Here is a 45259-nt window from a genome sequence, read left to right as displayed (position 1 = left end):
TGCAATGTTGCGGTCTGGACGGGACTCGAACCCGCGACCTTCGCCGTGACAGGGCGACATTCTAACCAACTGAACTACCAGACCGTTGCGTATTGCGGGTGCAAATATACAATACTTTTTAATATATAATAATATTTTTTTGTTTTTTTGAATAAGAATAATCAAAACACTGAATGTCAAAAAAAAAAAGACTATTCAAATTCATGACATTAGTAAATAACATCTTTATAACAGATTATAACCTAATCCGTTTATAATTGGAATACACCATAAAAAGAATATCCTTTTCAGTTAAAAACCAATGATTTAAATTGTATTCCGTATAATTATAAATGAAGGAATTATTTAAAATATTACTATTCTACATTGCCTTTCTAATCCTATTCTGCGCAATTGGAACAGGACTTTCATTAATAATCTCTAAATGGACAAATAATGCTTTTACAATAATATTTGAGAATGTAATCAACCCTGTAATAATAGCTTCACCTATATTTATTTTCTTTTGTTTGCCTAAAAAACTTAGAAAGGGGTTTAAAGTTTGGAAAGATTTACTCTAAAACAAAAAAAGCATCCCGATTTTCTGTTAAGAAAAAAGGAAAGCCTTTCATTGGAACACCAAAAAACTTTGGTAATCACTACTACTCCCAATTTGCATTGGGACAACACAACTTCTTTATAGTGCCAAAAAAAGCCCTAATCACTTAGAGCTTCTCTGCAATGTTGCGGTCTGGACGGGACTCGAACCCGCGACCTTCGCCGTGACAGGGCGACATTCTAACCAACTGAACTACCAGACCGTTGCTGTATTGCGGTTGCAAATATACACCCCTTTTTGTTTACCGCAAACATTTTTTTGAGTTTTTTTGAGTTTTTTGTTCTACCCGAACTTCTTACGCTCTACCATATATGTTAAAAGTATATTATTAAAATCATCGTTAACATCTACCTCAACATATTTAATATTGTATTTCAAACAATTATACTGCACTTCCTTGAAAAAAGCACTCACCGCTTCGTTATAATTATGCTTAATGGTGTCGGCATATAAATTTATAAACTCACCGGTTTCAACATCAACAAAACGTTTGGGCTTATTATCGAAATCGAATAACAGCTCCTTTTCTTTATCAATGACATGAAATAAAATTACTTCATGCTTGTTGTATTTTAAATGACGAAGTGCCTCAAACAACTTATTAGGATCTTCCATAGCCTGAAACATATCAGTAAATAAAAATATTAAGGAACGCCTGTGAATCTTTTCAGCTATTTGATGTAAATATGTATACGTATCGGTTTGTCTGTTTATTGGCTTTTGGGTGACCATATTAGACAGTTGACTTAACAACATTTGATGATGACGCTCACTCCCCTTTTCCGGCGCATAATAATCGTATGCATCACTATAAATACTTAAACCAACAGCATCGCGCTGCTTTTTTAAAATCCCCATTAAAGACGCCGAAGCTAAAGCTGAAAATGCAATTTTATTTAAATGATGAATCGAAAACTTATTCATGCTTGGATAATGCATCGAACTACTATTATCGATAATGATATGACATCTTAAATTTGTTTCATCGTCGTAACGTTTGGTGTATAATTTATCAGTTTTTGCAAATAGCTTCCAGTCGATATGACGTGTACTCTCGCCTTGATTGTAAATTTTATGTTCAGCAAACTCTGCCGAGAACCCATGAAACGGACTTTTATGCATTCCGGCAATAAATCCCTCAACAACCTGCTTTGCCAGTAATTCTAAGTTTTTAAACCCTTCTGCTTTATTAAGTTCGCTTTGTAAATTCATTATCTAAGGCCTCTTTTATTTAATTAAATCTATCTAAAATAAAAAAGGTTTGCTATTACTAGCAAACCTTTTAGATAATCTTTATATTTTATAGACTATAAAAGCGAGTCAATTGCATCAGTGTATGCATTTTTAGGTGCTACACCAACTTGTCTTCCTACTACTTCTCCGTTTTGGAATACTAATACTGTTGGAATATTACGCACACCGTATTTCGCAGCAAATTCTTGGTTAGCATCAACATCAACTTTTCCTACTACCGCTTTACCATCGTACTCTTCGCTAATTTGCTCAATGATTGGTCCTACCATTCTACAAGGTCCACACCAAGCAGCCCAAAAATCAACCATTACTGGTTTATCACTCTTTAATACCTTTTCCTCAAACGTTGCATCTGTTATTTCTAATGCCATAATATTTATGTTTTAATTGTAATACTATTTTAATGTTACAAAATTAGTCAAAAAAACTCCTAAAGCTTACAAAGTAACAATTTGTTTTATTTATAACTCGATTGTTTAAGCTTATTTTAAGATTTTTTTATATTTCAGACTCATTCTGACTTTCTCATCACAGCCATGACAAAAGAAAAAAACTTCCACTTTTAGCAAAAGCTTTCATATTAATTAATTCAATTTAAATTTAACATGCTCACTCTCAAGTTCACTAATTAATTCCTGACACACTTTTACTTTTTGGCGTCGGCTTGGCATGTGCAATTTAATTTTTTCCTGATTATCGTAAACTACAAAATTCAAGGCCTGATTACCCGGATGCATATCGATGAGCTCCTTCAACCTTGAAATTGTGCTTTCTTTTAAATCGCCTATCTCAAGCTGAATGGATAATTTCTTTGCATAACTCTCCATGACATCATGCAACAACTGAAAATTATTAAACTGTAAACGCGGTTCACTACGTTTACCGGTATCTTTATTAATCCAGCCTTCACGAACAAATGTTTTTACGAACACAAAATTGTTATGCATTAAGAAGTGTCTGAATTTAAGATATTCTTCACCAAAAATTCTGAATTCAAAACTATCAGTATAATCTTCAACGGTAAACATAGCCCAACCTTTACCTTGTTTACTTACACGGTGTTGCACATCGGTAACTACCCCACCAAAAACCAGCTCTCGATTAACATAAGGGTCTAACGTATTAAAGAAACTCAAATTCGCATTACAAAAGGTTTTCATCTCTATTTTGAAATCATCCAGCGGATGCCCCGAAATATAAATACCAACCACTTCACGCTCTTTAGCTAGTTTTTCCATAGTTCCCCACTCTTCACATGGCGGCACCTGAGGTTCTTCAATCTGCACTTCACTCGCTTCCCCAAACAAACTTACCTGAGCTGAATTTTCATTCTCCTGATGCTTACTTCCGTACTTAATAGCTTTTTCTAAAAAAGTAATTCCGTCGCCTTCATCGTGAAAATACTGCGCTCTATGTGTTTTTCCAAAACCATCAAATCCTCCGGCTAATGCTAAGTTTTCAAAAGCCTTTTTATTGGCTGCACGTAAATCAATACGTTTGGCTAAATCGAAAATGGATTTATAATGCCCATCTTTCTTTCTGTTTTCAACAATCGTCATTACCGCACCGTGACCTACACCTTTAATCGCCCCCATACCAAAACGCACCGCATTGTCTTTATTTACCGAGAATTTATAAAACGATTCATTCACATCTGGCCCCAAAACATCAAGCTTCATGCGCTTACATTCTTCCATAAAGAAGGTTACCTGTTTAATATCATTCATATTATTAGATAATACCGCTGCCATATACTCCGCAGGATAATGCGCTTTTAAATACGCTGTTTGATAAGCAATCCAGGCATAACACGTGGAATGGGATTTATTGAAGGCATAACTCGCAAAGGCTTCCCAGTCTTTCCATACTTTTTCAAGTATTTTGGCGTCATGACCATTTGCACTTGCCTGATCGATGAACTTTGGTTTCATCTTATCCAGTACGGCAATCTGCTTTTTACCCATCGCCTTACGCAGTACGTCGGCTTCACCTTTCGTAAATCCAGCCAGTTTTTGCGACAGTAACATTACCTGCTCCTGATATACCGTAATACCATAAGTTTCCTGAAGGTATTCTTCCATCGCTGGTAAATCGTATTCAATCTCTTCATCGCCATGTTTTCTACGAACGAAAGACGGAATGTATTCCATTGGCCCCGGACGATACAAGGCATTCATTGCAATAAGATCTTCGAAAACCGTTGGCTTTAAATCTCGGAGGTGCTTTTGCATTCCAGGCGATTCGTATTGGAACACGCCAACTGTTTCTCCCCTTTGGAACAACGCATAAGTCTCTTCATCATCTAAGGGGAAATTCTCCGGATCGAGCTGAATATCATGTTTTGCCTTTACTATTTTAACGGTGTCCTTAATCAGAGTTAACGTTTTCAACCCCAGGAAATCCATTTTTAGTAGTCCGGCTTCTTCTACTACCGAGTTATCAAACTGAGTAACATATAAATCGGAATCTTTAGCTACTGATACTGGAACGAACTTGGTAATGTCATCGGGAGTGATAATCACACCACAGGCATGAATACCTGTATTACGCACCGAACCTTCCAGAACTTTTGCCAGGTTTACGGTTTCAGAATCCAACCCTTCACCATCGGCTATGTTTAAAAGTTCGTTTACTTTTTCTAATTCTTCAGCTCTGAATTTGTCAGCAAGTCCTTTTTCATCTAAACCAAAAATTTTATTCAGTTTAGACATATTCGGAATTAACTTTGCAATCCTATCGGCATCAAACAAAGGTAAATCGAGTACACGCGCCGTATCACGAATGGACGACTTCGCTGCCATGGTACCGTAAGTAATAATTTGCGCCACCTGGTTTGCGCCGTATTTCTTGATTACGTAATCCATAACCCGACTTCGACCTTCATCATCAAAGTCAATATCGATATCGGGCATACTAATACGATCCGGATTTAAGAAACGCTCAAAAAGCAGATCGTACTTCATTGGGTCAATATTGGTAATCCACAAACAGTAGGCTACTACCGAACCTGCTGCCGAACCACGCCCCGGCCCTACCGACACATCCATGTTTCGGGCTTCACGGATAAAGTCTTCTACAATCAAGAAATATCCTGGATACCCTGTATTTTCAATTACCGATAATTCGAAATCCAATCGCTCGGTGACTTCTTCCGACAACGGTTCGCCGTAACGTTTTTTAGCTCCTTCGTAGGTTAAATGTCTTAAATAAGCATTTTCACCTCGTTTACCGCCATCAATTAAATCCTCTTCATGTTTAAATTCATCAGGAATTCCAAAGGCTGGAAGCAAGACGTCTCGAGCCAGTTCAAAAGGTTCTACCTTATCGACAATCTCTTGGATATTACTAATCGCATCTGGAATATCTTTAAACAAGGTCTTCATTTCTTCCGAAGACTTAAAGTAATATTCTTGGTTAGGTAAACCATAACGATACCCACGACCGCGACCTATTGGCGTTGCCTGTTTTTCACCATCTTTTACACACAGTAAAATATCATGCGCATTAGCATCGTCCTTTTCACAGTAATAGGTATTATTAGTCGCAATTAATTTAACATCATGCTTTTTAGCAAAATCAACCAGCACCGCATTCACACGGTTTTCATCTTCCTGATTGTGACGCATCAATTCGATATACAAATCGTCGCCAAATTGCTCTTTCCACCACAGCAACGCTTCTTCCGCCTGATTTTCTCCAACATTCAACACTTTACTAGGCACCTCACCGTACAAGTTTCCGGTAAGCACTATGATATCTTCTTTATACTGTTCTATTAGTTTTTTATCAATACGTGGCACATAGTAAAAACCGTTAACAAAGGCATGCGACGATAGCTTGGCCATGTTATGATAACCGTTCTTATTTTTAGCCAGTAAAACCACCTGATACCCATTATCTTTTCTGGTTTTATCTAAATGATCTTCACACACAAAAAACTCACAACCAATAATAGGTTTTATCTCTTTTACATCGGTTTCTTCTCCATTTTCCTGAGCTGCTGCTATTTTAGCCTGAGCCGATTTATTATGTGCACTTACCGCTTTAACAAAATGAAATGCTCCCATCATGTTTCCATGATCGGTTAACGCTACCGCCGGCATATTGTGTTTTGCCGCTTCGGCCACCAACGCAGGGATACTAATAGTAGATTGTAAAATGGAGAACTGCGAGTGATTATGCAGATGAGCAAATTCAACTTCCTTTAAATCGGAAATATTTTGTTTAATTTCTTCAGAAGAAATCTGAGTCCCTTCAGCCTTTTTAATGCGCTCACGAATTTTAGCACTTTCCTGTTTCAGGTTAATGTGCTTTAATCCGATAAGCTCAATCTCCTTCGGATTTGCTTCCTTAAAGTTTTGGAAGTAATCTTCTTCTACATCCAGCTCTTCCTTTGTAAACTCCTCTAAACGGATTAACTCTAAAAAACAACGCGTCGTTGCCTCAACATCGGCAGTTGCATTATGCGCTTCAGCGAAAGGCTGTTTAAATAAAAACTCGTGTAACTCGGTAAGTGTTGGTAACTTGAATTTACCACCACGACCTCCGGGTATCTGACATAATTCGGCGGTATGCTCGGTACAAGTATCTAACACGGGTAGTTCCTGGAGTACGTTAGCCATATCGCCACGTACAAACTCGGCCCCCATAATATTCAAGTCGAACTTTACATTTTGTCCAACAATGAATTTGGTTTTCCCCAACACGGCATTAAACTTTTCAAGAACTTCAACTAAGGGTACACCTTGCTCCTGAGCCAACTCCGTAGAAATCCCGTGAACCTTCTCGGCATCATAAGGAATGTTGAATCCTTCCGGTTGCACCAGATAATCCTGATGATCGATACAATTACCCATACCATCGTGTAACTGCCATGCAATTTGTATACAACGCGGCCAATTATCGGTATCGGTAATGGGTGCATCCCATCGTTTTGGTAAACCTGTGGTTTCTGTATCGAAAATTAAGTACATCCTGAAAGTTTAATTTGTTGTGAATAAGCCGATTATAAAAACCGATCTTAGTGGATAAAAATACATAGAAATTCATCGAAATTAAAGTGAATTTATCACGAGTTGTAAACAACAAAACCGTCTATAATGTATCTTATTTATTTTCATTTGAATAAACTCAATTTAAACCTTATTTTTGAAATAAAATCACCCTAACCATGAAACTTAACTTTAGCCTGTTATTCATTGCCTTTAACCTACTACTTGGCTTCTCACAAAACATCGACATGTACCTTGGCACTTTTACCGATGGTGACAGCGAAGGCATTTATAAACTACAATTCGACACCATACAAGGTACTATAAGCAACACTAAATTAATCGCCAAAGCTGAAAGCCCCTCATTCCTTGCATTTTCTCCAGACAGAAACTTTTTATATGCTACCTGTCGTGAAAGTAACGGCATTATTTCTGCATTTAAAATTAAAAGCAACGACACTTTAGAGCTTTTAAATAGTGTTGATAGCCATGGTGGCAGCCCATGTCATGTTGCTGTTAACAATCTAGGAACAAAACTTGTAGTCTCTAACTACGGTGGTGGCACCATCGCATTGTATGACATAAACAAAGATGGCAGCTTAACTGAAGCCTTACAGGTTTTTAAACAAAGTACAGACGAACAGGCGTCTCATGCGCATTCCGCCCAATTTATAGACAATAATTTATTCGTAGCCGACTTAGGCAGAAACTCGGTTTTTAAATATCAACAAAGCGATATTGGTGATGGCTATAAATTAAAAACCGAATCGATTGTGAGCATGCAACCAAAAGCAGGTCCGAGGCATTTTACCGTAACCAAAGATCACAAGTTCTTTTATATCATAAATGAATTAAACAGCACAGTTACCGTAGCAAAACACACCAATAAAGGTTTTAAACTTGTGGAACACATTTCTACTTTAGATGATGACTTTAAAGGAGAAAGCTACTGCGCCGATATTCATTTAAGTCCAGACGAGCAATTTTTATACGGTTCAAACCGTGGCGAAAATTCTATAGTTGTTTTTAAAAGACATCATGCAACGGGGAAACTTAAAAAGATTCAGAACATATCGATTGAAGGCGACTGGCCAAGAAACTTCACAATAGATCCCACCGGCAACTTCCTGTTAGTAGGCAACCGCAGAACCAACAACATTAGTATATTTTCAATAAACAAAAGAACCGGAAAACTTAAATTTTCAAATTCATTTAACGCACCAAGTCCGGTTTGTTTATTATTCTAAAAACCCACTGAAAAACAACTATTTAAAAAACAAAATAAAGTGTTGCTTATTCAAAAAATGTAGTATCTTTGCACCCTCATTAATAACCGAGGTCGAGAACCTCAAATAATTAATTATTATGCCAGTAAAAATTAGATTACAAAGACACGGTAAAAAAGGAAAACCTTTTTATTGGATCGTAGCCGCTGATTCGCGTGCAAAAAGAGATGGTAGATACTTAGAAAAATTAGGTATTTACAATCCAAATACTAACCCTGCAACTATCGATTTAAATGTTGACGGTGCTGTAACTTGGTTACAAAATGGTGCTCAACCAACCGACACTGCTAAAGCTATCTTATCTTACAAAGGAGCTTTATTAAAAAATCACTTAGCTGGTGGTGTTAGAAAAGGTGCTTTAACTGAAGAGCAAGCTGAAGCTAAATTCCAAGAGTGGGTTGACGCTAAGTCTGCTAAAGTTGGTGCTAAAACAGAAGATTTAGCCAAAGCTGAAGCTGAAGCTAAAGCTAAAGCTTTAGAAGCTGAAAAAGCTGTAAATGAAGCTAGAATTGCTGCTGCAACTCCTGCAGTTGAAGAAGAAGCTCCAGCTGAAGAAGCAGAAGCTTCAAACGAAGAAGAATAAAAAACTATTTTTTTATACTTTTAAACTCCGATAGTTTCTATCGGAGTTTTTTATGCAAAAAAGTGTTCACTCTAACACTTAACACCTTAAAAAAATGAAAAAAGAAGACTGCTTTTATTTAGGTAAAATTGTAAAAAAATACAGTTTTAAAGGCGAATTATTAATAAAACTAGATACCGACCAACCAGATTTATACGAGAATTTAGATGCCATGTTTTTAGATGTAAACCATACGCTAATTCCGTTTTTTATAGAAAGTTCTCAACTTCATAAATCAGATTTACTACGTGTTCAGTTTGAAGATGTCGATACCGAAGCTGATGCTGAGGCTTTAATTAAAACAGAGGTTTATTTACCTCTTGATTTACTTCCTAAATTAGACGGCAATAAATTTTATTTTCATGAAGTTATTGGCTTTACTATGGAAGATAAAAACTATGGTACTGTTGGTAAAATTGTAGCCGTAAATGACTCTACAGCACAAGCTTTGTTTGAAGTAGAAAACAACGGAAAAGAAATTTTAATTCCGATGAACGACGAATTTATTGTAAAAGTAGATCGAAATAATAAAACCATTATTGTTGACACCCCTGAAGGTTTAATTGATTTATACCTTTAGTCTACATATAAGTAAGAAATCAAAAAAAGCGCGACCCAATTTAAATTGGGTCGCGCTTTTTTTTTATTTAAAACTCCTTAACTACAATTAGTAAACTAAAGTAAGTTCACGTTTCATAGTGTTCATTGAGGCTTGAATACTATCGCGTTGTTTTCCTAAAAGTTTACAAACCGATAATGGTAAATTAGGCTCCATAAGTAATTGGTTATACATCTCAACACTTACTTCTTTTAAACGGTACACTTCATTTAGTAAACCATTCTCATTATCCATTAAAATTAAATTTCTAAAATTTCTCCAAATCTCATAGAAATTTGTACTTAAACCAGCGGGCTGTGACGATTTATCTTCGATGCTTTCCATCTCTGTTTTTAAATCTTTTGAAAACTGATTTCTTTCAAAAGCGCGTTCGTTGAAAAACGTTTTTAATTCTTCATTTTCAACAGAATCGTAAGCTTCTAAATACACTTTTTCAACGCCACTATTAAATACCAACAGTTCATTAACTTTATAAAAAACTCTTCCTGAATTCATAACAATCTTTTTTCTTTTCCATAATAAACACCCAAAGAAATTAGGAGTGTCTAATCTACACTTAACAAGCAAAATTACTACTTATATAAAAATTAACTTATTATTTTAACACAGTTTAGTATTTTTGGCTGCATTTTATCCGATTTCAATCACTTACTTCTTAATTTTTTTAACATTTACAGCATGTCCAGTAAGCCTTTCAAATTCAAAGAGTTCACAATAAACCAAGATCAATGCGCCATGAAAGTTGGCACCGACGGTGTACTTCTAGGTGCCTGGGCATCAATTGAAAACAACCCTTTTTCGATTCTAGATATCGGCGCGGGTACTGGTATTATCTCACTAATGTTAGCACAGCGCAGTTCTGCTGAGCTTATCGATGCTTTAGAAATTGACGATGCCGCTTACGAACAATGTGTTGACAATTTTGAACAATCGCCATGGGGCGACCGACTGTTTTGTTATCACGCCTCGCTGGAAGAATTTGCAGATGAAATTGAAGACAAATACGATTTGATTCTATCGAACCCCCCATTTTATTCTGAGGATTATAAATCTGTAAATCAACAGCGCGATTTAGCCCGTTTTAGCGATGCTATGCCTTTCAACCATTTAATTGAAAGCGCATCTAAATTACTTTCTGAACATGGAGAATTTTGCGTTATTATCCCGTTTAAAGAAGAGGAACAATTCGTTGAATTAGCTTCAAATTACAATTTGTTTCCCAAGAAAATACTTCACGTTAAAGGCAACCCAAACTCAGATTTTAAACGTAGTCTATTAAACTTCTCGTTTGTCAATGACACTTCAAAAGCTTTAGAAAAATCCGTTTTAACTATTGAAACGCAACGTCATCAATACACCGAAGATTATATTAATCTTACTAAAGATTTCTACATAAAAATGTAGCACACCAAATAAGATTTATTTAAATTTGAGACTATAAAATGATAAATTCTTAAAAAAAGAACCGTATCATTAAAAATTTTCTTTTGAAAATCTTTTAAAAACTCAAATTTAATGAAGCCAGATGTATTTGAAGCTCCAGATTATTATAACCTAGATGAGCTACTATCCGACGAACACAAATTAGTGCGCGATGCTGCCAGAGCATGGGTTAAACGCGAAGTTTCTCCTATTATAGAAGACTATGCCCAAAAAGCTGAATTCCCAAAGCAAATTATAAATGGCCTTGCAGAAATAGGCGCTTTCGGACCTTACATCCCTGTAGAGTACGGAGGTGCTGGTTTAGATCAGATTTCTTATGGCCTTATTATGCAGGAAATAGAACGTGGTGATTCTGGTGTTCGCAGCACGGCTTCAGTACAGTCTAGCTTAGTTATGTATCCTATTTGGAAATATGGTAATGAAGCCCAACGTGAAAAGTACCTGCCCAAATTAGCAATTGGCGAGTGGATAGGTTGTTTTGGTCTAACTGAACCTGATCATGGAAGTAACCCCGGCGGTATGGTTACCAATTTTAAAGATATGGGTGATCACTACCTTTTAAACGGAGCCAAAATGTGGGTAAGCAATGCGCCTTTTGCTCAATTAGCAATTGTATGGGCTAAAGACGAAAACGACCGCATTCACGGTTTAATTGTAGAACGCGGTATGGAAGGGTTTTCTACACCAGAAACTCATAACAAATGGTCTTTGAGAGCAAGTGCTACCGGTGAACTCATTTTTGATAATGTAAAAGTACCCAAAGAAAATTTATTACCTAACAAATCTGGTTTAGGAGCTCCGCTTGGTTGTTTAGATTCTGCTCGTTATGGCATTGCCTGGGGCGCAATCGGCGCTGCTATGGATTGTTATGACACAGCTCTACGCTACAGCAAAGAACGCACACAATTTGGTAAACCTATTGGTCAGTTTCAATTACAGCAAAAGAAATTAGCCGAAATGATTACAGAAATTACCAAAGCCCAATTATTAACCTGGCGTCTGGGCGTGCTGCGGAACGAAAACAAAGCCACCTCTGCACAAATATCTATGGCCAAGAGAAATAATGTAGAAATGGCTATTAACATTGCTCGCGAAGCACGTCAAATATTAGGCGGTATGGGTATTACAGGTGAATATTCCATCATGAGACATTCCATGAACCTAGAGAGTGTAATTACCTATGAAGGCACTCATGATATACACCTGCTTATAACCGGCTTAGACATTACCGGACTTAATGCATTTAAGTAAGATTTCAACACTAAACCATCAATATACTTAAAGCATGACAAATATCATATAAACCTCGAATAGAACTTAGTAAGTTTGATTGATTTTCTAGTACACTATTTTACAATCGATTACTTAAGTTTAAATGAAAACGAATAAAACCAACACTTCAGAGCAATTACAAAGTAGAAAGGATATAGTTCAATATGTTAACTTACAGCTTGCTGCTTTAGGTCAACCTTTATTTAAGGATAAAGAAGGAGCTTCTCAAAAATTTTGCAATCCTAAATTACAAATGCTTACTAAAGCATTTACTCAAGGCTTTAAAGAAAAATCCCGACTATTATCAGGGAACCTTGCTCCTGCCGATCAAAGAATACAAGATTTTATAAACGATTACTTAAAAGAAATCCCCTTTATAAAATCAATCAGGATTCCTAACAACACTTTGATTCTAAATCAAAAAGGTCACGCCAGAGAAATTAGCTTACCACCAGACGAAAACACGTTTTCAAGCGAGAATGTTAAATCATACAGAATTAAACAAGGGATTCTTAACAATCCATTGCATGACAAACGTACAACTAAAGGTACATTTCATATTGTAGAAAGTAATTTGCCCGTTCCGTTAGACAAAAAAGAAGTTTCTAAACTTACATTTGCCCATTTTTTAAAAGCAGCCTTCTCACCTTCCGATGATTTAAACACGTTACCGCTAACCGCTAGTCAAGAAGACAAAGCTAAAGTTATGGTTTCATTAATGTTGCGACCTACCGTTTGCCCCGAGGTTAAAGGTGTGATTGCTAAAAAAAGTATGGAAGTCCGCTTTTTCGCTCCAGGAAGTCTGGTAAGTAACCTCGACTTTGTTGAATCTATTTTTGGCAATGCCGGCGATCCTAATTTAGCACATAACGATGCAGCCTTAGATATCGATCATTGGACTGGACATACAGGCTGTATTATTCTGGCTCCCCAACTAAAAACCTTGAAGAAAAAAGATGTTGGTTTACCACATTGGGACAACGCTACCGAACGTCAAAAAAGAGAGGGAATGTGTTGGAAAAACGAAAACGAAATCTACAATGACGGCAGTGCTTTTAAAGTTACTTGTAGAGACGACCAAGGCGTTGTTGTTACAATTATTGCAGATAACTATTATGGGTATTCTAAAAAAGAAATCAAAACACAAATTAGTTATTCAGCTAATTTATATGGTCTAGTTGAAGAAGAACACTCAGGTGGTGCCATTGCATACCCTAGAGGTGTTATGGGAGATATTGTAGACGGTTTGGCGTTTTCTAAAAAAGAAGATAACAAATTCAGCTTTAAAGATACCAAAAAGCTTTTAGGAGACCGTATCGATGTTAAACCAGAAAACTATGCCATCGACAAAACGTATCCTAACCTGATATATATCCCTGAGGATGCTTATATAAATACAAACACCAACAGCATCACTTGGAATTTCAAAGGCAAAGAGCAAAAGTTGGTTTTATCCCCTTATAAAACATACATACACCCTACGGGAAATAAATTCAAATTAGAAAAACATAAAGCTGTTTCGCTATGGCGCATAGTTAACACAGCTCCTGAAGGCATTTTTTGCCATAAACCCTGTACAGTTTCAGGTGGAGGAAAATCGGAAATCTCAAAATCGATGCTAAACGCTATCACCTATAGCACGTTTAATATTGTAGATATTGATGAAGATTTTAAAAAAGCTGATGAAATTATTGAATACGATTATTCAAAACGCTGGAAAGCTTACGACCCTACCTTACCACCTTCCGAGCCCTTTTTAAGTGCAAAACGAACATTAGGTTCAGCGGTAAGGTTACTTACTCCCCTTCCTGTTTTTAAGGATGAATACAACGAATTCGTTTCTAACATACCACCACATATCAGATCTTTAGTTTTATTTGTAAAAAGATTATACCGTCAGGATCATGGTGATTTAAACTGGAAAGACTGCATATCTGTAGATATCATAAATGGAAAAAAAGGAACCGGATTAAAGCATAACAACACTCCTGTTATTGGTAGCTACGTTAGAATCGGGTTTAATCAAAACGGACAATGGCTATTAAACAAATTGCGATCTGATTTTTCAGCATCTCATAAAATTCAGTTGGAAGACGATATTTCGGCCTCTATCACTTTACCTAAAGAAGAGTTTAAAAACCTAAATCCTGAATTCACAAATAAAAGTTTAAAAGTAGTTACCAACTGCGAAAGTTATTTATTTCAACGACCAGATGAAGCGATCGTACGAGGTTATGATGAAGGCGCCGAACGCGACATTGTTTCAGACAATACCTTCTTAACGAATTATGAGCTACTAACAAAAAAAGATGCTATTGAAATTTATGAAGACACCATTAATTTTGACAAGTACACGCAACCTGTAAAGGACCTCATTCTTAATATCGTTAATAGTGATAACGATGAAGAATACTTTGTTTTACCTTCACATACCCGAATTGTGGATGGTGAACCAACTAAAAACCCGCGTTATTTAGAATACAACAGGTTTTATAACGAAACCGAAGACAGTTATTTAGGTGAAATTGGTGTGCGTTTATTCAGAAAAATAAAATCGGAAGACCCGGTAATTAATGTGGTTAATGCGGTACTTCCCGGAAGAAGAAACAACCCGGTAGACAAAAAAGCCGGCATACGCCCATTAGCCGTTTACAATCCTATTCACTATCAGGAAACTCCGGAATTGTTTATGGATTTTATTTGCAGCCTTACAGGGAAATCGCCATCTACAACCGGGGCTGGCTCAGAAGGAGCTTTAACCAAAGGCCCTTTCAACATGCTTACTCCAACAACAGATTTAAACAACGCTCTGCTTTCTCACATTTTAACCGAATCTAATGCCTTTAGCACAGCGGCTGGTTATGTGGGTGCAGAAAATAAAGTAGACCACGATATTAGTTTATTAATCCCTGAAATCTGGGCACGATTAGAACCACAGGACCGTGACCCTAATTTCCTGATTAATGATGGTGCTCTCGAAAAAATAGATGATTTTGAATACAACGGACAAAAAGTTTTAGCGAGTCGTTTAGGTTATCGAATTACCCAACAATTTTCTCTCAGATGTTTAAACCGATTATTTGACGAACCTAACATTGTATTTGATGAAAAAATGTTGAAACCTGAACTGCAAGGCATGGATGATTATGTAGACGGTATTAACAATATTGTTGAAGCTCAGAAAAAAGTCGCTCTTCGCTATTTTGAAGATGGCAGTATTGAAGCTGCTATACCGCCTCTAAAAATATTATTACATATTATGGCATACGGCACTTATGAAGGTAAAGAAATTAGCCATCCTGAACTTAGAAAGTATTTCAAGAGAGATTATGTTATAAACAGCGATTGGTATTTAGAACGCTTGAAGTTAAAACAGCAAAAAGATATAGCTTTTTACAAAAAGCAACAAGATTATCTTACAAACTTCGCTTCAACAGACCATAACGTTTCTTTAGTTAAAGAACTACATATCTTAGAAAAACTACAGCAGGTAAAGACCAAACTTTACCAGGCGAGTAATGATTCATATTTAAATAGTTTAATGGGAACTATAGGAGCTGATCCACTTTACAGAAGCTAATATATTTAGTAATTGATTGATTTTTAAAAAAGTGTTTCATTTTTGAAACACTTTTTTATTTACATTTACTATCATGTTTTCAAGCAAAAAAAGATTAGACAAAGCCTATAAGACTGCTAAAATCATCACGTTCGATGATAAAAGTAAGTTTATTCTTTTCAGTGACTGCCACCGAGGTGACAATAGTTTTGCAGACGATTTTGCCAACAACCGTAATATATATTTTCATGCTTTAAAACATTATTTTGCCGAAGGTTTTCAATACTGTGAACTTGGTGACGGTGATGAACTTTGGGAAAACTTATCTTTCGATCCTATTTTCGAGGCCCACAAAAATGTATACATGCTCATGAAAGAATTTCATCAGCAAAACCGCTTGCATATGGTGTGGGGCAATCACGATATGGTATACCGAAACCCCAATTTTGTTAAAAAGCATTTAGAAACCTATTTCGATGCCAAAGAGGAAAAAGATAAAGCCTTACTAAATGATTTAAAATATCATGAAGGCCTTGTGTTAAAACATAAACAAACGGAACAAGAACTCTTTTTAACCCATGGTCATCAAGCGGACACATGGAATTACACCTTCTGGAAGTGGAGTCGGTTTTTGGTTCGTATTCTATGGAAACCATTAAATGTAATCGGGATTTCAGATCCTACACGGCCCGCCAAAAACCATAAAGAGCTTATTAAGGTAGAGCGACGCACCAAAAAATGGATTACCGAAAACAACAATCGCATTACCATTGCAGGCCACACGCACAGACCCCGTTTTCCCGAGCCAAGGGATATTCCTTTTTTTAATGATGGGAGTTGTGTTCATCCAAGATGTATAACCGGTATTGAAATTGAAAACGGTAACATTACCTTAATCAAATGGCTTATAGATACTAATGACGATGGTATCCTTCAAATTGTTCGTGTTGTCCTTGAGGGCCCCAGAAAACTAACAGACTACTCAAGTAACAAACTCACTATCAACACGTAACATATTATATGTTTGAATTTATTTTAATTATTGTATTGTTAAATTCACTAACTTTACTTTAATCACCAACCAACTATTACTTTATGAAATCTAAAATTTTACTACTAGCCGTAGTGAGCTTAATCGCTTACTCCTGTAATTCTCGTACTGAGAAAAAGACAACCGAAATGAAACTAGAAACCGCAGAACAAGAGCCTATCAACCTTCTTGAACGAGGAGAATATCTAGTCGATTTAGGCGGGTGCCACCATTGTCATTCTCCAAAAGTTATGACAGACCAAGGTCCTGTGCCTGACCCAAAACGTTTATTGTCTGGTCATCCAGCCGATGAAGCCTTACCGCCTTACGATAAAGAAACGGCTAAAGGTTACGCTCTCTTCTCTATGGGATTAACGTCTACAACCGGTCCTTGGGGCACCTCTTTTGCAGCTAATTTAACTCCAGATACAAGTGGCATTGGTACGTGGAGTGAAGCTCAATTTTTCAAAGCAATGCGTGAAGGCAAATCAAAAGGTCAAGATGGTGGCAGAATGTTATTACCACCAATGCCCTGGCAAGATTTTGCTAAACTTACCGATGAAGACATCAGAGCTATTTTCACATACTTAAAAAGTCTGCCAGCAGTTGAGAATGTAGTTCCGGCACCCATTCCACCAGCCATGTAAGTATTTACCAAACAAAAAAAAACGCTACTGGTCTCTCAGTAGCGTTTTATATTTTGAATAAAATTATGTGTCCTATTCCGTTGGAATTCTTTCATCTATCATTTTTAACGGCATACCTTCCATTAAACCAAAAATATCTAAAATACTTCTAAAAGTATCTTCCTCTTCAGCTTGTTCTGTTATAAACCATTGTAAAAATACTTCGGTAATATAATCGTCTGCTTTTCTTGCTGCTTTAAAGATTTTAAATATAGATTGGGTAACGCTTATCTCTTGCTCAAGAGCCGTTTCGTAAATAGAGATTAAACTTTCAAAATCATTATTAACATTGGTAACGTTTGGTGAAATAGCAGCTCCGCCGTTATCATTAATAAATTCAAAAATCTTCATGGCATGCTCTCTTTCTTCTTCTGCTTGCTTATAAAAAAGAGCTTTACTATTTAACAATTCGCGTTGGTCGCACCAAGATGCCATAGCAAGGTATGAAGCTGAAGCTTTCATTTCCATCGCTATTTGATTATTTAATAAGTCCATCACGTCCGGATGAATAGACATTTGTTTTCTAACTATTGTGTTCATAAATGGGCTTTTAAACAAAGTTACAATAAAATAAAACTGTTAAAGCGAATGATTAAAATTTAAAAAAGTTCTAAATAAGCCCAGAATACTATACCAAAATTGTATCCGGAGTGTGAAAAATTAAAGCTATTTCCTCTTTTAATTGTAATAATTGAGGAATCTCCAGGAAGATTAAATGTTGCTTATCAGCCACAAAAAGTAATACAAAATTCTCATTATCAATAATTCTGTTAAGTGAACTATAGCTTGTTAATTCGTTGATTTTACGCCTTAACTCCAGCATTTGAGGAAAGCTTAAGCTAATAGTCTTACTAGGCGTCCTTAAAACATACTTACAAAATGTAAGATGTTCGATTTGATAACTTGTATTTGTATGTATTTCTGTATTCACGAGGGCAAATATAGCTCTTTATTTAGAATAAATAAAAATTAACTTTCCGGAGCTAGTTCAACTTCAAGACCGTCCATTTCAGGTGTCATTTGAATCTGACATCCTAAACGGCTATTATCTTTTACGTCGAAAGCTTCAGATAGCATAGCTTCTTCGTCATCGCTCATTTCCGGTAATTCTGTTTCACTAATCACATAACACTGGCAAGATGCACACATAGCCATACCCCCACAAACACCAATAGTTCCCTCTGGAGCCAATTCGTAACTACGTACAACCTCCATTAAATTCATAGCCATATCCGTTGGAGCCACTACATCGTGTGTTACACCGTCTCTGTCTGTTATTTTGATATTAATATCACTCATCTTATCTCTCTATATAAAAACCGAAAAAATATTTGTGCAAATTTAAAGCTTAAAATGAATTTACAAATCTTTTTCCTATCAAATTACTAGGAAAAACAAAAAAAATAAAGAATTACTAAAATTCTTTATTTTTTCTATTCCTTTTTTATAAAAACGGGGTTTAAATTGAACGTTTTACAGAAACGCACTCTTAAACCGCAATATTAACCACTTTTTCAATCTGTGGAGCGTGCTTTTTAATAGTCATTTCCACACCAGACTTTAAAGTCATTTGGTTTACGCTACAACCCACACAAGCCCCTTCTAACTGAACTTTTACTAATGTATCGTTATCTTCAATAGACAACAATGAAATATCGCCACCATCACTTTGTAAAAATGGGCGAATTTCTTCTAACGCTTTCTCGACATTAAGTCTAACTTCTTCTGATGTCATTTACTTAGTTTTTACTGCTGAACACCCAGCCATCGTTGTTATTTTAATTGCTTCAGTAGGCGGTAAATCTTCATTACGTCTTACCACTTCCTGAACCACATTTTGAGTTATCTTTTCAAAAGCTTTCTCTAAAGGCGTTGCTGTTTGCAGAGCTGCCGGGCGACCAACATCTCCCGCTTCGCGAATACTTTGCACCAAAGGTAACTCTCCTAAAAACGGTACATTTAAGTCTTCAGCTAAATTTTTAGCACCCTCCTGACCAAAGATATAATATTTATTGTTTGGTAATTCTTCAGGTGTAAAATAAGCCATATTCTCTATAATTCCTAGCACTGGGACACTAATACTATCCTGCTGAAACATCGCGACTCCTTTTTTAGCATCGGCTAAGGCTACATTTTGAGGTGTACTTACCACCACCGATCCTGTAATTGGAAGGGATTGCATAATACTTAAGTGTATATCGCCAGTTCCTGGAGGTAAATCTATTAGTAAGAAGTCTAATTCGCCCCAATGTGCATCAAATATCATTTGGTTTAGGGCTTTTGCTGCCATTGGTCCTCGCCAAATTACCGCTTGATTAGGTTGTGTAAAGAACCCTATTGATAATACCTTAACGCCATAATTTTCAATAGGTTTCATTTTTGATTTTCCATCTACATTTACGGCTAAAGGTCTTCCTGCTTCAACATCGAACATGATTGGAATCGATGGCCCATAAATATCGGCGTCTAAAATCCCGACTTTAAAGCCCATTTTAGCAAGTGTAACCGCTAAATTGGCTGTTACAGTAGATTTACCAACACCACCTTTACCTGAAGCCACAGCTACAATGTTTTGAATCCCCGGAATCGGGTTTCCTTTAATAACATTCGCTTTAGGCTTTTCAGGTGCATCTACCTTTACGTTTACCTTAATTTTGGCTTTTTCGTAAACCTGATCGTGAATAGTTTTTAAAATATCTACTTCGGTACGTTTTTTAGCTTGTAAACTCGGGTTTTTTATTGTGATATCTACAATAACCTCATAACCAAAAACAACAACATTGGTTACAGCGCCGCTTTCAACCATGTTTTGTCCTTCGCCAGGTACCGTTATAGATTCTAATGCTTTAAGTATGTCTTTTTTATTAAGCTTCATGCTCTATTTAGATTTATTCTAAGGCTACAAATATACTGTGAATTGTTCAGAATATAAAGCCCTAGCTATTGAAATGATTTATGGTTGAATTTTATTTAAAGATAATACGATGAATTTTAAAAAAACCTTCATTTTATCTGCTAAACAAGAGGTTATATTGAAGAATTATAACTCTTCAGTAGGATTCCAAAATACCTCTTCAAAATCCTGAATTTGATTATCGATTACTTTTATGCCTTCACTTTCTAAAAGTTGTTGCATTAAATTAGTACCGTCGAAATGTTGTTTCCCGGTGAGCAATCCTTTTCTATTTACCACCCGATGGGCAGGCACATCTTTCCCCGAAGACCCATTCATGGCATAACCAACCATTCGCGCACTTCTGGCAGCACCAAGATAAGTTGCAATGGCACCATAACTTGTAACTCTTCCAAAAGGAATTTGTTTGGCAACCTCGTAAACTTTATCGAAAAAATTTAGGGTTTCCGGTTTCATCTTAAAGCTCTTTTAAAATATTGATTAAGGTCACTACAGAAATAATTCCGGTAATGCCGCCTATCAAGTAATTCATACTTTTTTGTGAGGTAATAGGCTTATCTTTTATTTTATCGAAGAAAAACATGTAAATATACAGCATGACAAAAGTCCCCATAGCGGTTCCAATCACATAAGTTAAAATATCAATCTGATTGAAAGTTAACCAACCGATTGAAGCCAATGTAATCGTCATATATGCCTGATACGGAATAGGGAACACATTGATTACCGACATAAACATACCTTGAAAAAAGCGACTGCGTTTACTTCGCATTTCAATTTCTGCGACTTCTTTCGGCTCTTTTTTAGCTACAAATAAAAAGTATATGGTAATCAGTACAAATATTACAAAGGCCACACGTTGAAGGATATCAACCACTTCGGTGTTTTTACTTAAATACCTTGCAAAAACCGAAGCAATATAAGTTTGCACCAATACAATAACGCAAACCCCAACCGAAAACATAATACCTCTTGTATGCCCTTCTTTTAGGCTAATTTTGGCAGCTGTCATATTCAACAAGCCCGGTGGAATCACCCCCACTAACGATATAATTAAGCCTAAAAAAAAGATGACTGTAATATTCACAACTACTTAATTTTAAATCGAATATACGTAATTGCTTTGTTTTGTTCTAAATATTGCGATTCGTAAAAGGTTTGAATACTGGTTACTTCTTCCGGACTTCCCTCCTGCTTATAAACATTATGGTTGGCGTATAATACCTCATGGCCGGCACCGTGTAATAAACCAAGAGTATAACCGTGCATAAATTCACTATCTGTTTTTAAATTTACCACCCCATCTTCCTTTAATATTTTTTTGTAACGTGCTAAAAACTCAGCATTTGTCATACGGTGTTTGGTACGCTTGTATTTTATTTGAGGGTCAGGAAATGTAATCCAAATTTCATCAACTTCATTTGCACCAAAAGCATGATCGATAAGTTCTATTTGCGTACGTAAAAAAGCAACATTAGGAATATTTTCTTCCACAGCAGTTTTAGCTCCACGCCAAAATCGCGCGCCTTTTATATCTATTCCAATAAAGTTTTTATCGGGATAACGTTGTGCCAATGCTACAGAATACTCTCCTTTTCCGCAGCCTAATTCCAATACTAGTGGGTTATCATTTTTAAAAACATTTTTATTCCAGTTGCCCTTAAACTCATACTCCTCATTCACCAATTCGTCACGTGTTGGTTGATACACATTTGAAAACGTTTCGTTCTCTCTAAAACGTCTTAGTTTGTTCTTGCTTCCCACAGATAATTACTATTTTTAATGTTGTTAATATCCTTCAGTTAAGAAGGAAATAAATATTTGGTAAAATTAAGGAAATATACGAGAGCGTTTATATACATACCTTTGATTTTAATGAAAAAACGAATTTTAGTCGCTCCCTTAAATTGGGGTCTAGGTCATGCCACCAGGTGCATTCCTATCATAAAGGCTTTATCAGCTAATGGTTTTGAACCCATTATTGCGAGTGATGGCGTTGCACTTTCATTGTTAAAAAAGGAATTCCCGAAGCTTACACACATTGAATTACCTTCATACAACGTAACTTACGCTAAAAATGGAAAATTCTTTAAATTAAAGCTTCTAAAAGATTCTCCACGATTATTACAAGCTATTTTTAACGAAAAAAAAGCGATTGAGACCATTGTAAAAACCTATAACATTTCTGGAATTATATCAGACAACAGATTGGGGGTTTACAACAAGGCGTTGCCTTCGGTTTTCATTACACATCAATTAAAAGTATTAAGCGGTTCTACAACATGGCTTAGCACAAAAATGCATAAAAAATTCATTAAAAAGTTCAATATATGCTGGGTACCAGACACAAGTGACAACCTTAATTTAAGTGGAAAGCTAGGCCACGTAGACGCTTTTGAAATACCAACCGAATATATTGGCCCGTTAAGCCGATTTGAGAAAAAAGAAGTCCCTTTTAAAAACGATTTAATGGTTTTGCTGTCGGGACCAGAACCACAACGCACCCTACTTGAAGACAAATTACTTTATGAGCTGAAAAACTACAAAGGTAAAGTCGTTTTTGTAAAAGGACTAATGCAACCCAAACAAACCAAAAAGCAATTTGGTAATATTACCGTGTATAATTTTATGACATCGGAATTGTTAGAAAAAACGATTAATGAAAGCGCTTTGGTAATTTCACGATCTGGTTATACAACGGTTATGGATTTAGCCAAGCTGAATAAAAAAGCCTTTTTTATTCCTACCCCCGGACAATTTGAACAGGAATATTTAGCCAATCGGTTAACTCAAGAAGGCTTAGTACCAAGTTGTAAGCAAGAAAAATTTACTTTAGATAGATTAGAAACCATAGCCAACTTCAAAGGCTTAACTGCTTTTGACTTTGAAGCTGACTTTAAACGTTTATTTAACCTTTTCTAAGGTGAATGAAAACTCACTACCTACGCCAAATTCACTCTCGACATAGATCTTTTCGTCATGAGCTTCAATAATGTGCTTTACAATTGAAAGTCCCAATCCTGAACCGCCTTCTTTACGCGAACCACTTTTATCAACACGATAGAAACGCTCAAACAGTCGCGGTAAATGCATTTTAGCAATTCCCTCACCATTATCTGTAACACGAACTATAACCTTATTCTTAATCAAGTTTTCAATACTAATTTCAGTAGTACCTTTTTCGTTTCCGTATTTAATAGAATTAACCACCAAGTTAGCGACTACCTGTTGAATACGTTCCTTATCGGCCCTAACATAAATAGGATCCGGATATACTCTATCGAAGGTTAATGTAATTTTCTTTTTGGATGCTTTCATCTCCAGCATATCGAAAACACTTTTTACCAACTCCACAATATCGAACACCTCAACATTTAAACTTAAATCACCAACTTCTAACTTGGTAATCATATCTAAATCTTTAATGATATAGCCCAGACGTTCAATTCCTTTACTGGCACGTTCCAGATATTTCCTACGTATATTTTTATCATCCATCGCACCATCTAAGAGCGTTAGTATATACCCTTGAACCGTGAATAAAGGTGTTTTTAATTCGTGAGATACATTACCTAAAAACTCTTTTCGGTAATTCTCTCGTACTTTAAGCGATTCAATTTCTATTTTCTTATCACGAGCAAACTTATCAATCTCTTCGGTTAAAGTTTGCATATCGGTGGTGATGGTACGCTTTGTTAAACTCGTCGATTCTAAAAGCGTCAAATCATCGTATATTTTCTTTACCCGCTTGTAGATTAAGCGCTCGATACGGGATTGAATCATTAGGAACGAAAACGCATAAGTTCCTAAGGCTAAAATGAAAACATACCAGAAGTTAATGGTATAAAATGAATATAAAAAAACACTCGTTAAGAGCGTTATAAAACCGGTTATATATAGCGATGTAATTACCGCAAATTTATATGATTTTTTAAATTTTGGTTGCATTAATCTACAAACTTATACCCAACTCCTTTAATGGTTTTAAAACTATCGTCTCCAATTTTCTCACGAAGTTTACGAATATGAACATCAATAGTTCTCCCTCCAACTACCACTTCGTTACCCCAAACGGTATCTAAAATTTCATCGCGTTTAAAAACCTTACCTGGCTTTGATGCTAATAAAGATAGTAATTCAAATTCTTTTCTTGGTAAAACAATTTCTTTTCCTTTAGACGTAATCTTGTACTCGTCTCTATTAATTACCAAACTACCTAATTTCACCATGTCAGCAGCTTCTTCATCTTTAAATCGACGTAAAAGTGCTTTAACCTTACTTACTAACACCTTTGGTTTGATAGGTTTTGTAATATAATCATCGGCACCAGCATCAAACCCAGCTACCTGAGAATAATCTTCTCCTCTGGCTGTTAAAAACACTACCAATGTATTTTGCAAATCCGGATGTTTTCTAATAAGTTCACAAGCTTCAATACCATCCATTTCAGGCATCATCACGTCTAAAATAATTAAGTGAGGTAATTCCTTTTTTGCTTTCTTTACCCCTTCCTGACCATTTTCGGCAGTAATTACTTGATATCCTTCACTTGACAGGTTATAACCAACAATTTCTAAAATATCCGGCTCATCGTCGACAAGCAGTATTTTGATGTCTTTTTTATTCATATTTATTAGTATGTAGAATACTTTTTTTGATTTCTGCGTCAAAGATATAACTTAAACCAAAACTGTTAACTCTACGTATATTTAATAACACTAAGATAACAAATAGATTACATAATCTTAAAATTTTCGACCAAATACGAGTTTCTTTAACTCTTTTTTGGCACCACTTTTACAATAATTTATTAAATTTACAACGTTGAATAGTACCTATGAAAAAAAACTACGTTTTAATCTTACTTCTTTCTTTAGCATTGTTTACCAGTCAATTAAACTGGGGACAAAATAGCGCTAACGGAAATCCTATTCAACAAACTATCGAAAATCTTTCTATTTATCCTAACCCTGTTAATAGCGGTAGAACTTATATTTACATTACCACAAAACAAAACTTATCAAAGAAAATTGAATTTTTTGATGTTTTAGGAAAACGCATTTATTCCACCACCCTTATAGGTAAGGAATTAAACATCTCCAGTTTAAACAAAGGGGTTTACATCTTAAAGGTTACGGAAAACGGCATAAGTGAAACCCGTAAATTAGTTATAAGGTAAACTAATTGTTATATCACGGTTAAAACTCAACTTTAACATTCTTATTTACAGCTTTTTAAAAAAATAATACGTAATTTTAGTACATCTTACTGTATAATTAATCTTACGTAACATGAAAAAATTTTACTTTTTATTTATTACCCTCTTAATTACCTCACTTTCTTTTGGACAAGAACTCATTTTAAATGGAGGATTCGAAAATTGGGATAACACCACAACCCCTAGTAATTTCGACAAGGCAGAAAGCACAACACAAGAATCAACAGAATTTCACTCAGGAACATATTCTGCCAAACACACGGGAGGGACTTCTGATATATCTCAAACTATTTCTGGAATAACACCTGGCACATCATATACTATCTCTCTCTGGTATAAAGTAGATTCTAATTTTGGTGATGGCACTGATGCTAGAATTTGGTCTTATTGGAGAACAGGTACTAATACAATTTCTGACAATGCAAATGAACTTAGAGGACCAAATAATGCGTACCTTGATAATAATGGAAATATTTGGACTCAATATTCAGTTACATTAACCGCACCCGCAACAGCTGATAATTTCTATTTTGAAGTAAGAACATATGGTTCTGCCGTAGTATATTATGACGATTTTTCATTCTTCCAAGAAGCAACAGTTACACCTACCTTAGGCATAACATCTCCAAATGATAACGACATCATTCCTGGACCTGATGTACCTATTGAAATTAGTGTACAAAACTTTAATGTTGCCAATGGTACCGGAGATGGTTATATTACCTATTCTTTAGATGGAGGAAGTTCTGTTGACAAATTTGATACTAACACTATTAACTTAACAGGTCTTACTAAAGGTTCACACTCTATAACTTTGGAATTAGTAGACAACAGTGGAAACCCTCTATCTAGCCCTGTAACCAAATCCGTTTCATTTACAACATATGAAATTCAAACATTACCATATATCGATCATTTTGATTATTCAGTTGATGAAGCATTAGGAGGACAAACACCATGGACTAATTATTTCTCAGGTGACGAGGTTTTAATCCAGTCTGGAAGTCTATCTTACTCTTCATTAAATGGCACAGGAAACTCTATAGTTTTTGATGGAAGTGGAACAGACCCAGTAGTAGATTATACTCCTACATCATCTGGAAAAATTTATGCTGCTTTTATGCTAAAAGTAACTGCATTTGATGCTTCTGCCGTTGATGGCTATTTTGCCGTACTAAGAACAGACGGAGGAGATTATGCATCACGTCTTTGGATATCCCCAACTAGTGCTTCAACATACAGAATTGGAATAAGTAACAGCTCTACCCTAACCCAAACTAATACCCCAACAACAGATTATTCCTTAAACGAAACAATATTTGTTGTTTTCAACTATGATATCGATAACAACACAGTAAATGCATGGATTAATCCAACCTTAGGAGTGACAGAACCAACCCCTGATATTAGTGAAGCTTCTAGTTCTTCGGGAAATACTTTTTCTCAGTTTTTAATTAGACAGGATTCTAGTACCAAAACTCCAAGTATTGTAATGGATGAATTAATTATCACAACTTCATGGACAGCAGCAACACCTTTAGCCCTTTCAAACAAAACTTTCAATATTGAAGGTTTTAATATGTACCCTAATCCAACCTCGCTAGGCTATGTAAACATTATAGCAAAGAGCACTTCCACAATGGATATAACTGTATTCGATTTATTAGGTAAACAAGTGATTAAGCAATCCATTTCAAACACACTTGATGTTTCTGGGTTAAAAGCCGGGGTTTATATTATGAAAGTGACTCAAGATGACGCTGTATCAACACGAAAATTAGCAATTAAATAAATTTCCTTTTTATAAATTTTAGAGCGCTGCCATTTGGTGGCGCTTTTTTATTTTATCTACTTTTGTTACGGTAATTTAAATATGATAGATACAACAGCCATTTTCAATATAAAAAACAACCAGGAGTTTGAGAACTTAGCTTTAGAGGTTTTCAAATTTCAGTTTAGTAACAATCGAGTATACCGCTCATTTTGTGATTTACTTTACATTCATCCTGGTGATGTAAAATCTGTAAGCGATATTCCTTTTTTACCTATTCAATTTTTTAAATCACACGACATTTTAAGCTCTAAAGACGATATTAAAACCACATTTACCAGTTCGGGCACCACAGGAAATTTAACTAGTAGACATCTGGTGACCGATTTAAGCATTTATGAAAATAGCTTTTTTAAAGGTTTTGAGTCGTTTTATGGTAAAGTTGATGATTATGTAGTACTGGCGCTTTTACCGTCTTATCTGGAACGCGAAGGCTCTTCATTAATCTATATGGTCGATGCCATGATTGAGCAGTCTAAACATGCTGAAAGCGGCTTTTATTTGAATAACCTTTCAGAATTAAAAGATACTCTAATTGAATTGGATGCTTCGGGTAAAAAAATCTTACTTATCGGCGTTTCTTTCGCGTTACTTGACTTGGTTGAAACGCATCAGTTTCAATTGAAAAATACGATTGTTATGGAAACCGGCGGCATGAAAGGGCGCCGAAAAGAATTGATTCGTGCCGAACTTCATCATATTTTAAAGCAAGGATTTGGCGTGGATGCGATTCACAGCGAATATGGCATGACCGAATTATTGAGTCAGGCCTATTCAAAAGGTCATGGTGTTTTTAATTGTCCGCCATGGATGCGCATTTTAACCCGTGACACCGAAGATGCCCTAACCATCTTACCTAAAGGTAAAGCTGGTGGTATTAACGTAATTGATTTAGCCAACATTAATTCCTGTTCGTTTATTGCCACACAGGATTTAGGTAAAGTTTACGAGGATAATTCTTTTGAGGTCATCGGTCGCTTCGACAATTCTGATATTCGCGGATGCAACCTTATGGTTTTATAAAACAACTGTAAGTTTTATTAAAAATACACGACAAACTTCTTGCTGAGAAAGCAAAACTAAAAGATTAATTATTTTTAGGTTGGTTAATTAAAAAGCCTGATGTAAACATCAGGCTTTTTTCTTTATACAATACTTAATACAAAGTAATTCTTTTTACCACGTTGCAGTAAGACAAACTTATCGTTTATTAAATCTGCTGTAGTGATACTATAATCTTCTTTTACTTTTTCTTTATTTACGGAAATAGAATTTTCTTTTAAAGCACGTCTGGCTTCACTATTCGATTTTAAGAAGCCACCTCTTTCGGCTAAAGCACCAATAATATCTAATCCGTTTTCAATATCTTCTCTTGAAATTTCAGTTAGCGGCACACCTTCAAAAACTTCTAAAAAGGTTTTTGCATTCAAGCCTTTTAAATCTTCACCTGTAGATTTTCCAAATAAAATTTCACTCGCTTTAATTGCGTTATCTAATTCTTCTTTAGAATGCACCATGGTTGTGATTTCTTCCGCTAAACGTCTTTGTAACACACGTAAATGAGGCGCCTGTTTATGTTCTTCGATTAAACTTTCAATCTCTTCACGAGATAAGAATGTAAAAATCTTAATATATTTTTCAGCATCAACATCACTGGTATTTAACCAGTACTGGTAAAATTTGTAAGGCGATGTTCTTTCGGCATCTAACCATATATTTCCACCTTCGGTTTTTCCAAACTTGGTCCCATCGGCTTTTGTAATTAACGGCCAGGTTAAAGCATATCCTTTTCCACCATCTACACGACGAATTAATTCGGTTCCTGTTGTAATATTACCCCACTGGTCGCTTCCGCCCATTTGTAAGGTACAATTGTTTTCACGGAATAAATGTAAAAAATCGTAACCTTGAACTAACTGATATGTAAATTCGGTAAAACTCATCCCTACAGACGATTCTGATGACAAACGTTTCTTAACCGAATCTTTCGCCATCATGTAATTCACCGTAATGTGCTTACCAACATCACGAATAAACTCTAAGAATGAAAACTCTTTCATCCAATCGTAATTATTCACGATAACCGCAGCATTGTCCGCATCACTATCAAAATCTAAAAAGCGAGATAACTGCTCTTTAATCGCATTTTGATTGTGTCTTAACGTTTCTTCGTTTAATAAATTACGCTCAGCAGACTTCCCAGACGGGTCACCAATCATTCCGGTTGCTCCTCCTACAAGTGCCACTGGCTTATGTCCTGATAATTGAAAATGTTTAAGTCCCATAACACCTACTAAATGCCCAATATGCAGCGAATCGGCCGTTGGATCAATACCAACATACGCCAAACGCATAGCTTCCATTAAGTGCTCTTCGGTTCCCGGCATACTATCCTGGATCATTCCACGCCAGGTTAATTCTTCAACAAAATTCTTTATCATTATGTGTTCGTTTATTATAAAAGTATGGCAAAGATAAAAATCAATGTAGAATTACTTTAGTATAATGAATAATTCTTTACATTAGTTGCATGATTTTAGTAACAGGAGGCACTGGTTTAGTTGGTTCACACTTACTTTATAAGCTTGTAAGTAACAACGAAAAAGTAAGAGCGATTTACAGAACTGAAGCAAAATTAGCTCAGGTAAGAGATGTGTTTTCTACTTACACCGAATCTTATGAGCATCTTTTTAATGCTATTGAATGGGTTAAAGCCGACCTTTTAGACATTCCTACTTTAGAGGACGCGTTTAAAAACATTGAATACGTTTACCATTGTGCAGCCTTTGTGTCGTTCGAACCGGACAAATACCATCTGTTAAGAAAAACGAATATAGAAGGCACTGCTAACATAGTTAACATAAGCTTATCTAAAAATATAAAAAAACTGTGTTATGTAAGCTCGATTGCTACCTTAGGCAAACCAATCAATAATGCTGTAATTGACGAAGAAACTATTTGGAATCCGGAAGACGACAATAATGTTTATGCGATTACAAAATATGGTGCCGAAATGGAAGTCTGGCGCGGCACACAAGAAGGTTTAAATGCTGTTATTGTGAATCCTGGCGTTATACTAGGGGCTGGCATCTGGAAATATGGTACAGGTAGTTTATTTAAAAGAGCCCATAAAGGCATAAAATATTACAGCTCTGGTACAATTGGTTTAGTTGATGTGAAAGATGTTGTAGAGATTATGATACAACTTTTAAAAAGTAACATCTCAAACGAGCGTTTTGTTCTGATAGCAGAAACATGGAATTACAAAGCTTTTTTACAAACCTTAGCTACTGCGGTAAACGGAAAAATTCCTGAAAAATTAGCCTCTAAAAACCTATTGAGCATTGCCTGGCGATTAGACTGGTTAAACCATGTGTTGACAGGCAAGCGCAGGCAGTTAACAAAACACCTAACCACGACATTATCATCTAAAAAGGAATACAGCAGTGCTAAAATAAAAACAGCCCTAAACTACAAGTTCAAGGCTGTTAATAAAACGATTACTGAGGTAGGGTATCTTTTTCTAAAAGAGGTCTAGATAATTTACCTTCTTCCTTATCTTCCTCAAGGATATCTAATTTCTTTTTATCCAATTGAAGTAGTGAATCTTTTAATTTTTCTATTTTTTTAATTGAATCTAATTCTTTTTGTCTCCTTTCCTTATCAAGTTTCTTTTTTTGTATTTCTAACTGATTTTTCAAATGTTCTAAACTATCAATGGCTTTATCAAAAATTTCTTGATATTGCTTAATGTGATAGGTATAATAGTCGTTGCTTTCTGCAAACTGTAAACTATCTATACCGTGCTTTTCGAAAACATAATTTTTAAGATCGTATCCTTTATCTTCTAACAGGCGCTTATTTGTCCCGTTAACAGAGCCTACCAAACGTGCATCGATAAGTACTTCAACCATTTTGTCCTTCGGAATTAAATTCTCAGGCTTCTTTGGTCCACTTAAATTACCACATGATGTAGCAACAAGAATAATGAAAAAATATGTTATGAATTGCTTCAACATTATCTATTAAAAGTTAAACGCTTAGCCGCCTTTTCTTTACTGAATTTAGCATTTTGATAAACTAAACTTCCATTTAAAAATGTATGCGTAATTCTAGACTTAAAGGTTGTGCCTTCAAACGGAGACCAGCCACATTTATATAAGATATTATCTTTATTAACCGTCCACGGATTGTTTAAATCTACCAATACTAAATCTGCAAAATATCCTTCCTTAACGTATCCTCGCTTTTCAATTTCGAATAAAATAGATGGGTTGTGACACATTTTCTCAACCACTTTTTCAATTGAAATTTTACCACGGTGATACATTTCTAACATAGCTGGTAATGCATGCTGAACTAAAGGCCCTCCTGAAGGCGCACTTGTATAAACGTTTTTCTTCTCATCGATAGTATGTGGCGCATGATCTGTAGCAATAACATCTATACGGTCATCAAGTAAAGCTTCCCATAATTGGTCGCGGTCTTCCTTGGTTTTTACTGCTGGATTCCACTTAATCAAAGTTCCTTTTTTCTCATAATCTTCATCAGAGAACCATAGGTGGTGCACACAAACCTCAGCTGTAATTTTCTTATCTTTTAATGGAATTTTGTTACTGAATAATTTCGTTTCTTTTCCTGTTGATAAATGAAATACATGCAAACGTGCTCCTGTTTTCTTCGCCAGTTCAATCGCTTTTGATGAAGAAATATAGCATGCATCTTCACTTCTGATAATTGGGTGACAACTTACAGGAATATCGTCGCCGTATTTATCAAAATGCTCCTGAAAGTTTTTCTTGATAGTCGCTTCGTCTTCACAGTGCACAGAAATTACCATATTGGTGCTTTTAAAGATTTTCTCTAACACCTCAGGGTTATCAACCAGCATATTTCCGGTTGATGATCCTAAAAACAGCTTTAACCCAGCAACACTTTTAGGGTCTACCTTTAAAATTTCATCTAAATTATCGTTAGTTCCACCAAACATAAACGAATAATTCGCCGAAGATGTCTCGGCTGCAATCGCAAATTTCTCCTCTAACTTTTCAACGGTAGTGGTTTGCGGATTGGTGTTTGGCATTTCTACAAACGAAGTGATACCTCCGGCTATTGCCGCTTTCGATTCGGTTTCTATATTCGCTTTATGCGTTAACCCTGGCTCTCTAAAATGCACCTGATCGTCAATAGCTCCTGGTAACAAATATTTACCTTCTGCATCGATTACATGTACGTCTGATGATTTTGCACTTATAGAGTCACTTATTTCCTTAATATATTCGCCTTCTATCAGTATATCGCCATTAAAAATGGTGCCTTCGTTTACTATGTGAGCGTTTTTTATTAACGTTTGTTTCTTTTTCATTATTTATCTACTTCTTAAATAAGCTTTTCAATTTCATTGAGATGACTCCAAAGATAGCTTCAGAAATTATGCCAGAACTTAATTTCGATTCACCTTTCGTTCTATCGGTAAAAATGACAGGCACCTCAGCTATTTTAAAATCTTTTAAATAGGCCTTAAACTTCATTTCTATTTGAAACGCATAGCCTATAAATTTAATATTATTTAAATCTATAGCTTCTAAAACCTTCCTTTTATAACATACAAACCCTGCCGTAGTATCATGAATTTTCATTCCTGTTATTAACCTTACATATTTAGATGCAAAATAAGACATCAAAACACGACTCATAGGCCAGTTAACAACATTCACTCCCGTAACATAACGCGAACCGATGGCCAAATCGGCATTTGTTTCATGACATGCCTCGTACAACCTCACTAAATCCTCGGGGTTATGCGAGAAATCGGCATCCATTTCAAAAATATACTCGTATGTTCTTTCTAAACACCATTTAAAGCCATGAATATAAGCCGTACCCAATCCGGATTTTTCTTTACGCTCTTCTAAAAATAAGCGATTTGAAAATTCGGTTTGGAGTTCCTTAACCTTTAAACCGGTTAAGTCTGGAGAATTATCATCAACTATAAGAACATGAACACCATCCGATTGAGAAAACACAGCTTTAATGATCGCTTCGATATTTTCAATTTCGTTATAAGTAGGAATGATTACAATCGCGTTTGTCATTCTTTGGTGTTAATAAGACTTAAAAATTAATTTCAGCAAATGTACACTATTAGTCGTTTATTTATTTTAAATATTCCTTAATAATTGCCTTTTCTTCTTAAATTTTTATAATAATTTTACAACATGCTTAGGGAAACACTATCTAACGATTTATTCACTATTTTTATTATTATTGGCTTAGTTACTGTAGCCATTACAAAACTTATTGCACCTAAACGCTTTAATGATTTTACTTATGTTATTGGAAACTCGAAATACTTAAAAATTTATGCCCGAGAGCAGAAGTTTTTAGATAAGTTTGAAGCTTTATTATTCTTTAACCTTATTCTTTCGTCTTCGGTTTTTGTATATATCATTTATCTTAAAACCACTCAAACTACTATCATTTACCCGGATGCCATAGTTAAATTAGCTACGGGAATTGCAGTATTTATTTTAATAAAAGTACTTATTGAGCGCCTTGTTGCCAGCATTTTTGAAATTGAAAAACTGACTGATCTCTACTTGTTTCAAAAAATTACCTATAAAAACTATTTAGGGCTCTTATTACTCCCTATAAACGCCATTTTGCTTTACAGTTTTACGCCAAGTTTAAATTTCATTTACTTTATAATTATTTTATTATTAATTATCAACGTGGTGGGACTAATAACTTCTTTTAAAGCACATCAAAGTTTAATAAAACCTAACTTATTTTATTTTATTTTGTATCTTTGCACACTTGAAATCGCACCTTACATAATACTGTATAAGGTGTTTATTCTTAATTGACAAACTAACAACTTGCGCCCATGAAAGTGAAAACCATTTTAGTATCTCAACCAGAACCTAAAATAGAAAACTCGCCTTACTTCGATTTAATAGAGAAACAAAAAGTAAAAATAGACTTTCGCCCTTTCATCCACGTTGAAGGTGTTCCAGCGAAAGAGGTTAGACAACAAAAAGTTGATTTAAGCAAGTACACTGCCATTATTTTAACAAGTAGAAACGCTGTAGACCATTTCTTTAGAGTAGCTGATGAAATGCGCTTTAAGGTGCCTGATACTATGAAGTATTTTTGTCAGTCTGAAGCTGTTGCTTTTTATCTTCAAAAATATGTTGTTTATAGAAAGCGTAAAATTTATGTAGGTAAACGTACTTTTTCTGAGCTTTCCCCTTTAATTAAAAAGTATAAAGACGAGAAATTTTTATTACCAAATACTGATAAAGTAAAAGATGAAGTGCCAAACACTTTAGATGCTTTAGGAGTCGATTGGAAACAAGCCACTTTCTACAAAACAGTAATTAGCGACCTTTCTGATTTAGAGAATGTAACTTATGATGTTTTAGTATTCTTTAGCCCTTCTGGTATTGAATCTTTATTTCATAATTTCCCAGATTTCAAGCAAAACGACACTCGTCTTGCTGTATTTGGAAATACAACCATTAAAGCGGTTGAGGAAAAAGGATTACGTGTAGATATTGCTGCACCGACCCCTGAAACCCCTTCTATGACAATGGCTTTAGAAAAATATATTGAAAAAGTAAACAAAGGAAAATAACCTGTTGAATAAACAAATAAAAAAGGGCTGATTTAAAAATCAGCCCTTTTCTTTTGGTATTTAGTTTAGTTGGTAAAGTTAAAAAGCATATCGTTGTGGTCCTCCACGACGGATTTCTTCACTACAGTGTGCTTCAAACTTTTTAAAGTTTTCACGGAATGCATTACTTAATTTAAATGCTGTAGTGTAATATTTTTCATCATCATTCCAAGTTGTTCTCGGACTTAACACTGATGTTGGCACTCCCGGACAAGATCTAGGCTGGGCTACTCCAAATACAGAGTGAATATGATAATCGTCGTAATTATATAACCCTAAATCGCCATTAAGCACGGCATTAATCATAGCACGTGTATATTTTAATTTCATACGTGTACCCACACCATAAGGTCCTCCAGTCCAACCCGTATTTACTAACCATACATTAACTCCGGATTCGGTCATTTTAGCACTTAACATTTCTGCATATTTCGCTGGATGCAAGGGCATAAATGGCGCTCCAAAACACGCTGAAAATGATGGTTGCGGTTCTACTACTCCTGCTTCTGTTCCTGCTACTTTTGCCGTATAACCTGAAATAAAATGATACGCTGCCTGAGCTGGCGTTAACTTAGAGATTGGAGGCAATACGCCAAAAGCATCTGCGGTTAAAAAGAATATATTCTTAGGATTCTTCCCTATTGATGGCACCTGAATATTTTCAATATGGTTTAAAGGATAACTTACCCTTGTATTTTGGGTGATAGAAGTATCTTCAAAAATCACGTTCTTATCAGCATCAAGAATCACGTTTTCAAGAATAGCTCCTTTTTTAATAGCATCATAAATTTCCGGTTCGTTTTCTCTCGATAAGTTAATTACCTTGGCATAACAACCACCTTCAAAATTAAACACCGTATTTTCGGCTGTCCAACCGTGTTCATCGTCACCAATTAAACTTCTGCTTGGATCGGTAGATAAAGTTGTTTTTCCAGTTCCTGATAACCCAAAGAAAATAGCGCTATCGCCGTCTTTACCAACATTGGCACTACAGTGCATTGGTAACGTATTCTTATAAACCGGAAGAATAAAGTTTAAAGCAGAAAAAATTCCTTTTTTAATCTCCCCTGTATATCCAGTTCCTCCAATAAGAGCAATCTTTCTTGTAAAGTTTAAAATGGCAAAATTGTGTTGTCTGGTTCCATCTTCTTCAGGATTTGCCATAAAACCTGGCGCATTAACAATCGTCCATTCAGGATCAAAACCAACCAATTCCTCTTCAGTAGGTCGTAAAAACATGTTGTAAGCAAACTGGTTGCTCCAAGGATATTCATTAATAACACGAATGTTCAATTTATAATCGGCATCGGCACAAGCATAACTATCTCTTACGAACACCTCTTTGTTTGATAAATAATCTGTTACTTTATCGTATAAAGCATCAAACTTATCCGCTTCAAATGGAATGTTAATATCACCCCACCAAACGCGATCGCGTGTCACATCGTCTTTAACTATAAATCTGTCCTTAGGTGAGCGTCCTGTAAACTCTCCGGTATTAACAGCCAAAGCTCCTGAAGATGCTTCAACAGCCTGCCCTTTTTCAATAGCTATTCCATGCAACTCCTCTGGTGTTAACTGATACCTTACATCGGCATTTTTAATTCCATATTTCTCCAACGAAATCGTTTTCGTAATTTGACTATAGTTTTCCATAGTTTAGTTTAAAATTATTCACTTGACAAAACTAGCACAATAATTTTTAATTATTCTTGATTTTAACTTCTTTTAATAATTATTTTTTACGAAATTAATAATTAATAACACCCAAGAACTTATTAAGAATAGCCCTCCTATCGGCGTTACAAATCCTATGGTTTTAAAGTCGAAGGTGGTTAACGTATTTGTGGCTAATGCATAAATAGAACCCGAAAACAAAATAACACCAGTAACAACCAAATAAAAAAGTGTATTTTTTGCTTTTACCGATACGTTAGGAACAATCCCCACAAAAAGTAACAAAAAAGCATGATACATCTGGTAACGTACACCAGTTTCAAAAGTGTTTATAGCCTCCGCAGGTACCAAAGCCTTAAGTCCGTGAGCACCAAAAGCACCAAGAATTACACTTAACACCCCTAAAACAGCTCCAGTGATTAATAATCGTTTGTTCATATCAAAATTCTATTTTTTAAACAAATACGTTTTGTATTTACTAAATTAGTCCGTACAAAATTACTCAACTAAACTCATTATGCGAAACATATTAGTCATTGGTTTAGGTAAATCCACCACTTACCTCCTTAAATACTTATTAGACAAATCTCAATCTGAAAATCTTCATATTACCATTGGTGATTTAAATACAGAACATGCAAAAAAATTGGTTGGGCAGCATAAACAAGTTGATATTATTCAGTTAGATGTCTTTAATGAAGAACATAGAAAACAAGCCATACAAAAGGCCGATATTGTTATTTCAATGCTTCCTGCCCGCTTCCATATTGAAGTCGCTAAAGACTGTATTGCTTATAACAAAAATATGGTAACCGCATCTTACATTAGTCCAGAAATGCAGGCTTTAGATGAAGAAGCCAAAGATAAAGGGCTTATTTTTATGAATGAAATTGGTGTCGATCCTGGTATCGACCATATGAGTGCCATGCAAGTCATTGACCGAATTCGTGCTCAAGGCGGAAAAATAATTTTATTTGAATCGTTTACGGGAGGTTTAGTGGCTCCTGAAAGTGATAATAACCTATGGAATTACAAATTCACCTGGAATCCAAGAAATGTTGTGACTGCCGGACAAGGTGGCGCCGCTAAATTTTTACAGGAAGGTACCTACAAGTACATTCCTTACAACCGTTTATTTAGACGGACAGAGTTTATTGACATTGAAGATTATGGCCGATTTGAAGTTTACGCCAACCGCGATTCTTTAAAATACCAAAGTGTATATGGATTAAACGATATTAAAACTTTGTACCGCGGAACGATTCGTCGTGTTGGGTTTAGTCGTGCCTGGAATATTTTTGTCGCTCTTGGTATGACTGATGACAGCTATACCATTGATGACAGCGAACATATGAGTTATCGTGATTTTATCAACTCTTTTTTACCCTACAGCCCAACCGATTCGGTTGAATTGAAATTACGTCATCAATTAAAAATTGATCAGGATGATATTATGTGGGATAAGCTTCTAGAACTGGATATTTTCAGTAGCACCAAACAAGTGGAATTAAAAAAAGCCACGCCGGCACAAATTCTCCAAAAAATATTGATGGATAGCTGGACTTTGGATGAAGAAGACAAAGATATGATTGTTATGTACCATAAATTTGGTTACGAATTAAACGGAGAAAAATATCAAATAGATTCGAATATGGTTGTTCTAGGCGAAAACCAAACCTATACAGCCATGTCCAAAACAGTTGGCTTACCAGTTGCTATAGCTACATTGGCCATTTTAAATGGAAAAATTAAAACCCCTGGCGTTCAAATACCTATAACCAAAGAAGTCTACACACCTATTTTAAAAGAACTGGAAACCTATGGCATTCAATTTAAAGAAGAAGACGTCCCCTACTTCGGCTATAATCCTTTAAACATATAAACCCCTTTATTCTTTCATTTTAAAACTAAATAATTACATTTATATTCTAATTTGAAATGAATGAAGGCAAAAACTAAAACCATCACTATTGACGGTATCGATAAGAAAATACTAAGGGCTTTAACCAGCGATGCTCGTACTCCTATTTTAGAAATAGCCCGTAATGTAGGGATTTCTGGTGCTGCAATTCATCAACGTTTACGAAAACTTGAAAAATCGAAACTCATTTCGGGCTCGAAGTTTATTCTTAACTCAAAAGTATTAGGATACAACACCATGGCGTTTGTTGGTATTTATTTAGATCATGCTACAAATAATGAATCTATTGTTAAAGCTTTAAAACGCATTCCAGAAGTTCTCGAGTGCCATTATACAACGGGGACTTACAACATATTTATCAAATTACTTTGTTTAGATAACGCCCACCTTATGCATTTACTAAACCACGACATACAAACTATTCCCGGGGTATTGCGAACCGAGTCAATGATTTCCCTTGATCAGCAAATCGACCGACAAATACAGATATAAAAAATCCCGAGCATACTCAGGATTTTTGTTATATAGCTTCTGATGTATTTCAGATTATTTCATTTTTAATAACCAATTACGTACATCAACTTCTTTCTTGATGATATCTCGTAAATCTTCAATTTTAACACGTTCCTGCTCCATAGAATCTCTATGACGAATGGTTACAGTGTTATCTTCTAAAGTATCATGATCTACAGTAATACAGAATGGTGTTCCGTTAGCATCTTGTCTTCTATAACGACGCCCAACGGCATCCTTTTCATCGTAAACCACATTGAAATCCCATTTTAAGTCCTCAATAATTTTACGAGCCACATCTGGCAAACCATCTTTTTTAACCAATGGTAGAATAGCTGCTTTTACTGGCGCTAAAACACTTGGTAATTTAAGTACCGTTCTAGTCGTTCCGTTTTCTAATTCCTCTTCCTGTAACGAGTTCGAGAATACCGCTAAGAACATACGATCTAAACCAATTGAGGTTTCTAACACGTAAGGCACATAGCTTTTATTTTCTTCCGGATCGAAATACTGTAATTTTTTACCAGAAAATTTTTCGTGCTGACTTAAATCGAAATCGGTACGTGAATGAATTCCTTCTAATTCTTTAAACCCGAATGGGAATTTAAACTCTATATCGGCAGCAGCATCGGCATAATGCGCCAATTTTTCATGGTCGTGGAAACGGTAATTATCTTCACCCATTCCTAAACTTAAATGCCATTTTAATCGTGTTTCTTTCCAATGCTCATACCACTCTTGCTGCGTTCCTGGCTTAATGAAAAACTGCATTTCCATTTGCTCGAACTCACGCATTCTAAAGATAAATTGTCTGGCCACAATCTCGTTTCTGAATGCCTTACCTGTTTGCGCGATACCAAATGGTATCTTCATTCTACCCGTTTTCTGAACGTTCAAGAAGTTCACGAAAATACCCTGAGCCGTTTCAGGACGCAAGTATAAGTCCATCGCACTTTCAGCTGAAGCACCTAACTTGGTTCCAAACATTAGGTTGAATTGCTTCACATCGGTCCAGTTTTTACTTCCAGTTAACGGATCGGCAATTTCCAGCTCTTCAATTAACGCTTTCACATCTGCTAAATCTTCATTTTCTAAAGACTTTGCCATACGCGAAAGAATGGTATTTATTTTTTCCTGATATCCTAAAACACGAGGATTTGTAGATACAAATTCTTCTTTATTGAAAGCGTCACCAAAACGTTTCGCCGCTTTAGTAACTTCCTTATCTATTTTAGATTCAATTTTAGCACAGTAATCTTCAATTAAAACGTCCGCGCGGTAACGCTTTTTAGAATCCTTGTTATCAATTAAAGGATCGTTAAAGGCATCAACGTGACCTGAAGCTTTCCATGTGGTTGGATGCATAAAAATAGCGGCGTCAATTCCTACTATATTTTCATTCATCTGCACCATGGCTTTCCACCAGTAATCGCGAATGTTTTTCTTTAATTCTGCACCATTTTGTGCATAGTCGTAAACTGCACTTAATCCGTCGTAGATTTCACTACTCTGAAACACGTAACCATACTCCTTAGCGTGAGAGATTACCTTTTTAAATTGATCATCTTGATTTGCCATGCTGCAAAAATAAAAAACCGCCGCTAACTAATGGAATTCTTCTTTAAAAATTAAGCGTGCAATGCATTAAATTTTTGATTAAGTTTATGGAACCCATTTTTTCGCAAGTAATGTTTCAATCTGTTATCAATTTATTATTTCCAAAAGTATGCTATGCCTGCCTAAACACATTAAATGATAATGAAAAAACAATTTGTGTGCAATGCAGACATGATTTGCCAGTTACCAATTTCCATTTTGATAATTCCGATGCTGTTAAAAAAGTACTGTATGGTCGCGCCAAAATAGAACATGCCACGGCACTTTTTCGTTTTAAAAAGAAAGGTCTTGTTCAACAACTTATTCATGGTCTAAAATATAAAGGCTACGAAAACATAGGTATTACCCTTGGCGATTGGTTAGGCGGTGAACTTAGCTCTCTATCACAATATCAACATATCGACATGGTCATTCCGGTACCGTTACATAAAAAGAAATTGAAAAAACGCGGTTATAATCAAGTTGCGAAATTCGGACAACACATTGCTGAAGCTTTAAATGCCGAATACCAAGACAATATTTTAGTGAAGGTAACAAACACCCAGTCGCAAGTAAATAAAATTCGAATTGCCCGATGGAACAATAACAATGAATTATTTCAACTAAAAAACCCAAAACATATAGAAAGCAAACATATATTACTGGTTGATGACCTTATTACCACTGGAGCAACTTTAGAGGCTTGTATTAATGTATTAAACCAAGCAAAGAATGTAAAAATAAGCATTGCTACCATGGCAATAGCCTAAACAGTTAGTCGTTATATCTTTAAAATTATGTAGGTTTGCTAAAAATTTAAAACAGGTAATGAATAAAACGTTTTCAAATGTTATTTTATTAGCCTTAATAGGCTTGGTGTTAGCTAACTGTGCGAATCGTGGCACTCCAGACGGAGGACCTAAAGATGAAACACCTCCCCAAATTGTAAAATCGTTACCTGAAAATTTTACAACCAATTTTAACAGTAATGAAATCAAGATTTATTTTGATGAATATATCAAGATAAAAGATTTACAAAAGCAGCTTATTATTTCGCCGCCTATGGAATATCAGCCAGAGGTCACCCCCCTTGGAGGCGCGAGTAAATTTATTACCATAAAAATTAAAGACACTTTAAAAGCAAACACGACTTATGCTTTTAACTTTGGTAATAGCATTACCGATAATAATGAAGGTAACCCGTATCCATACTATCGATATGTGTTTTCAACCGGAAGTTATATCGATTCGCTTTCAGTAAAAGGAACTATTATTGATGCCCTTAAAAAACAACCCGAAACGTTTGTTAATGTCGGACTATACGAAGTAGACTCAACCTTTAACGATTCTATTGTATACAGAAAAGTTCCAACTTATATCACCAACACTTTAGATAGTGTAACGACGTTTAATATTGAAAACATTAAAGCGGGGAAATATTTATTAATGGCTTTAAAAGATAACAATGGTGATAATAAATTTCAGCAAAAAACTGATCAAATTGGGTTTTACGATAATCTTATAACTGTACCTACTGATTCAAGTTATACTATAAAACTATTTAAAGAAACTTTAGATTTTAAGGCTACGCGTCCGTTTATTGCTGCACAACAAAAAATAGCTTTTGGTTACGAAGGAAACGTAGAAGGCATGGATATTAATTTAATTTCTGATGTGCCAGCTGATTTTGAACACCGCATTACTAAAGAAGAAAAAACAGATACACTAAACTATTGGTACAAGCCAAAAACAGATATCGATTCTTTAATTTTTGTAGTGACGCACCCTGAATTTAAAAAAGACTACACTGTTAAAATTCGTCCGCAGGATAAAGATTCCCTGATTATAAAAAGTATTCCTGCCGGAAGCATTACAGAGACCTTTAAAATTAAAGGAAATATTCCTTTTGTAAGTTTCGACACATCTAAAGTCAATTTAATTGATAAGGATTCAGCACAAGTAGATTTTACTACAAAACTAGACAGCCTGAACAATACCTATTCGATTGATTTTAAAAAGACTGAAGACAACAATTATAAGATTCAAATATTCCCTGATGCGCTAACCGATTTCTTTGATAACAAAAATACTGACACTTTAAATTACACAGTGCGAACTAAGAAATCATCAGAGTTTGGAGATGTTCGCTTCAATTTGGTAAATGCCAAATTACCTCTTATTATTCAGTTAACCACCGAAAAAGGAGACGTTAAATATGAACAACATATAACAAAAGAAGGCTATATAGATTTTGAAAACTTATCTACAGGAACTTACCTAGTAAGAATTATTCACGACACTAACAGTAATGGCATATTTGACACAGGTAGTTATTTAGATAAAATCCAGCCCGAGCGCGTTAGTCATTTTAAAATTGACGAAGTTAGAGCTGGTTGGGGAAATATAGAAACATTAATTTTTAATGAAGACTAAAGCTATCCTTATCTTCTAAAAACTTAAGCTTATTACGGTAAAAATTAATGTGGTTACGCTCTAGTGTAACCACATCTATCATATCTCGGTTAGGTTTTAGTTTAGAAATGGCATTACCTAATACATCGTATACTTCAGAATTACCACAATATTCATTTTGTAAGTCATCAAGTCCAACCCGATTTACCCCAATGCAATAACACATATTCTCAATAGCACGCGCTTTCAACAAGGTATCCCAGGCGAAAATTCTTGGCTTCGGCCAGTTAGCAACATAAATCAACACATCGTAGTCTTCAATATTTCTAACCCAGACTGGAAAGCGTAAATCGTAGCATACCTGCGGACAAATTTTCCATCCTCTGTATTCTATAATAACCTTTTTATCTCCTTTAGAATAGACTTTATCCTCGCCTGCTAAGGTGAATGTATGACGTTTATCGTACCACCTTACTTCTCCTGAAGGTTCAACAAACAGCAACCGGTTATAATACAATGTATCATCCTCAACTATTATGCTTCCCATAATCGCCGCATTGGTTTCTTTAGCAATAGTCTGCATCCAAGTTACTGTTTTACCTTGCATAGTCTCAGCTACTTTTTCGGCATTCATGGTAAAGGCTGTGGTAAACATTTCCGGAAGAACAATGAGATCTATATCGCCTTTAATGGTTTCAATTTTCTCTTTGAATTGCTTACGATTGGCTTTTGGATTTTCCCAAACCAAATCGGATTGAATAAGGGCTATTTTCAATTGATCTTGCATAAGATAACAGGCTGTTAGTTAGATTAAAGATACTAACTTATTCAATTGATGCAATATATTGAAGTTTATAATTTTCTAAACAATTTCCATTTTTTTTAAGAGAAAAGAAGCATTCATATTCTGGCAAATCCCCTTTTTTAATTTGTAATCGAAGTAGAGCTCGTCGTTTATAATTTCAGCATCAAAATAATAATTCTCTACAGCATCGAGTTCCTCCTCTATGTCACATAAACTTAAATCGTGCGTTGCTATAATACCCGTAGCCTTAGAAGCGACTAATTTCTCAACAAACTTTTTAGAACCAATGGCTTTATCGGTGCTATTGGTGCCTTTTAAAATTTCATCTAAAACAATAAAACAACGTTGGTTTTTAATGGTATCGACAATATATTTTAAGCGTGTAAGTTCTGAAAAGAAATAAGAACTATCGTCGGTTAATGAATCAGTTGTTCGCATACTGGTAATGAGTTTTATTGGCGAATAGGTGCTCGACTTAGCACACACCGGCAACCCCACATTAGCCATAACAATATGTAACGAAATGGTTCGTAAAAAGGTACTTTTACCTGCCATATTTGCACCAGTAACAATAAAAAACTGTTCATTATTAATGGTCACATCGCTATCTACACGCTTTTCTTTATTTAATAGCGGGTGCCCCAACTGTTCTGCCTGAATCGTTGGTCCGTTTTCTATGATTTTTGGAAACACAAATTCAGGATGATTAAAATTGAAGTTACCCAATGAATTGTGCGCATCAAAAAAGGCTACGACTTCAAACCAATCGGCTACTTTATGTCCGTACTTTTCAATCCATTTTTCAATACGATAACTGTTTTTTAAATCGGTTAGAAAATACCCATTTCCAAAAATAGCACCAATTAAATTATTTCGATTATCGAGCGCATCTAAAGATCTGGAAAAAGCTTTAAAAATTACTGAAGCTTTTTCTTCTCCCAACTGAATTTGCTGTTGTTTCTCTTTTAATAATTCTGAAGTGAAAGTTTCCTGTTCTATTAAATCTAACAAGAGGGCGTATTGCCTAAAGGTGTCTTTAACTTTATCTGTGTTTGAAGCCAGAATATTTATCTTCTTAAGATAGCCACCGCTAACACCTAAGCCTACAAGCAACCAATAGCCAAGGTAAGCTGTAAGCTTAAAATCTATAAATGCACCTACCGCCAAACCAACAGTTACCAATGTAAATAGCAATGGTAGCCATTTCATAAATTTTGGCAAAAACGACTCATAGCCCTTTAACCAGGTTATAATTTGTTTTGCAGGCGTTTCAACATGCACCAAACTAGAGGTTGCTGAATAATACTGACGCCACTTCGGTTTTTCGTTAAGTTCTT

General features: G+C 35.4%; 41 protein-coding genes and 2 tRNA genes (1 of these 43 only partly in view). 19 read left to right on the top strand and 24 right to left on the bottom strand.

Annotated features, from left to right (window positions below; translation table 11 throughout):
* Positions 1–10 precede the first annotated feature (10 nt).
* From ICJ85_RS06500 to dnaE, 5 genes are all read right to left on the bottom strand, one after another.
* A tRNA-Asp gene (locus ICJ85_RS06500) sits at positions 11–84 on the bottom strand.
* 642 nt (positions 85–726) lie between these two features.
* Positions 727–800, bottom strand: a tRNA-Asp gene (locus ICJ85_RS06495).
* Between the two features lie 80 nt (positions 801–880).
* A complete protein-coding gene (locus tag ICJ85_RS06490; protein ID WP_188222959.1) occupies positions 881–1810 on the bottom strand; it encodes a DUF58 domain-containing protein in 930 nt (309 codons plus the stop codon).
* 95 nt (positions 1811–1905) lie between these two features.
* Positions 1906–2223 (bottom strand): thioredoxin, encoded by a 318-nt coding sequence (trxA, locus tag ICJ85_RS06485; protein WP_188222958.1) that lies wholly within the window; start codon positions 2221–2223, stop codon positions 1906–1908.
* A 213-nt stretch (positions 2224–2436) separates the two neighbouring features.
* Complete coding sequence (gene dnaE, locus ICJ85_RS06480; protein ID WP_188222957.1) at positions 2437–6825, bottom strand: DNA polymerase III subunit alpha; 4389 nt, start codon at positions 6823–6825, stop codon at positions 2437–2439.
* Between the two features lie 197 nt (positions 6826–7022).
* On the opposite strand from dnaE, the gene ICJ85_RS06475 reads away from it, so the two are divergent.
* The 3 genes from ICJ85_RS06475 to rimM all read left to right on the top strand — a co-directional run bounded on the left by ICJ85_RS06475 (position 7023) and on the right by rimM (position 9331).
* Positions 7023–8090, top strand: coding sequence for a lactonase family protein (locus ICJ85_RS06475; RefSeq protein WP_188222956.1), 1068 nt, complete (start codon positions 7023–7025; stop codon positions 8088–8090).
* Between the two features lie 118 nt (positions 8091–8208).
* A complete protein-coding gene (locus tag ICJ85_RS06470; protein WP_188222955.1) occupies positions 8209–8712 on the top strand; it encodes a 30S ribosomal protein S16 in 504 nt (167 codons plus the stop codon).
* Between the two features lie 94 nt (positions 8713–8806).
* Positions 8807–9331 carry a ribosome maturation factor RimM gene (rimM, locus tag ICJ85_RS06465; protein WP_188222954.1) on the top strand — a complete coding sequence of 175 codons (525 nt, stop codon included), beginning with the start codon at positions 8807–8809 and terminating at the stop codon, positions 9329–9331.
* An 87-nt stretch (positions 9332–9418) separates the two neighbouring features.
* Here rimM and ICJ85_RS06460 read toward each other — a convergent pair whose 3' ends face one another.
* Positions 9419–9865 carry a DUF2383 domain-containing protein gene (locus ICJ85_RS06460; RefSeq protein WP_188222953.1) on the bottom strand — a complete coding sequence of 149 codons (447 nt, stop codon included), beginning with the start codon at positions 9863–9865 and terminating at the stop codon, positions 9419–9421.
* A 183-nt stretch (positions 9866–10048) separates the two neighbouring features.
* On the opposite strand from ICJ85_RS06460, the gene ICJ85_RS06455 reads away from it, so the two are divergent.
* The 5 genes from ICJ85_RS06455 (at position 10049) to ICJ85_RS06435 (ending at position 17321) form a co-directional block, all read left to right on the top strand.
* Complete coding sequence (locus tag ICJ85_RS06455) at positions 10049–10774, top strand: tRNA1(Val) (adenine(37)-N6)-methyltransferase (protein ID WP_188222952.1); 726 nt, start codon at positions 10049–10051, stop codon at positions 10772–10774.
* Positions 10775–10885: 111 nt separating this feature from the next.
* Positions 10886–12064: an acyl-CoA dehydrogenase family protein gene (locus tag ICJ85_RS06450; protein ID WP_188222951.1), complete on the top strand. Its 1179-nt coding sequence runs from the start codon at positions 10886–10888 to the stop codon at positions 12062–12064.
* Positions 12065–12188: 124 nt separating this feature from the next.
* Positions 12189–15665 (top strand): hypothetical protein, encoded by a 3477-nt coding sequence (locus tag ICJ85_RS06445; RefSeq protein ID WP_188222950.1) that lies wholly within the window; start codon positions 12189–12191, stop codon positions 15663–15665.
* Between the two features lie 73 nt (positions 15666–15738).
* A complete protein-coding gene (locus ICJ85_RS06440; protein ID WP_188222949.1) occupies positions 15739–16656 on the top strand; it encodes a metallophosphoesterase family protein in 918 nt (305 codons plus the stop codon).
* Between the two features lie 83 nt (positions 16657–16739).
* Positions 16740–17321, top strand: a complete 582-nt coding sequence (locus ICJ85_RS06435) for a c-type cytochrome (RefSeq protein ID WP_188222948.1) — start codon at positions 16740–16742, stop codon at positions 17319–17321.
* A 72-nt stretch (positions 17322–17393) separates the two neighbouring features.
* Here ICJ85_RS06435 and ICJ85_RS06430 read toward each other — a convergent pair whose 3' ends face one another.
* From ICJ85_RS06430 to trmB, 7 genes are all read right to left on the bottom strand, one after another.
* The gene (locus ICJ85_RS06430) at positions 17394–17900 is read right to left on the bottom strand and encodes a ferritin (protein ID WP_188222947.1); all 507 of its coding nucleotides are present in this window, start codon (positions 17898–17900) and stop codon (positions 17394–17396) included.
* Between the two features lie 429 nt (positions 17901–18329).
* A complete protein-coding gene (locus tag ICJ85_RS06425) occupies positions 18330–18659 on the bottom strand; it encodes a 2Fe-2S iron-sulfur cluster-binding family protein (protein ID WP_188222946.1) in 330 nt (109 codons plus the stop codon).
* A gap of 190 nt (positions 18660–18849) precedes the next feature.
* Positions 18850–19095: a NifU family protein gene (locus ICJ85_RS06420; protein ID WP_188222945.1), complete on the bottom strand. Its 246-nt coding sequence runs from the start codon at positions 19093–19095 to the stop codon at positions 18850–18852.
* Positions 19096–20235: an Mrp/NBP35 family ATP-binding protein gene (locus ICJ85_RS06415; RefSeq protein WP_188222944.1), complete on the bottom strand. Its 1140-nt coding sequence runs from the start codon at positions 20233–20235 to the stop codon at positions 19096–19098.
* Positions 20236–20400: 165 nt separating this feature from the next.
* Positions 20401–20730, bottom strand: coding sequence for an MGMT family protein (locus ICJ85_RS06410; RefSeq protein WP_188222943.1), 330 nt, complete (start codon positions 20728–20730; stop codon positions 20401–20403).
* A 1-nt stretch (position 20731) separates the two neighbouring features.
* Complete coding sequence (locus ICJ85_RS06405) at positions 20732–21361, bottom strand: LysE family transporter (protein WP_188222942.1); 630 nt, start codon at positions 21359–21361, stop codon at positions 20732–20734.
* A 2-nt stretch (positions 21362–21363) separates the two neighbouring features.
* Positions 21364–22038: a tRNA (guanosine(46)-N7)-methyltransferase TrmB gene (gene trmB, locus ICJ85_RS06400; protein ID WP_188222941.1), complete on the bottom strand. Its 675-nt coding sequence runs from the start codon at positions 22036–22038 to the stop codon at positions 21364–21366.
* A gap of 111 nt (positions 22039–22149) precedes the next feature.
* Here trmB and ICJ85_RS06395 point away from each other — a divergent pair, with 111 nt between their 5' ends.
* Positions 22150–23196 carry a glycosyltransferase gene (locus ICJ85_RS06395; protein WP_188222940.1) on the top strand — a complete coding sequence of 349 codons (1047 nt, stop codon included), beginning with the start codon at positions 22150–22152 and terminating at the stop codon, positions 23194–23196.
* Here the strand turns inward: ICJ85_RS06395 and ICJ85_RS06390 are convergent.
* On the bottom strand, positions 23179–24222 hold the full coding sequence (locus ICJ85_RS06390; RefSeq protein ID WP_188222939.1) for a sensor histidine kinase: 1044 nt from the start codon (positions 24220–24222) through the stop codon (positions 23179–23181). The genes ICJ85_RS06395 and ICJ85_RS06390 overlap by 18 nt on opposite strands.
* Positions 24222–24902 carry a response regulator transcription factor gene (locus ICJ85_RS06385; RefSeq protein WP_188222938.1) on the bottom strand — a complete coding sequence of 227 codons (681 nt, stop codon included), beginning with the start codon at positions 24900–24902 and terminating at the stop codon, positions 24222–24224. The genes ICJ85_RS06390 and ICJ85_RS06385 overlap by 1 nt, the downstream gene beginning before the upstream one ends.
* A 209-nt stretch (positions 24903–25111) precedes the next feature.
* On the opposite strand from ICJ85_RS06385, the gene ICJ85_RS06380 reads away from it, so the two are divergent.
* The 3 genes from ICJ85_RS06380 (at position 25112) to ICJ85_RS06370 (ending at position 28346) form a co-directional block, all read left to right on the top strand.
* Positions 25112–25453, top strand: coding sequence for a T9SS type A sorting domain-containing protein (locus tag ICJ85_RS06380; RefSeq protein WP_188222937.1), 342 nt, complete (start codon positions 25112–25114; stop codon positions 25451–25453).
* Between the two features lie 112 nt (positions 25454–25565).
* A complete protein-coding gene (locus ICJ85_RS06375) occupies positions 25566–27284 on the top strand; it encodes a T9SS type A sorting domain-containing protein (protein WP_188222936.1) in 1719 nt (572 codons plus the stop codon).
* An 81-nt stretch (positions 27285–27365) separates the two neighbouring features.
* Complete coding sequence (locus ICJ85_RS06370) at positions 27366–28346, top strand: LuxE/PaaK family acyltransferase (protein WP_188222935.1); 981 nt, start codon at positions 27366–27368, stop codon at positions 28344–28346.
* Between the two features lie 122 nt (positions 28347–28468).
* On the opposite strand, the gene tyrS is transcribed toward ICJ85_RS06370, so the two are convergent.
* Entirely contained in the window at positions 28469–29764 is a 1296-nt protein-coding gene (gene tyrS, locus ICJ85_RS06365; RefSeq protein ID WP_188222934.1) for a tyrosine--tRNA ligase, read from the bottom strand.
* An 89-nt stretch (positions 29765–29853) separates the two neighbouring features.
* Here tyrS and ICJ85_RS06360 point away from each other — a divergent pair, with 89 nt between their 5' ends.
* Positions 29854–30861, top strand: a complete 1008-nt coding sequence (locus ICJ85_RS06360) for an NAD-dependent epimerase/dehydratase family protein (protein ID WP_188222933.1) — start codon at positions 29854–29856, stop codon at positions 30859–30861.
* Here ICJ85_RS06360 and ICJ85_RS06355 read toward each other — a convergent pair.
* From ICJ85_RS06355 to ICJ85_RS06345, 3 genes are read right to left on the bottom strand one after another with little or no spacing between them, the layout of a single operon-like run.
* Entirely contained in the window at positions 30824–31342 is a 519-nt protein-coding gene (locus tag ICJ85_RS06355) for a DUF4296 domain-containing protein (RefSeq protein WP_188222932.1), read from the bottom strand. The genes ICJ85_RS06360 and ICJ85_RS06355 overlap by 38 nt on opposite strands.
* Positions 31342–32688, bottom strand: coding sequence for a dihydroorotase (locus ICJ85_RS06350; RefSeq protein WP_188222931.1), 1347 nt, complete (start codon positions 32686–32688; stop codon positions 31342–31344). The genes ICJ85_RS06355 and ICJ85_RS06350 overlap by 1 nt, the downstream gene beginning before the upstream one ends.
* A 7-nt stretch (positions 32689–32695) precedes the next feature.
* Complete coding sequence (locus ICJ85_RS06345) at positions 32696–33418, bottom strand: polyprenol monophosphomannose synthase (protein WP_188222930.1); 723 nt, start codon at positions 33416–33418, stop codon at positions 32696–32698.
* A 123-nt stretch (positions 33419–33541) separates the two neighbouring features.
* Here ICJ85_RS06345 and ICJ85_RS06340 point away from each other — a divergent pair, with 123 nt between their 5' ends.
* Both ICJ85_RS06340 and ICJ85_RS06335 read left to right on the top strand, forming a co-directional pair.
* Complete coding sequence (locus tag ICJ85_RS06340) at positions 33542–34189, top strand: DUF4271 domain-containing protein (protein WP_188222929.1); 648 nt, start codon at positions 33542–33544, stop codon at positions 34187–34189.
* 20 nt (positions 34190–34209) lie between these two features.
* Positions 34210–34959, top strand: a complete 750-nt coding sequence (locus ICJ85_RS06335) for a uroporphyrinogen-III synthase (RefSeq protein WP_188222928.1) — start codon at positions 34210–34212, stop codon at positions 34957–34959.
* A 78-nt stretch (positions 34960–35037) separates the two neighbouring features.
* Here the strand turns inward: ICJ85_RS06335 and pckA are convergent, their stop codons facing one another.
* Together pckA and ICJ85_RS06325 are read right to left on the bottom strand one after the other, a co-directional pair.
* The gene (pckA, locus tag ICJ85_RS06330) at positions 35038–36654 is read right to left on the bottom strand and encodes a phosphoenolpyruvate carboxykinase (ATP) (protein ID WP_188222927.1); all 1617 of its coding nucleotides are present in this window, start codon (positions 36652–36654) and stop codon (positions 35038–35040) included.
* Positions 36655–36726: 72 nt separating this feature from the next.
* Positions 36727–37113, bottom strand: coding sequence for a DUF423 domain-containing protein (locus ICJ85_RS06325; protein WP_188222926.1), 387 nt, complete (start codon positions 37111–37113; stop codon positions 36727–36729).
* A gap of 79 nt (positions 37114–37192) precedes the next feature.
* On the opposite strand from ICJ85_RS06325, the gene ICJ85_RS06320 reads away from it, so the two are divergent.
* Positions 37193–38557, top strand: a complete 1365-nt coding sequence (locus ICJ85_RS06320; RefSeq protein ID WP_188222925.1) for a saccharopine dehydrogenase family protein — start codon at positions 37193–37195, stop codon at positions 38555–38557.
* A 60-nt stretch (positions 38558–38617) separates the two neighbouring features.
* A complete protein-coding gene (locus tag ICJ85_RS06315) occupies positions 38618–39088 on the top strand; it encodes an Lrp/AsnC family transcriptional regulator (protein ID WP_188222924.1) in 471 nt (156 codons plus the stop codon).
* Positions 39089–39142: 54 nt separating this feature from the next.
* Here ICJ85_RS06315 and ICJ85_RS06310 read toward each other — a convergent pair whose 3' ends face one another.
* Positions 39143–40687: a glycine--tRNA ligase gene (locus ICJ85_RS06310; RefSeq protein ID WP_188222923.1), complete on the bottom strand. Its 1545-nt coding sequence runs from the start codon at positions 40685–40687 to the stop codon at positions 39143–39145.
* 110 nt (positions 40688–40797) lie between these two features.
* Here ICJ85_RS06310 and ICJ85_RS06305 point away from each other — a divergent pair, with 110 nt between their 5' ends.
* Both ICJ85_RS06305 and ICJ85_RS06300 read left to right on the top strand, forming a co-directional pair.
* Entirely contained in the window at positions 40798–41475 is a 678-nt protein-coding gene (locus ICJ85_RS06305; RefSeq protein ID WP_188223141.1) for a ComF family protein, read from the top strand.
* A 58-nt stretch (positions 41476–41533) separates the two neighbouring features.
* Entirely contained in the window at positions 41534–43138 is a 1605-nt protein-coding gene (locus tag ICJ85_RS06300) for an Ig-like domain-containing protein (RefSeq protein WP_188222922.1), read from the top strand.
* On the opposite strand, the gene ICJ85_RS06295 is transcribed toward ICJ85_RS06300, so the two are convergent.
* Both ICJ85_RS06295 and ICJ85_RS06290 read right to left on the bottom strand, forming a co-directional pair.
* Positions 43125–43904, bottom strand: a complete 780-nt coding sequence (locus ICJ85_RS06295; RefSeq protein ID WP_188222921.1) for an amidohydrolase — start codon at positions 43902–43904, stop codon at positions 43125–43127. The genes ICJ85_RS06300 and ICJ85_RS06295 overlap by 14 nt on opposite strands.
* A gap of 75 nt (positions 43905–43979) precedes the next feature.
* A protein-coding gene (locus ICJ85_RS06290) for a MutS-related protein (protein WP_188222920.1) crosses the window boundary here: on the bottom strand, positions 43980–45259 show its 3' portion. 490 nt of this gene lie beyond the right edge of the window; only the last 1280 of its 1770 coding nucleotides appear in the window; its start codon lies beyond the right edge, outside the window; its stop codon occupies positions 43980–43982.

The sequence above is a fragment of the Aestuariibaculum marinum genome (genome assembly GCF_014596975.1).
GTDB classification, from domain to species: domain Bacteria; phylum Bacteroidota; class Bacteroidia; order Flavobacteriales; family Flavobacteriaceae; genus Aestuariibaculum; species Aestuariibaculum marinum.
Note: the sequence above shows the minus strand (reverse complement) of the source record. Positions and strands in the feature narration are given on the sequence as shown.

Bases quoted from the DNA above. Each gene is read 5' to 3' on its own strand.
- ICJ85_RS06390 (WP_188222939.1), bottom strand. From the start codon at position 24,222: ATGCAACCAAAATTTAAAAAATCATATAAATTTGCGGTAATTACATCG.
- ICJ85_RS06490 (WP_188222959.1), bottom strand. From the start codon at position 1,810: ATGAATTTACAAAGCGAACTTAATAAAGCAGAAGGGTTTAAAAACTTA.
- ICJ85_RS06435 (WP_188222948.1), top strand. From the start codon at position 16,740: ATGAAATCTAAAATTTTACTACTAGCCGTAGTGAGCTTAATCGCTTAC.
- ICJ85_RS06320 (WP_188222925.1), top strand. From the start codon at position 37,193: ATGCGAAACATATTAGTCATTGGTTTAGGTAAATCCACCACTTACCTC.
- ICJ85_RS06335 (WP_188222928.1), top strand. From the start codon at position 34,210: ATGAAAGTGAAAACCATTTTAGTATCTCAACCAGAACCTAAAATAGAA.
- ICJ85_RS06375 (WP_188222936.1), top strand. From the start codon at position 25,566: ATGAAAAAATTTTACTTTTTATTTATTACCCTCTTAATTACCTCACTT.
- ICJ85_RS06295 (WP_188222921.1), bottom strand. From the start codon at position 43,904: ATGCAAGATCAATTGAAAATAGCCCTTATTCAATCCGATTTGGTTTGG.
- ICJ85_RS06440 (WP_188222949.1), top strand. From the start codon at position 15,739: ATGTTTTCAAGCAAAAAAAGATTAGACAAAGCCTATAAGACTGCTAAA.
- trxA (WP_188222958.1), bottom strand. From the start codon at position 2,223: ATGGCATTAGAAATAACAGATGCAACGTTTGAGGAAAAGGTATTAAAG.
- ICJ85_RS06300 (WP_188222922.1), top strand. From the start codon at position 41,534: ATGAATAAAACGTTTTCAAATGTTATTTTATTAGCCTTAATAGGCTTG.
- ICJ85_RS06410 (WP_188222943.1), bottom strand. From the start codon at position 20,730: ATGAAACCGGAAACCCTAAATTTTTTCGATAAAGTTTACGAGGTTGCC.
- ICJ85_RS06345 (WP_188222930.1), bottom strand. From the start codon at position 33,418: ATGACAAACGCGATTGTAATCATTCCTACTTATAACGAAATTGAAAAT.
- ICJ85_RS06340 (WP_188222929.1), top strand. From the start codon at position 33,542: ATGCTTAGGGAAACACTATCTAACGATTTATTCACTATTTTTATTATT.
- ICJ85_RS06310 (WP_188222923.1), bottom strand. From the start codon at position 40,687: ATGGCAAATCAAGATGATCAATTTAAAAAGGTAATCTCTCACGCTAAG.
- ICJ85_RS06380 (WP_188222937.1), top strand. From the start codon at position 25,112: ATGAAAAAAAACTACGTTTTAATCTTACTTCTTTCTTTAGCATTGTTT.
- ICJ85_RS06445 (WP_188222950.1), top strand. From the start codon at position 12,189: ATGAAAACGAATAAAACCAACACTTCAGAGCAATTACAAAGTAGAAAG.
- dnaE (WP_188222957.1), bottom strand. From the start codon at position 6,825: ATGTACTTAATTTTCGATACAGAAACCACAGGTTTACCAAAACGATGG.
- ICJ85_RS06325 (WP_188222926.1), bottom strand. From the start codon at position 37,113: ATGAACAAACGATTATTAATCACTGGAGCTGTTTTAGGGGTGTTAAGT.
- ICJ85_RS06350 (WP_188222931.1), bottom strand. From the start codon at position 32,688: ATGAAAAAGAAACAAACGTTAATAAAAAACGCTCACATAGTAAACGAA.
- ICJ85_RS06315 (WP_188222924.1), top strand. From the start codon at position 38,618: ATGAAGGCAAAAACTAAAACCATCACTATTGACGGTATCGATAAGAAA.
- ICJ85_RS06385 (WP_188222938.1), bottom strand. From the start codon at position 24,902: ATGAATAAAAAAGACATCAAAATACTGCTTGTCGACGATGAGCCGGAT.
- ICJ85_RS06460 (WP_188222953.1), bottom strand. From the start codon at position 9,865: ATGAATTCAGGAAGAGTTTTTTATAAAGTTAATGAACTGTTGGTATTT.
- tyrS (WP_188222934.1), bottom strand. From the start codon at position 29,764: ATGATAAAGAATTTTGTTGAAGAATTAACCTGGCGTGGAATGATCCAG.
- ICJ85_RS06305 (WP_188223141.1), top strand. From the start codon at position 40,798: ATGTTTCAATCTGTTATCAATTTATTATTTCCAAAAGTATGCTATGCC.
- ICJ85_RS06420 (WP_188222945.1), bottom strand. From the start codon at position 19,095: ATGACATCAGAAGAAGTTAGACTTAATGTCGAGAAAGCGTTAGAAGAA.
- ICJ85_RS06355 (WP_188222932.1), bottom strand. From the start codon at position 31,342: ATGTTGAAGCAATTCATAACATATTTTTTCATTATTCTTGTTGCTACA.
- ICJ85_RS06360 (WP_188222933.1), top strand. From the start codon at position 29,854: ATGATTTTAGTAACAGGAGGCACTGGTTTAGTTGGTTCACACTTACTT.
- ICJ85_RS06455 (WP_188222952.1), top strand. From the start codon at position 10,049: ATGTCCAGTAAGCCTTTCAAATTCAAAGAGTTCACAATAAACCAAGAT.
- ICJ85_RS06475 (WP_188222956.1), top strand. From the start codon at position 7,023: ATGAAACTTAACTTTAGCCTGTTATTCATTGCCTTTAACCTACTACTT.
- ICJ85_RS06425 (WP_188222946.1), bottom strand. From the start codon at position 18,659: ATGAGTGATATTAATATCAAAATAACAGACAGAGACGGTGTAACACAC.
- ICJ85_RS06395 (WP_188222940.1), top strand. From the start codon at position 22,150: ATGAAAAAACGAATTTTAGTCGCTCCCTTAAATTGGGGTCTAGGTCAT.
- ICJ85_RS06370 (WP_188222935.1), top strand. From the start codon at position 27,366: ATGATAGATACAACAGCCATTTTCAATATAAAAAACAACCAGGAGTTT.
- ICJ85_RS06450 (WP_188222951.1), top strand. From the start codon at position 10,886: ATGAAGCCAGATGTATTTGAAGCTCCAGATTATTATAACCTAGATGAG.
- pckA (WP_188222927.1), bottom strand. From the start codon at position 36,654: ATGGAAAACTATAGTCAAATTACGAAAACGATTTCGTTGGAGAAATAT.
- ICJ85_RS06470 (WP_188222955.1), top strand. From the start codon at position 8,209: ATGCCAGTAAAAATTAGATTACAAAGACACGGTAAAAAAGGAAAACCT.
- ICJ85_RS06430 (WP_188222947.1), bottom strand. From the start codon at position 17,900: ATGAACACAATAGTTAGAAAACAAATGTCTATTCATCCGGACGTGATG.
- ICJ85_RS06415 (WP_188222944.1), bottom strand. From the start codon at position 20,235: ATGAAGCTTAATAAAAAAGACATACTTAAAGCATTAGAATCTATAACG.
- rimM (WP_188222954.1), top strand. From the start codon at position 8,807: ATGAAAAAAGAAGACTGCTTTTATTTAGGTAAAATTGTAAAAAAATAC.